This is a genomic window from Cupriavidus sp. SK-4 (assembly GCF_000611125.1).
GTDB classification, from domain to species: Bacteria; Pseudomonadota; Gammaproteobacteria; order Burkholderiales; family Burkholderiaceae; genus Cupriavidus; species Cupriavidus necator.
In genome coordinates this window covers 1,225-58,895 of sequence record NZ_JFJW01000154.1, presented here as the reverse complement: position 1 = coordinate 58,895, position 57,671 = coordinate 1,225, and the positions used below count along the sequence as shown (strand labels likewise).

35 protein-coding genes and 3 pseudogenes (1 of these 38 running past the window's edge) are annotated in these 57,671 nt (G+C 70.6%); 19 read left to right on the top strand and 19 right to left on the bottom strand.

Going from position 1 to position 57,671, the window contains the following annotated elements; genetic code table 11:
• From CF68_RS30685 to CF68_RS30645, 9 genes are all read left to right on the top strand, one after another.
• Positions 1 to 151, top strand: the end of a protein-coding gene (locus tag CF68_RS30685) for an acyl carrier protein (RefSeq protein WP_235205947.1). It extends 584 nt beyond the left edge of the window; the window shows 151 of its 735 coding nt (coding positions 585–735); its start codon lies beyond the left edge, outside the window; it ends in the stop codon at positions 149 to 151.
• 49 nt (positions 152 to 200) lie between these two features.
• Complete coding sequence (locus tag CF68_RS30680) at positions 201 to 1,919, top strand: AMP-binding protein (protein ID WP_035826393.1); 1,719 nt, start codon at positions 201 to 203, stop codon at positions 1,917 to 1,919.
• Positions 1,913 to 2,887, top strand: coding sequence for an acyl-CoA synthetase (locus tag CF68_RS30675; RefSeq protein WP_035826391.1), 975 nt, complete (start codon positions 1,913 to 1,915; stop codon positions 2,885 to 2,887). Before CF68_RS30680 ends, CF68_RS30675 begins: the two co-directional genes overlap by 7 nt.
• Positions 2,888 to 2,911: 24 nt before the next feature.
• Entirely contained in the window at positions 2,912 to 3,511 is a 600-nt protein-coding gene (locus CF68_RS30670) for a LolA-related protein (RefSeq protein ID WP_035826388.1), read from the top strand.
• A 20-nt stretch (positions 3,512 to 3,531) separates the two neighbouring features.
• Positions 3,532 to 5,937 carry an MMPL family transporter gene (locus CF68_RS30665; RefSeq protein ID WP_051591773.1) on the top strand — a complete coding sequence of 802 codons (2,406 nt, stop codon included), beginning with the start codon at positions 3,532 to 3,534 and terminating at the stop codon, positions 5,935 to 5,937.
• Positions 5,934 to 6,782: a polysaccharide deacetylase family protein gene (locus CF68_RS30660; RefSeq protein ID WP_035826383.1), complete on the top strand. Its 849-nt coding sequence runs from the start codon at positions 5,934 to 5,936 to the stop codon at positions 6,780 to 6,782. Before CF68_RS30665 ends, CF68_RS30660 begins: the two co-directional genes overlap by 4 nt.
• Before the next feature lie 66 nt (positions 6,783 to 6,848).
• Positions 6,849 to 8,051: a beta-ketoacyl-[acyl-carrier-protein] synthase family protein gene (locus CF68_RS30655; RefSeq protein ID WP_035826381.1), complete on the top strand. Its 1,203-nt coding sequence runs from the start codon at positions 6,849 to 6,851 to the stop codon at positions 8,049 to 8,051.
• A gap of 8 nt (positions 8,052 to 8,059) precedes the next feature.
• Complete coding sequence (locus CF68_RS30650; protein WP_035826379.1) at positions 8,060 to 8,872, top strand: beta-ketoacyl synthase chain length factor; 813 nt, start codon at positions 8,060 to 8,062, stop codon at positions 8,870 to 8,872.
• A complete protein-coding gene (locus CF68_RS30645) occupies positions 8,865 to 9,353 on the top strand; it encodes a 3-hydroxymyristoyl-ACP dehydratase (RefSeq protein ID WP_035826377.1) in 489 nt (162 codons plus the stop codon). Before CF68_RS30650 ends, CF68_RS30645 begins: the two co-directional genes overlap by 8 nt.
• Before the next feature lie 6 nt (positions 9,354 to 9,359).
• Here the strand turns inward: CF68_RS30645 and fahA are convergent, their stop codons facing one another.
• From fahA to CF68_RS36720, 3 genes are all read right to left on the bottom strand, one after another.
• Positions 9,360 to 10,622, bottom strand: a complete 1,263-nt coding sequence (gene fahA, locus CF68_RS30640; protein ID WP_035826374.1) for a fumarylacetoacetase — start codon at positions 10,620 to 10,622, stop codon at positions 9,360 to 9,362.
• A 136-nt stretch (positions 10,623 to 10,758) separates the two neighbouring features.
• Positions 10,759 to 12,078 (bottom strand): homogentisate 1,2-dioxygenase, encoded by a 1,320-nt coding sequence (gene hmgA, locus CF68_RS30635; RefSeq protein WP_035826372.1) that lies wholly within the window; start codon positions 12,076 to 12,078, stop codon positions 10,759 to 10,761.
• Positions 12,079 to 12,598: 520 nt separating this feature from the next.
• A complete protein-coding gene (locus CF68_RS36720) occupies positions 12,599 to 12,985 on the bottom strand; it encodes a helix-turn-helix domain-containing protein (RefSeq protein WP_011617393.1) in 387 nt (128 codons plus the stop codon).
• Between the two features lie 338 nt (positions 12,986 to 13,323).
• Between CF68_RS36720 and CF68_RS30620 the strand changes: the two genes are divergently transcribed.
• From CF68_RS30620 to CF68_RS30610, 3 genes are all read left to right on the top strand, one after another.
• A complete protein-coding gene (locus CF68_RS30620) occupies positions 13,324 to 13,929 on the top strand; it encodes a TetR/AcrR family transcriptional regulator (RefSeq protein ID WP_035826370.1) in 606 nt (201 codons plus the stop codon).
• A gap of 171 nt (positions 13,930 to 14,100) precedes the next feature.
• On the top strand, positions 14,101 to 15,126 hold the full coding sequence (locus tag CF68_RS30615) for an alpha/beta fold hydrolase (protein WP_035826455.1): 1,026 nt from the start codon (positions 14,101 to 14,103) through the stop codon (positions 15,124 to 15,126).
• 14 nt (positions 15,127 to 15,140) lie between these two features.
• On the top strand, positions 15,141 to 15,473 hold the full coding sequence (locus CF68_RS30610; protein ID WP_035826369.1) for a DUF2917 domain-containing protein: 333 nt from the start codon (positions 15,141 to 15,143) through the stop codon (positions 15,471 to 15,473).
• A 125-nt stretch (positions 15,474 to 15,598) separates the two neighbouring features.
• Here the strand turns inward: CF68_RS30610 and CF68_RS30605 are convergent, their stop codons facing one another.
• The 8 genes from CF68_RS30605 to CF68_RS30570 form a co-directional block, all read right to left on the bottom strand.
• Positions 15,599 to 15,940, bottom strand: a complete 342-nt coding sequence (locus CF68_RS30605; RefSeq protein ID WP_063832600.1) for a DUF3325 domain-containing protein — start codon at positions 15,938 to 15,940, stop codon at positions 15,599 to 15,601.
• Complete coding sequence (locus CF68_RS30600) at positions 15,924 to 17,555, bottom strand: PepSY domain-containing protein (RefSeq protein ID WP_051591771.1); 1,632 nt, start codon at positions 17,553 to 17,555, stop codon at positions 15,924 to 15,926. Before CF68_RS30600 ends, CF68_RS30605 begins: the two co-directional genes overlap by 17 nt.
• A complete protein-coding gene (locus CF68_RS30595; protein WP_051591770.1) occupies positions 17,552 to 17,875 on the bottom strand; it encodes a hypothetical protein in 324 nt (107 codons plus the stop codon). The genes CF68_RS30600 and CF68_RS30595 overlap by 4 nt, the downstream gene beginning before the upstream one ends.
• A gap of 70 nt (positions 17,876 to 17,945) precedes the next feature.
• The gene (locus tag CF68_RS30590; protein WP_084187554.1) at positions 17,946 to 20,228 is read right to left on the bottom strand and encodes a TonB-dependent siderophore receptor; all 2,283 of its coding nucleotides are present in this window, start codon (positions 20,226 to 20,228) and stop codon (positions 17,946 to 17,948) included.
• 105 nt (positions 20,229 to 20,333) lie between these two features.
• Positions 20,334 to 21,734, bottom strand: coding sequence for a lysine N(6)-hydroxylase/L-ornithine N(5)-oxygenase family protein (locus CF68_RS30585; protein ID WP_051591768.1), 1,401 nt, complete (start codon positions 21,732 to 21,734; stop codon positions 20,334 to 20,336).
• A gap of 22 nt (positions 21,735 to 21,756) precedes the next feature.
• On the bottom strand, positions 21,757 to 22,857 hold the full coding sequence (locus CF68_RS30580; RefSeq protein ID WP_035826368.1) for a GNAT family N-acetyltransferase: 1,101 nt from the start codon (positions 22,855 to 22,857) through the stop codon (positions 21,757 to 21,759).
• A gap of 32 nt (positions 22,858 to 22,889) precedes the next feature.
• Positions 22,890 to 24,572 carry a cyclic peptide export ABC transporter gene (locus CF68_RS30575; protein WP_035826367.1) on the bottom strand — a complete coding sequence of 561 codons (1,683 nt, stop codon included), beginning with the start codon at positions 24,570 to 24,572 and terminating at the stop codon, positions 22,890 to 22,892.
• Positions 24,569 to 27,790 carry a non-ribosomal peptide synthetase gene (locus tag CF68_RS30570; protein ID WP_051591767.1) on the bottom strand — a complete coding sequence of 1,074 codons (3,222 nt, stop codon included), beginning with the start codon at positions 27,788 to 27,790 and terminating at the stop codon, positions 24,569 to 24,571. Before CF68_RS30570 ends, CF68_RS30575 begins: the two co-directional genes overlap by 4 nt.
• 247 nt (positions 27,791 to 28,037) lie before the next feature.
• Here CF68_RS30570 and fhuF point away from each other — a divergent pair, with 247 nt between their 5' ends.
• Positions 28,038 to 28,781: a siderophore-iron reductase FhuF gene (fhuF, locus tag CF68_RS35640; RefSeq protein ID WP_084187552.1), complete on the top strand. Its 744-nt coding sequence runs from the start codon at positions 28,038 to 28,040 to the stop codon at positions 28,779 to 28,781.
• A 12-nt stretch (positions 28,782 to 28,793) separates the two neighbouring features.
• Here fhuF and CF68_RS30560 read toward each other — a convergent pair whose 3' ends face one another.
• The 4 genes from CF68_RS30560 to CF68_RS30545 form a co-directional block, all read right to left on the bottom strand.
• On the bottom strand, positions 28,794 to 34,820 hold the full coding sequence (locus CF68_RS30560; RefSeq protein ID WP_051591765.1) for a non-ribosomal peptide synthetase: 6,027 nt from the start codon (positions 34,818 to 34,820) through the stop codon (positions 28,794 to 28,796).
• A gap of 37 nt (positions 34,821 to 34,857) precedes the next feature.
• Entirely contained in the window at positions 34,858 to 37,950 is a 3,093-nt protein-coding gene (locus CF68_RS30555; RefSeq protein ID WP_051591764.1) for an amino acid adenylation domain-containing protein, read from the bottom strand.
• Entirely contained in the window at positions 37,943 to 47,284 is a 9,342-nt protein-coding gene (locus CF68_RS30550; RefSeq protein ID WP_200872616.1) for a non-ribosomal peptide synthetase, read from the bottom strand. Before CF68_RS30550 ends, CF68_RS30555 begins: the two co-directional genes overlap by 8 nt.
• Positions 47,285 to 47,354: 70 nt before the next feature.
• The gene (locus tag CF68_RS30545; RefSeq protein ID WP_051591775.1) at positions 47,355 to 48,302 is read right to left on the bottom strand and encodes a TauD/TfdA family dioxygenase; all 948 of its coding nucleotides are present in this window, start codon (positions 48,300 to 48,302) and stop codon (positions 47,355 to 47,357) included.
• Between the two features lie 383 nt (positions 48,303 to 48,685).
• Between CF68_RS30545 and CF68_RS30540 the strand changes: the two genes are divergently transcribed.
• Genes CF68_RS30540 through CF68_RS30525 form a run of 4 tightly spaced genes read left to right on the top strand, consistent with a single transcriptional unit; the run spans position 48,686 to position 51,950 of the window.
• Positions 48,686 to 48,892 (top strand): MbtH family NRPS accessory protein, encoded by a 207-nt coding sequence (locus tag CF68_RS30540; protein ID WP_010810192.1) that lies wholly within the window; start codon positions 48,686 to 48,688, stop codon positions 48,890 to 48,892.
• Positions 48,889 to 49,707: a thioesterase II family protein gene (locus CF68_RS30535; RefSeq protein ID WP_051591763.1), complete on the top strand. Its 819-nt coding sequence runs from the start codon at positions 48,889 to 48,891 to the stop codon at positions 49,705 to 49,707. Before CF68_RS30540 ends, CF68_RS30535 begins: the two co-directional genes overlap by 4 nt.
• Complete coding sequence (locus tag CF68_RS35635) at positions 49,694 to 50,515, top strand: 4'-phosphopantetheinyl transferase superfamily protein (RefSeq protein WP_161786886.1); 822 nt, start codon at positions 49,694 to 49,696, stop codon at positions 50,513 to 50,515. The genes CF68_RS30535 and CF68_RS35635 overlap by 14 nt, the downstream gene beginning before the upstream one ends.
• 10 nt (positions 50,516 to 50,525) lie before the next feature.
• Positions 50,526 to 51,950 (top strand): diaminobutyrate--2-oxoglutarate transaminase, encoded by a 1,425-nt coding sequence (locus CF68_RS30525; protein ID WP_035826365.1) that lies wholly within the window; start codon positions 50,526 to 50,528, stop codon positions 51,948 to 51,950.
• A gap of 48 nt (positions 51,951 to 51,998) precedes the next feature.
• Here CF68_RS30525 and aliA read toward each other — a convergent pair.
• The 4 genes and pseudogenes from aliA to badH all read right to left on the bottom strand — a co-directional run.
• Positions 51,999 to 53,643: pseudogene (gene aliA, locus CF68_RS30520) on the bottom strand (cyclohexanecarboxylate-CoA ligase).
• Positions 53,644 to 53,689: 46 nt separating this feature from the next.
• A pseudogene (gene aliB, locus CF68_RS30515) lies at positions 53,690 to 54,827 on the bottom strand (cyclohexanecarboxyl-CoA dehydrogenase).
• Between the two features lie 30 nt (positions 54,828 to 54,857).
• Entirely contained in the window at positions 54,858 to 55,646 is a 789-nt protein-coding gene (gene badI / locus CF68_RS30510) for a 2-ketocyclohexanecarboxyl-CoA hydrolase (protein WP_035826363.1), read from the bottom strand.
• 32 nt (positions 55,647 to 55,678) lie between these two features.
• Positions 55,679 to 56,443, bottom strand: a pseudogene (badH, locus tag CF68_RS30505) (2-hydroxycyclohexanecarboxyl-CoA dehydrogenase); the annotation flags it as partial.
• 142 nt (positions 56,444 to 56,585) lie between these two features.
• Between badH and CF68_RS30500 the strand changes: the two are divergent.
• Both CF68_RS30500 and CF68_RS30495 read left to right on the top strand, forming a co-directional pair.
• The gene (locus CF68_RS30500) at positions 56,586 to 57,107 is read left to right on the top strand and encodes a MarR family winged helix-turn-helix transcriptional regulator (RefSeq protein WP_035826357.1); all 522 of its coding nucleotides are present in this window, start codon (positions 56,586 to 56,588) and stop codon (positions 57,105 to 57,107) included.
• Positions 57,108 to 57,371: 264 nt separating this feature from the next.
• Positions 57,372 to 57,665, top strand: coding sequence for a GYD domain-containing protein (locus CF68_RS30495; protein ID WP_013953318.1), 294 nt, complete (start codon positions 57,372 to 57,374; stop codon positions 57,663 to 57,665).
• Positions 57,666 to 57,671 lie beyond the last annotated feature (6 nt).

Below are 57,671 nucleotides of genomic sequence, written 5' to 3'. Positions count from 1 at the left end.
GCCGCTGCTGATCGCGCTGATGTTCGTGGGCGAAGCCGTGTGCCGCCGCATCGCCTTCCCGGGCATGGCCCACGGCGGCCTGCTGGACGCGGTGCATGGCTATCGCGCAGTCATGGCTGCCCGTGCGGGCCGGCCCGGTCTGCCGCGCTGACGCGCCGCAAACCGGCCCCTACACTGGCAACAGGCACAGGCCCCGCCCCATGACCATGCTCCCGATCGTCGCGCATGCCTCGCCCGAAGACATCATCGCCTGGGTGCACGGGCGGCCTGTCAGCGTGCGCCAGTTCCTGGCAGATGCGTCCAGCCTGGCCGATGCGCTGCCGGCAGGCAGGCACGTATTCAACGCCTGCACCGACCGCTACCGCTTCACCGTCGGCCTGTGCGCCGCGCTGCTGGCGGGCAAGGCCACCCTGCTGCCGCCGTCGCATACGCCGGAGATGGTGCGCCAGCTGGCCGACTTTGCCCCGGACGCCTTCTGCCTGCACGACCAGCCTGACGCGGCATTCGCCATGCCGGCGTTCCACTATCACGACGGCCTGCGCGGCGCCGCCACGGACGGGCCGGTCGAGATCCCGCAGCTTGCCGCGACCCAGGTCATGGCGTACGTGTTCACGTCAGGCTCGACCGGCACGCCAGTGCCGCACCGCAAGACCTGGGGCGCGATGGCCCGGTGCGCGCAGGCCGCGGCACAGCGGCTCGGCCTGCTGGACGGGCGTGCCTGGACCCTGGTGGGCACGGTGCCGCCGCAGCATATGTTCGGGCTGGAAGCCACGGTCATGCTGGTGCTGCAGGGCCGCGCCGCCCTGGTGGCGGCGCCGGCTTTCTATCCGGCCGACGTGCGCGATGCACTCGCCTCGGTGCCGGCGCCGCGTGCGCTGGTCAGCTCGCCCGTGCACCTGCGCACGCTGGTGCAGTCGGGCATGGCGATGCCGCCGGCAGACCTGGTGCTGTGCGCGACCGCCCCGCTTGGCCGCCAGCTGGCGGGCGAGACCGAGGCCCTGTTCGGCGCTCCCCTGTGCGAGATCTACGGCAGCACCGAGACCGGCCAGATCGCCACGCGCCACACCGCGCAGGCCGATGCCTGGACACTGGTGCCAGGCGTGCGGCTGCAGGCACGCCAGGGCGACGGTGGCGACACCGAGACCTGGGCCGAAGGCGGCCATATCGAACAGCCGGTGTCGCTGGGCGACGCCATCGCGCCGCTGGATGCCGGCCACTTCCTGCTCCATGGCCGCAAGGCCGACATGCTCAATATCGCCGGCAAGCGCACCTCGCTGGCTTACCTGAACCACCAGCTCACGGCCATCGACGGCGTGCGCGACGGCGCATTCTTCATGCCCGATGACGCGCACGAAGGCGACACGCATGGCCACGTGGTGCGGCTGGTGGCGGTGGCGGTGGCGCCAGGCGTCGCCCCGGCGCAGCTGCAGCAGGCGCTGCGCGCGCGCATCGACCCGGCCTTCCTGCCGCGCCCGCTGCTCTTTGCCGACAGCCTGCCGCGCAATGCCGCCGGCAAGCTGCCGCGCGAGGCCCTGGCGGCGCTGGTCGCAAGGCTTGCCGGGGCGCACCACGGCGATAGCGCGGCAAGGCCTGCCTTTGTCATCGACGCCGATCACCCGGCCATCGCCGGCCACTTTCCCGGCCATCCGATCGTGCCGGGGGTGGTGCTGCTGGACCACGCGGTGCTGGCACTCGGCGCGGCGCTGGGCCGCCGCCTTGCCGTCACCCAGGCTGGCGCCATCAAGTTCCTGAGCCCGGTGACCCCAGGCGAGCGCGTTGAGATCCTCCACCAGGCCGACGCAGCGGCCGATGGCGGCGAGATTATCCGCTTCACGCTGCGCAGCGCCGGTCGCGATGTCGCCAGCGGCACGCTGCAGGTGCGCGGCGCCGCGCCGCAAGCGGGGGCATCGGCATGCTGAGCTGGCTGTGGAAGCGGCAGCCGCCGCTGGAATCCGAATGGTCGCGCCGCCAGGAGCGCGGCAGCATCACGCTGCTGCGCGTCATGACGTGGATCTCGCTGGCACTGGGCCGCCCGGTCGGGCGCGTGGTGCTGCGGGGGATTGCGGCGTACTTCATGCTGTTCGCGCCGGCGGCACGCCATGCCTCGCGCGCCTACATGGACCGCGCCCTCGGGCGCGAGGCCAACTGGGTCGATGGCTACCGGCATGTGTTCACCTTCGCCTCGACCATCCATGACCGGATCTACCTGCTCAACGGCCGCTTCGACCTGTTCGATATCCGCCTGCACGGAGAGGAGCAGCTGGAAGCCGCGATGGCGCGCGGCCGCGGCGCAATCCTGCTGGGTGCGCACCTGGGCAGCTTCGAGGTGGTGCGCGCGCTCGGGCGGCGGCACCCGGACATGGAAGTCGCGATCACCATGTACGAGGAAAACGCGCACAAGCTCAACGACGTGCTGCAGTCGATCAACCCGGCGATGCGCCAGGACGTGATCGCGCTGGGCCGCTTCGACACCATGCTGCGGGTGCGCGACTACCTGGACCGCGGCTACATGATCGGCATGCTGGCCGACCGCACGCTGTCGCAGCGCGCCACCGACCCGGTGCAGCAGTGCAGCTTCCTCGGCACGCCGACCGGCCTTCCGACCGGCCCGCTGCGCATGGCGGCGATGCTGCGCCGGCCGGTGTTCTTCATCACCGGCCTGTACCGCGGCGGCAACCGCTACGATGTGCACTTCGTGCCGCTGGCGGACTTCACCGACACCGCGCGCGGCCAGCGCGAGGCAGCCGTGCAGACCGCGCTGGCGGAATACGTGCGCCTGCTGGAGCAGTTCTGCCGCAGCGCCCCGTACAACTGGTTCAACTTCTACGATTTCTGGCACGCCGGCCCGCCGCTGTCTGAACAGCCGCCGCCGGGCAACGAGCCATGACCCGCGAGCCCTGAGCAGCCCCTGATGTCCCTTTCCAGACGCCCTTTCCGCTACCTGCTGTCGATGCTGCTGGCCAGCGCCATGCTTGCGTCGGCCACACCGTCCGGCGCCGCCACGTTTGGCGTCGACCAACTGATGTCCACCCTGGCGCAACGCAAGTCGGGGCGCGTGCTGTTCACCGAGACCAAGTACATGGCGATAGTCGACAAGCCGGTGCAGTCGACCGGCGAACTGCTGTTCACGGCGCCCGACCACCTGGAGAAGCGCACACTGTCGCCCAAGGCCGAGAACCTGGTGCTCGACGGCGACATGCTGACGGTCGAGCGCGACGGCAAGCGCTACACCATGCCGCTGCAGAACTACCCCGAGCTCGCCGCCTTTATCGAAAGCATCCGCGGCACGCTGGCAGGCAACCGCCAGACGCTGGAGCGCTACTACAAGCTCGGCCTGGAAGGCCGCGCCAGCCGCTGGACGCTGACGCTGACGCCGGCGGACTCGCGCATGGCCGCGGTGGTCAGCCAGGTGCGCATCGACGGCAGCCAGGATGCGCTCGACCGCGTCGAGATCCGGCAGGCCGACGGCGACCGTTCGGTGATGAAGATCCGACCTGCCGGCCGCCCATGAGCGCAGCGCCGCCCGCAACGATGCGCCCAGCGACGCGCCGGCTCGCGCTGGCGCTGTGGATTTTCGCCATGCTCGCCTGCGCGGCTGTGATCAGCCGCACCACCTTCACGGCCGACCTCTCGGCCTTCCTGCCGCGGCTGCCCAGCGCCGAGCAGCAATTGCTGGTGAACCAGCTGCGCGACGGGCTGGTATCGCGCCTGGTCCTGGTTGGGATCGAAGGCGGCGATGCCGATGGCCGCGCCGCGGTATCGCGTGCCATGGCGGCACAGCTGCGCGGCGACCCGCGCTTCACGGCGATCCAGAACGGCGAGCCGGTCAACCAGGACGCAGACCGCCAATACGTGTTTGCGCACCGCTACCTGCTCAGCCCCGCGGTCACGCCGGAGCGCTTCAGTGAACGCGGCCTGGCGCAGGCGCTGAATGAATCGTTCGAGCTGCTGGCCTCGTCCGCCGGGCTCTTCACCAAGTCGCTGCTGCCGCGCGATCCCACCGGCGAAGTGGCCGCGATGCTGGCACAGCTGGATGCCGGGCAGCGCGTGCCCATGCACGCCGGCGCCTGGGCGTCGCGCGACGGCAAGCGCGCGGTGCTGCTGGCGCAGACCGCCGCCGCGGGCTCTGACACGGATGCGCAGGCGCAAGCCATCGGGGCCGTGCGCGAGGCGTTTGCCAAGGCCGCGACGGCTGGCCAGTACCAGCTGGTGATGACCGGGCCGGGCGTGTTTTCCGTCAATGCGCGCGACACCATCCGCCATGATGTGGAGCGCCTGTCGACCATCGGCGTGGCCATCATCGTCACGCTGCTGCTGCTGGTCTACCGCTCGGTGCCGCTGCTGGTGCTGGGGCTGGTGCCGGTACTGAGCGGCGCGTTGGCGGGCATTGCCGCGGTCAGCCTGGGCTTCGGCGGCTCGGTGCACGGCCTGACGCTGGGCTTCGGCACCACACTGATCGGCGAGGCGGTCGACTATTCGATCTACCTGTTCGTGCAGTCCGCGCAGTACACGCGCGACGGCCGGCGCGACGAGCGCGCCTGGCTGGGCGGCTTCTGGCCGACGGTGCGCCTGGGCGTGCTGACCTCGGTCTGCGGCTTTGCCTCGCTGCTGCTGTCGGGCTTTCCGGGGCTGGCGCAGCTGGGGCTGTATTCGATTGCCGGGCTGACGACCGCGGCACTGGTGACGCGCTTCGTGCTGCCGCAGCTGGTGCCGGCCACGCTGCACCTGCGCGACGTGGCGCCGCTGGGCCGCCGGCTGCAGTGGCTGGCGGCGCGCGCGCACCGGCTGCGCTGGCTGGTGCTCGTGCTGGTGGTGGCAGCCGGCACGGTGCTGGCCATGCACCGCGGCACGCTGTGGGGTCGCGAGCTCCAGGCGCTGAGTCCGGTGTCGGCCAGCGACCAGGCCCTCGACACCAGGTTGCGCGAGGACCTTGGCGCGCCCGACGTGCGCTACCTGGTGGTGCTGTCCGGGCCGGACCAGGAATCCGTACTGCAGGGCGCGGAGCGCGTGGCAGGTGAACTGGACCCGCTGGTGGCGCAGAATTTCATCGGCGGCTACGAGAGCCCCGCGCGCTACCTGCCCAGCGCGGCGACCCAGCGCGAGCGCCAGGCCAGCCTGCCGCCGCCCGACGTGCTGGCGCAGCGCCTGAGCGCCGCCATCGCCACGCAGCCGGTGCGCGCGTCATTGTTCGCCCCGTTCCTGGCGCAGGCCGAGGCGGCGCGCACCGGTGCGCTGCTGCGGCGCGAGGACTTGCGCGGCACCTCGATGGCGCTGGCTGTCGATGCGTTGCTGGCGCAGCGCGACGGGCGCTGGAGCGCCACGCTGCCGCTGCGCGCACCGGCCCACACCCCGCAAAGCACTGGCGCGGCCGACGGCGTCGACACCAGCGCAGTGCGGGCCGCGGTCGCGCGGGCTGGCGTTCCTGACACGCTGTTCGTCGACCTCAAAGGCGAATCCGACCGCCTCTACACCGGCTACCTGCGCGAGGCCTTGCTGCTGTCACTGGCCGGCCTGCTGGCGATCATCGTGCTGCTGGCGGTGGCGCTGCGCTCGGCACGGCGCGTCGTGGCCACGGTGCTGCCACTGGCCGCGGCGGCGCTGGTGGTGCTGGGCGGGCTTGCAGCGCTCGGCCAGCCGCTGACGCTGCTGCACCTGGTGGGGCTGCTGCTGCTGATGGCCGTGGGTTCCAATTACGCGCTATTCTTCAACGGCCCCGCTGCAGGCAGCCAGGTGGCGGGCGCTTCACCGCATACACTGGTGTCGCTGCTGCTGGCCAACCTGACCACGGTGGCCGCCTTCGGCCTGCTGGCGCTGTCGAGCCTGCCGCTGCTCAAGGCCTTCGGCCTGACGGTAGGTCCCGGTGCCGTGCTGGCCCTGTGGTTTTCGGCGATCCTGGCGCGCCCCGCGGCGCCGGACATAGCCGGGAGTGCAACATGAATTCGTATCCCGCACCGCGCGTAACCTTGCGCGGCACCTCTTACAGCCGCCCCTGGCGCCCCACCCCGCTGCTTTACGGCGCCGCCGCCGTGCACTTGGGTGCCGCCGGCGCGATGCTGGCGCACCATGAGGCCATGGGCATGGCGCTGGCCGGCGTTGGCGCCGCCCATGCGGCAATGTGCGCCGCCGGCCTGTGGCCGCGCAGCCACTGGCTTGGCCCCAACCTGCTGCGCCTGCCGCCCTCGGCCAGTGACTGCGTGGCACTGACGTTCGACGACGGCCCCGACCCGGCGTTGACGCCGCGCGTGCTCGACATGCTGGACCAGCACGGCGCGCGCGCGACCTTCTTCTGCGTCGGCGCGCGCGCCGCGGCGCATCCGGAACTGGTGCGCGAGATCGTCCGCCGCGGCCACGCGGTGGAAAACCACAGCATGTACCATCGGCTGCACTTCTCGGTGTTCGGTCCCGGGCGCATGCTGCGCGACATCGGTGCCGCACAGCAGGTGCTGACCGACCTCACCGGCCAGGCGCCGCGCTTCTTCCGCGCGCCCGCGGGGCTGCGCAATCCGTTCCTTGAGCCGGTGCTGTGCCGGCTCGGGCTTCAGCTTGCCGCCTGGACCCGGCGCGGCTTCGATACCCGTTGCGGCGACCACGCCGCGCGCGTGGCGCAGCGCCTCACCGGCAAGCTCGCCGGACGCGACATCCTGCTGCTGCACGACGGCAATCCCGGCACCGATGCCGCCGGCAATGCACACTGCACCACGGTGCTGCCGGGCCTGCTCGCCGCCATCGAACACGCCGGCCTGCGCTGCGTCACGCTGCGCGCGGCCGTGCCGCCAGCCTGAGTGAGCGGCGGCTTGTTACAATTGGCACAGCCTTCCGAGATTCCTTCCATTCGTTCCCCCTAAGCCGTGTCCCCGCTCCTGTTCTCGCATTTCACGGCCGCCAGCTGCCTGGGCGCCGGTGTAGACGCCACCCTGTCGGCACTGCGTGCGCAGCGCGGCGGCCTGGCGCCCTGCCGCTTTGGCGGTGTCGAGCTCGATACCTTCGTCGGCGAAGTCCCCGGCCTGGATGCCGTGGCACTGCCGCCCGCACTGGCCGAATTCAACTGCCGCAACAACCGGCTCGCGCAACTGGCGCTGGAGCAGGACGGCTTTGCCGCGCGCGTGCGCGAAGCGGCGGCGCGCTACGGCGCCCACCGGGTCGGCGTCTTCCTGGGCACCAGCACCGCGGGCGTGCTGCAGACGGAACTGGCATATCGCCAGCGGGATCCTGCCAGCGGCGCGCTGCCGCCGGGCTTCCACTACGCCACCACCCACAACCCCTACTCGCTGCCAGCCTTCCTGCGCCAATACCTGGGGCTGGCCGGCCCGGCGGCAGCGGTGTCCTCGGCCTGTTCATCCGGCGCCAAGGTGTTCAGTTCGGCACGGCGCATGCTGGAGGCCGGGCTGATCGATGTGGCCGTGGTCGGCGGTGTCGATTCGCTGTGCCACACCACGCTGTACGGCTTCAATTCGCTGGAGTTGTTGTCCGACCAGCCGTGCCGGCCCTATGACGTGGCGCGCAACGGCATCTCGATCGGCGAGGGGGCGGCATTCGGCCTGCTCGAGCGCGTGGCCGGCACCACGCAGGGCGATGCCATCCTGCTGGCCGGCATCGGCGAATCGAGCGATGCGCACCATATGTCGACCCCGCACCCCGACGGGCTGGGCGCGCGCCTGGCACTGGAGCAGGCACTGGCCAGCGCGGGGGTCGCGCCAGCACAGGTCGGCTACGTCAACCTGCATGGCACCGCCACGCGCAGCAACGACGCCGCCGAGGCGATGGCCATGGCCGCGGTGCTGCCCGGCACGCCGTGCAGCTCCACCAAGGGCGCCACCGGGCATGCGCTGGGCGCCGCCGGCGCGCTCGAAGCCGTCATTTGCGCGCTGGCGCTGCGCCACGGCCTGGTGCCCGGCGGCATCAACACCACGCAGGTGGATCCGGCGCTGGACGTGAACTACCAGCTCGCCAACCGCGAGGCACCGCTGCGCTATGCGATGACCAATGCCTTCGGCTTCGGCGGATCCAACTGCAGCCTGCTGTTCGCCCGCGCGGACGCAGCTTCTCATTGAGCATCGCCATGCCGCAGCACGTGTATATCGAAAGCATCGGCCTGCTCGGCCCCGGCCTGACCGGCTGGCAGCAGGCCACCGAAGTCCTTGCCGGCCGCGTGCCGTATGCGCACGCGCCGACCGAGCTGCCGCCACCCGCGGGCCTGCCGCCGGCCGAGCGCCGCCGCACCGGCCCGACCGTACGGCTGGCGCTCGGTGTCGGCCAGCAGGCCGTCGCCGCCAGCGACTGCGAAGCCGCGCAGCTGCCGACGATCTTTGCCTCGTCCAGCAGCGACGGCTTCAACTTCCATGCGATCTGCGAATCGCTGGCCGAGCCCGAGCCGCTGATGTCGCCCACGCGCTTCCACAACTCCGTGCATAACGCGACCGCCGGCTACTGGTCGATCGCCGCGGGCGCGATGCGCACCTCCAATGTGCTGTGCGCCCTGGATGGCAGTGGCAGCGCGGGCTTGCTCGAATGCGTGCTGCAGGCCGCCGCCGATGCCGAGCCCTGCCTGCTGATCGCCTATGACACCGGCTATCCCGAGCCGCTGCACAGCCACCGCCCGATCCCCGATCCCTTCGGCGTGGCCGTGCTGGTCACGCCGCGGCAGACGGCGCGTTCGCTCGCGCGCATCGGCGTGGCCCTGAAGCAGGCTCCGGCCAAGATGATGCCGGACGCCGCGCTGGAAGCGCTGCGCACGTCGGCGCCGGCCGCACGCATGCTGCCGCTGCTGGCTGCCATCGCCCGCGGCGAGACCACCACCGTGGTGCTCGATTATCTGGATACGCTGCAGCTTGAAGCCGAGGTGGAAAGCCTCGGCGGCCAGGCGAATGGCTGAGCTGTTGAAAGACCGCGCCTGGATCGCGGCACGCATTCCGCACCAGGGCACGATGTGCCTGCTCGACGGCGTGCTGGCCTGGGATGCGGCATCGGTTCGCTGCACGTCCGCCACGCATACGCGCGCGGACAACCCGCTGCGCGCGCAGGGCCGGCTGGCCGCGGTCAGCGGGATTGAATATGCGGCACAGGCAATGGCCGTGCACGGCGCATTGCTGGCGGAAGCGGAATCAGGAATGGACGCGCAGCGCCCGCGCTCGGGCTACCTGGCCAGCGTGCGCAAGCTGGTGCTGCATGTGGAGCGGCTCGACGATATCGACGCGCCGCTGCAGGTTGAGGTGCAGCGCATCAGCGGTGAAGGCAGCAGTGTGCTGTACGCCTTCACCGTCAGCGCCGCGGGCCGGGCGCTGCTGTCAGGCCGCGCGGCGGTCATCCTGGATGCCGCCGCAGCCGGCCAAAGCGCCGACCGCAGCGCCGGCTGAAACGCTTCAGCGCGCCGGCAGGATCTTGCCGGACACCGTGCCGAAGCCGACGCGATAGCCTTCGCCCTGGCAGTAGCCGGTCATGATCACGTCGTCGCCATCCTCCAGGAAGCCGCGGCGGCTGCCGTCGGCCAGCGTCACCGGCTCGGCGCCGTTGCGGGTCATTTCGAGCAGGCTGCCGTAGGAATCCGGCGTGGTGCCGCTGATCGTGCCCGAGCCCATCAGGTCCCCCACGCGCACATTGCAGCCCGACACCGTGTGGTGGGCCAGCTGCTGCGCCATGGTCCAGTACATCGCCTTGAAGTTGGTGCGGCAGATGGTGCTGGGGGCCGCTGCGCCCTGCGGCTGCAGCGCGACTTCCAGGGCGATGTCATAGGCGTTCTTGTCCTGCTGCTGCAGGTACGGCAGCGGCTGCGGCGACTGCTCGGGGTTGTCGCGGCGGAACGGCTCGAGCGCTTCCATCGTCACCACCCACGGCGAGATCGAGGTGCCGAAGCCCTTGCTGTTGAACGGCCCCAGCGGCACGTATTCCCACTGCTGGATATCGCGCGCGCTCCAGTCATTGAGCAGCACCATGCCGAACATATGCGCCGGCGCATCGGCCGTGCTGACGGGCTCGCCCAGCGCCGATTCCTTGCCGACGATAAAGCCCATCTCCAGTTCAAAGTCCAGCTTGCGGCAGGCGCTGAAGATCGGGCGTGCCTCGTTCGGCAGCTTGATCTGGCCGTTGGGGCGATGCAGCGGCGTGCCGCTCACCACCACCGAGCTGGCACGGCCGTTGTAGCCGATGGGGATTTCCAGCCAGTTCGGCAGCAGCGCATTGTCCGGGTCGCGGAACATGCGGCCGACGTTGGTGGCGTGCTCCTTGGACGAATAGAAGTCCGTGTAGCCCGGGATCTCCACCGGCAGGTGCAGCGTCGCGGCCGACATCGGCACCAGCGCCTTGTCGCGCAGCGCGGCGTTGTCGCGCAGCGCGGCGTCATCGCCGGACAGCAGCGCGCCCAGGCGCTTGCGGGTTTCGCTCCACACCGGCTTGCCCAGGGCGATAAAGCGGTTCAGGCTGCTTGCGGCAAACGTGCCTTTGGCAGCGGCCGGCAGCAGGCCGGCATCATCCAGCGCGGCGAGGTCCAGCACCTGGTCGCCGATGGCAACGCCGACGCGCGGGGCCTGGCCCTTGGTCGAAAACACGCCATACGGCAGGTTCTGCAGCGGGAAGTGGGACTGGCCGTCGTTGGCGGAAGCGATCCAGCTGGTCTTGGGGGCGGTCATTGGGAAACTCCGAAAATTTGGTGGCACTTGTCGCGTGCGGCGACGCGTCATGCTTGACGAGCGCCTGCCCTCTCCCCCGGCCTCTCTCCCGCTTGCGGGAGGGGAGAAAGCCGGGCGGGCGGCCAGGCGCCCGGGATTAGCGGGTGTTCGGGTTGAAGTGTTTCTTCAGGCCCTGCCAGCACGTGTAGTAGTCCTGCTGCAGCGAGGCCGACTGCGCGGCATACGGCGTCGGGCGGATCACGCCCGGCGTCTCGAACATGAAGGCCATGGTGTCCTCGATGCGATGCGGCTGCGAGGTATCGGCGGCGCTGGCCTTCTCGAAAGTTTCCGCATCCGGGCCGTGGCCGCTCATGCAGTTGTGCAGGCTGGCGCCGCCCGGGGCAAAGCCTTCGGCCTTGGCATCGTAGACGCCGGTGACCAGGCCCATGAATTCGCTGGCGATATTGCGGTGGAACCAGGGCGGGCGGAACGAGTCCTGCATCGCCAGCCAGCGCGGCCCGAAGATGACGAAGTCGATGGTGTCCACGCCCTGCGTGGCCGACGGCGACTGCAGCACCAGGAAGATCGACGGATCCGGGTGGTCGAAGCTGATCGACCCGATGGTATTGAAGTGGCGCAGGTCGTACTTGTATGGGGTGTAGTTGCCATGCCAGGCCACCACGTCCAGCGGCGAGTGGCCGATCCCGGCGCGCCACAGGTTGCCCTGGAACTTGGCCACCAGCTCGAAATCACCCTCGCGGTCTTCATAGCTGGCCACTGGCGACAGGAAGTCGCGCGGGTTGGCCAGGCCGTTGGAGCCGATCACGCCCAGGTCGGGCAGCTGGAACAGCGCGCCGTAGTTCTCGCAGATATAGCCGCGCGCCTCGCCGTCGGGCAGCTCCACGCGGAAGCGCACGCCGCGCGGGATCACCACGATCTCTTGCGGCTCCACTTCCAGCCGGCCCAGCTCGGTCACCATCAGCAGTCGGCCCTGCTGCGGCACGATCAGCATCTCGCCGTCGGCGTTGTAGAAGAAGCGGTCCTGCATCGACTGGTTGGCCAGGTACAGGTGGATGCCGCAGCCGGTCATGGCCTCGGGGCCGCCATTGCCGGCCATGGTGACGATGCCGTCGACAAAGTCGGTCGGCACCGACGGCATTGCCGGCGGGCTCCAGCGCATCTGGTTGGGCGACGGCGGCACCTGGTCGAAACGGCTCAGGAAACGCGACTGCTCGATCTGCGTGAACGGCGTATGCATCGCGGCCGGGCGGATGCGGTACAGCCACGAGCGCCGGTTGTGCGCGCGCGGCGCGGTAAAGGCCGTGCCGGACAGCTGCTCGGCGTACAGGCCGTAGGGCGCGCGCTGGGGCGAGTTCCGGCCCACGGGCAGCGCACCGGGCAGCGCCTCGGTGGCGAATTCATTGGCGAAGCCGGACATATAGCCGTGCTCGGCGAGCTGGGTGTGCGTGAGTGTCATGGTGTCGTCAGCGTTCCTGGGTCTCGTTCCATCTGGCGCTGCGCTGGCGCCTGGCGGCCTCTTGCTGGGAGTGCCTGCCGGTTCGTATTCAGCCAGTGCGTGGTGCACGCGGCATGAATTACATAATGCGTAATGAATTTACCATATCGTAATCGCCAGCATCGGACGTGTCAAACAACATCGCGTGCGCATGCGCCGGACGCCGCTTGCACTGCAGTTGTAGGCCGGAAACGGGAAAAGCGCGAAGAAACCAGCCAGGCGCTGGGACGCGCGCGTTGACGCCTGCTCGACGGCAATCGAGCAGCTGAAGAGGAAAACCAGACCAGGAAAGGCGGGAAAGCGCCGAAGCAGGCAGCCAGGCCTGCGGCGTCATCCACGCCAGGCGTCGCGAACGGCGGCGCTCAGGACAGTAGCAACCGGCGCGGTGCGGAACGCCCCGCGCCGGTTGTCATGGGGTGGCCTGGAGGCCAGCTGCCGGTGCCGGCGCGTTGCAAACGCGGCCGGCCAGGCAGCGGCCGGATCAGACCGGCTTGTGGCCCTCTCCGGTCCCGGAGCCGAAACCGCCTCCGGAAGCCGGCGCCGCAGCCGGCGCGGCCGTGCTTCCGGCGGCCGGCTGGCCTGCCATGGAAGCTGCCGTCACGCCGCCATTGCGGCTGGCAATAAATGCGTTGACGTCTGCAGCAAGATGCTGCGGGGCCAGCACGACTTCCAGGCCCAGCGCCTCGCAGGCGGCCAGGAACGTTGACATGCGGGGATCGGCCTGACCCGACTCCGCCCGCAGGTAGGCTTCCCGGGAAATCCCCGCTTTACGGGCGACGTCCTCCTGCTTGAGCTTGCGCGCGCGACGCAACGCCCGCAGTTGCCGGAACGGTTCGCTAGCGCCTCTTGGCACGGCTGTACTGTTCATGTCGGTCTCCAGTCACCAGTGAAAAAAAGTGCGCGGACGTGCATTCGAGTATAGAGCACGCAAAGCGTTCCGTATGTAACCGCAGAAACACTTTGTGCAGATTTCTTAGAAGTCCGCAATCCCACCCTGACATCGGCCGACTGGCGAACGTCAAAGAGCCGGATCGTGCACAACATCGCTGAGCCGCCCAATCTCTAACGAGCCTTGGCGGTTTGCGTTGACGTCACATGCCTATCCATATGACGTTATGGCCTCCCGGACACAAGTGCGCAAGTCGGGGCAAATACCATGCATCTGGTTTCGTTGACAAACCGACCGGTCGTGCTATTCTCCACACCATGCAGAAAGGACAACTCACCCGCAACGCGATCGTCGAACAGGCACTGGACACCGCTGCCAAGGTCGGCTTTGAACAGTTGTCGCTGGCCACGCTGGCCGCGGACACCAATATGTCGAAGAGCGGCCTGTATGCGCACTTCAAGTCCAAGGAGGTGTTGCAGCAGGCGGTGCTGGACCTGGCGGTGGAGCGCTTCGGCGAGATCGTGATCCGGCCGGCGATGCGCCAGCCGCGCGGGATGCCGCGGCTGCAGGGGCTGTTCGAAGGTTACCTGGAATGGCTGGGCGGCACGGTGACACAGGGACGTTGCCTGTTCACGGCGCTGGGCCAGGAATACCGCGACCGGCCGGGCTCGATCCGCGACCTGGTGGTGCAGTCGCTGAAGGACTGGCACAGCACGGTTGCGCGCGTGGTGGGCGACGCCATCGATGAGGGCCATTTCGGGCCGGACACCGACCCGCGGCAATTTGCTTTCGAACTCGCGGGCATCGGCATGGCCTTCCAGCAATCGTTCAAGCTGCTAGGCCGCGAGGATGCCGAGACCATGGCGCGGCACGCATTTGCGGCACTGGTGGCCCGTGCCGCCGAGGGCGCCCGCGGCCACTGAACCACACATTGGCGCCGGCGCTATCCCGCCGGCAGGCAGCAACCGCTCCGGCGGACTTTTTTTGTACCAAAAAAAGCACGACTGGTCGGTCGTAACAACAGCACGGAAAGCCGCCGGCGGGGCCGGTGCCGATGTTGCCGTGCAATCCAGAATCCATTGGAGGTGCAGGTCGTGACGCAAGCAATCTCTTCTCCTTCCCCGGTTTCCTCATCCCCCGGCGCCGCGCCCTTGCCCGCGCGCGCCGGCAATGCGCCGCTGCGCCCCGGCAAGTCCGGCGCGGTGGAGCGGGCCTTGCAGGGCTGGCAGCGGTTGCGCTGGCAGGCGGGCAGCGTGGTCAGGCCCGGCGCGACCGCGCGGGCGCTGGAGCACATCTGGTTCAAGCCGCCGCGCGCCGCCGCCACATCGGCAGCGCGGCACTTGCTGGACAGTGCGCGCGCCGACTGGGCGCTGGTGACGGGCCGGGGCCCGAGCCGGCGCGTGCGCGTCTACCGCTGGGGCGCGTCCGGCCCCGTGGTGCTGCTCGCGCACGGCTGGGGCGGCCATGCCGGCCAGTGGCATGCGGTGGTCGAAGGCCTGCTGGCCGCCGGCATGCGCGTGGTGGCCTTCGATGCGCTCTCGCACGGCGCCTCCGATGCCGGCGCGCGCGGCGCGGCGCAGACCTCGGTGCTGGAAATGTCGCGCTCGCTGCTCGCCGCGGCCTGGCACGCGGGGCCGGTGCACGCCGTGGTGGCGCACTCGCTCGGCGGCGCAGCCACCGCGCTGGCGCTGCGCGAAGGCCTGCCCGCTCGCGCCGCCGTGCTGGTCGGGTCGCCGGCCGACATGCACGCCGCGTGTGCGTCGCTGGCCTGGCAAATGGGTTTCACCCCCGGCGTGCTGGCACGCATGCAGCGCCAGAGCGAGCGCTGGCTGGGACTGCCATGGTCGGCTTTCAACGTGCCCGACGTCGGCCGCACCCGGCCGGTCCCGCCAACGCTGGTGATCCATGACCGCGACGACAAGGAAGTGCGCTGGGAAGACGGCGCCGCCATCGCCGGCGCCTGGCCCGGCGCGCAACTGGTCACGACCAGCGGCCTGGGGCACCGCCGCATCCTGCAAGACCCCGGCGTGATCCGGCACATCGCCGATTTCATCCGGCCTGGCACAGCCCCCGCGCGCGCGGCGATCCCGCCAGCGTTGCACGCCCTGGCCGTCGACTGAACCTGGAGACCATCATGTTCCTGGTGAGCAATGACATGACCGCCACCCTGCCCGCACGCAGTTCGCTGCGGCTGGTGGCGGGCCCCGGCGAACACGTCGCCGTGCGCTGCACCGAAGGCGAGCTCTGGCTGATCCGCGACGGCGACCCGAAGGATACGGCGCTGACGGCGAGCGAGAGCTTTACGCTGTCCGACAGCGGCCATATCGAGCTGTATGCCGTCACCACGGCATCGCTGCACGTAACGCGCTGCCGGCAAGGCGCCGGGCCGGCGGCGAGCGCCTGGCGGCAATGGCTGCGGCGCTTGCTGGCGCCGCCCGGGCGCGGCTATACCGGCGCAGGCCGATGACAGGTGGGGCTGGACAGCCTCACCCTGCCAGCCCTGGCGCGGATGCGCGGTCGTGGTTGAGTGCAACTCTTGGCGGTTAATTGCGTTTTTTGACTTGAGAAGCGCGCCCTCCCGGGGCAGGCGCTTCAGATACGCAAGACAGCCAGCAGCCCGCGTGCGATCGCCTGCAGCCAGCCGGGCCGCCAGGTCAGCGTGAACGACACCGCCAACGCCCCCGCCATCATCGCCAGCGCCCACAGCAGCACGCCCAAGCCGGTGCGGTTGCCCGCCAGCGCGGCCACGGCGCCAAGCGCCACCAGCGCCCAGGCTGCGCAGCGCAGCCGCCGCCGGCCACTGGCGGGCAGGTCCGCGCCCTGCCCCGACAACTCGGTCCAGTGCCGCTCCGTGGCGCAGGCAAACAGCACGAAAGCGCTGTACGCGCACAGCGCCAGGCCCAGCAGCAGCAAGTGTTCAAGCGTGGTTGGCACGGTCCATCTCCTCTAGCGCCTGGCTGCTGGCAGCAGCGGTCCGGGCCTGGCGTGCCGCGTCGACGCGCCGCAGCCGTCGCGCCGACGCCAGCGCCAGCCCACCGGTCAGCAGCAGCACGATGTCGACGCCGGCTACCGCAAGGTGGCCGCGCGCCAGCGCAAGCGGCAGCCAGTCGCCGGTGCTCAGGCCGTTGAGCACCGGCGCCGCCAGCGCCAGCGCGGCGATTGCCAGGCATTGCTGGCGCCATGGCACCAGCGTGCGGCTGCCCGGACGCATCGCCACGCGCGCATGGATCGCGGTCGCCAGCCACACCAGGAAGAACAGCCCGGCCTCGATAAACTCGCGCGACGGCAGCGTCATCGGCAGCAGCCGGTTGGCCACCATCATCGCCAGCGTGGCGATGACCAGGCCCGTGGTGGTACCCGCTGTGACCGCGGCCGCCAGCCGCACGCCCTTTTCGCCGTGGCGCGCATGGCGCTTGTCGAGCCAGTACAACTGCCCGGTGGCGATCAGCACGCACCCCGCCAGCCCGGCCAGGAAATACAGCCAGCGCAGCGGCCAGTGATCGAACGCGATGAAGTGCATGCCGGTCAGGAAGCGCTGCGTGGTCGCAGCCGGCTGCAACGGCACGTGGTGCAGCAACGCACCGGTGGCGCCGTCGAAGTAGGCGGCGTCGTCGGCCAGGCTGACGCGGTCGCCCACCGAGCGGCTGACCTTGACCACGGCGTTGGCATCGCCGGGGTTCCACACCCGGATCGCCGCCGGCGCCGCACCGCCCCAGCGTGCGCGCGCGGTCTCGACCATCGGCCCAAGCGCGGCCATCGGCGCCGCCACCCCGGCGGGCGGGCGCGAGTAGCCCGACAAGGCCTGGTCGTAGAAGGTGTTCGGCTGCTGGTACAACGCGCTGATACCGGCCGGCATCAGGATCATGTAGACGATGCAGATCCCGGAGAACGTGATCACCGCATGGAACGGCAGCGCCAGCACACCGGTCAGGTTGTGCAGGTCCAGCAGGCTGCGCTGCAGCTGCTTGCGCGGCCGGATCGTGAAGAAGTCGCGGAAGATGCGGACGTGGACGATCACCCCCGACACGATCGCCGCCAGCATCGCCATCGCTGCCAGGCCCACCAGCCAGTAGCCGATGTTCCAGGCGCGCAGGTGCAGGTTGTAGTGCAGCGGATAGAAGAACGACGACGCGCCCAGCGTGCCCACGTCAGGCAGCAGCTCGCCGCTGCGCGGATCGGCCAGCCGGATCTGCCCGCCCGCGGCGGCATAGCGCACGCGCGCGATCATCACCGGGGTGCGCTGCTCGGGCAGCGTGACCGCCCATTCGCGCAGCGGCTTGCCGCCCGCCAGCGCCGCCACGGCGCGCGGCACCACGGTGTCGATGTCGATCGTGGGCGGCGCTGCGTCCAGGCGCGTGGCCGGCATCATCCAGCGGTCGACCTCGCGGTCGAACACCGCCACCGAGCCCATGAAGAACGCCACCATCAGCACACCGCCGAGCAGTACGCCAATCCAGGTGTGGGCCCAGGTCATGGCCTGGCGCAGGCCGCCGGCGTGTGCATCGGCCTTCTGTGCGCGGGTCTTGTTATTTCGTGCGGGTCGCGTCATGCCAGCTTCTCCCCCAGCCACCACGCCACGCCGGCGCCGATGGCCGCGCCGGCCACCAGTACCAGCCACACGCGCAGCAGGTGGCGCGTGACCAGCGCCCACAGCGACATCATCGGAAACAGGAGGAAGGCCAGCATTGAAAACCAGAGCACGGCCTCGCTGCGGGCCAGGCCCAGGCGCCAGCCGAGCGCGGCGCCGCCGGCGGTGATGCCCCAGACAAAGGCATAGCTGCCCGCCAGCGCGGCCAGCGAGCGGGCGGTCATGACAAGCGCCGGCGGGAAGGCGCGGCGCGATGGCAGGGATGAGGGACTGTCGTTCATTGGAATTCTTGGCAACGCGCGGTCTTCGTGGTGGTGCAATGGCATCGCACCACCACGAAGGCCGCTGCGCTTACATCTTCATGCGCACGGTGAACATGGCCGCGCGCGGCTGGCCCCAGATGTTACCTTCGCGCGGGTTGTTGATCCGTGAGTAGTAGCTGCGGTCGAACAGGTTGGTCAGGTTCAGGTCCGCCGACACGTGCTTGTTGAAGTCGTAGCCGATCGCCGCATCGAACGTCGCATAGCCGCCGCGGCGCAGCGTGACCGCACCGATCGGCGCGGGGAACAGCGCGGTGTTCTGCACATGGCTGACCGCGGTCATGCCGCCACCGATGCGCCAGCGGTTGAAATCGCCGGGCAGGCGGTACATCGTCCACAGCTTGAACAGGTGCTTGGGCGCAATCGCCGAGAACGGCGTGTTGACCTGGCCGGTGCGGTTCTGCAGGTCCTGCGTGACGTTGAACGTGTAGCCGGCGTAGATGGTCCAGCTCGGCGTGATGCGGCCGCTGGCTTCCAGCTCGAAGCCCTGGCTCTTGGTCTCGCCCTGCGACACAAAGAACGGATTGCTCGGATTGGTCGTGTTGATATTGTCGAGCGTGGCGCGTCCGGTCTCGCGCACCTGGAACAGGGCCAGCGAGGTATTCAGCGCGCCCTCGAAAAATTCGCCCTTGACGCCGACCTCGTACTGCTTGCCCTTGATCGGATCGACCAGGTTGCCGCTGGCGGTCAGGTACTCATCCTGCGGCTGGAAGATCTCGGCGTAGCTGGCATAGGCCGACCAGTGTTCGGTGAAGTCGTAGATCAGCCCGGCGAACGGCGTGAACTTGGCGTTGATATCGTCGCCGCGGGTCACGCTGGTGGTCGACGTGTACTGGCGCGCGTTGATGTCCCACCAGCTCAGCCGTCCGCCCAGCACCAGCGTCACCGGATCCGCCAGCGAGAAGCGCGCGTCGCCATAGACGCCGTACTGCCTGGTCGTGGTGGTGATGCCCGTGCCATTGGGGGTGAAGGTCGGCTTGGCGAAGTCGCTGCGCGGGTTGAAGATGTTCACGACCTGCGAGAACGGCGAAATGGTATACCGGGGGTCGCGCCGTTCCGAGTCAGAGAAATTGAAGCCAACCAGCGCCTTGTGCCGCCGCCCGAACAGCGAGAACGGCCCGTTGGCATAGAGGTCGAAGCTGGTCTGCTCCTGCGTGTAGGTCTGCTTGGCCGCGAACAGCGTGGTCGTGTTCACGCCCGGGATCACCGGCGTATAGGCATAGGCCTGCTCGCGGTTCAGGCGGTTGTTCAGGTAGCGCAGCGCGCCCTTGACCTGCCAGCCGCTGTCGAACTTGTGCTCCAGCTCGGCAAAGGCCGAGGTGGTGTAGAAGTGGTCGCGGTTCCAGTCCGCGCCCAGGTAAGTCGAGCGCGGCACGTCGAGCAGGCTGGCCTGGCGCGTGACCGGGTTGAAGTAGGCCGGCAGCGTCCACGGCTGGCGGCCCTCTGAATCCTGGTAGCTCGCTCCGACCGTCACCAGCGTGCTGGGCGTGATGTCGTACTCGATCACGCCATAGAGCGCACTGGTGCGCATATTGGCCTTGTCGATGAACGAGTCCTTGTCCTGGAACGCGCCGGTGATGCGCGCGCGCAGCGTGCCGTCGGCATTGAGCGCGCCGCCGGCATCCACCTCGGCGCGGTAGTTGTTCCACGATCCCACCGACAGCGCGCCGCCGATCTGCGTCTCGCGCGTCGGGCGCTTGCGCACCAGGTTGATCGCGCCGCCGGTCTTGCCCGCCCCGGCGAGCAGGCCCGACGGCCCCTTGAGCACTTCCACCCGCTCGATCATCGACAGGTCCGGCTGCACGGTGTTGCGCCAGTCATACTTGGTCGGCACGCCGTCCAGCATGAAGGTGTCGATCTCCAGCCCGCGCGAATAGTAGATCGAACGCTCCTGGTCGCGCTTCTCGACGAACACGCCGGTGGCCTGCATCATCGCGTCTTCCAGCGTGGTCAGGTTCTGCTCGCGGATGCGCTCGGCGTTGACCACGGTGACCGATTGCGGCACCTCGCGCGCGGTCAGCGGCACCTTGCTGCCAGCGGTAGTGGGCGGGTTGATGGGGTTTTCGCGGGCGCCGTTGACCGTCACCGCCGGCAGCGATTGCTCCGGTTGCCGGGCGGTCCTGCCCGCGGCGGCCGGCTGCTCTGCCTGCGTTGCTGCCGATGCCGAACCTGTCGCGTTCTCCTGTCCGAAAGCCGACGCGCTGACCATCAGGCCAACGGCGGCCGGGATCCAGCGCATGGCGGTGCGGCACTGCACGGCCCCATGCCGTGTTGCCCGCGCGCGTTCGGTCGCGCGTCTGTTGCTGTGTTTCATTTCCTTCTTACTCCCCTGCTCTGTTGTGAAAATCCAGGCCGTGGGACCCGGCTGGCCGCCTGGTCGCGGCCGCCGGTCCTCATGTTGCTTTGTATGGGCGATACCTCAGTGCGTGCCGGCGTGCGCCACGCGCGCGGGGCGGCTGCGAGGCGGCTCGGCCTCCATGGCGCACGCAGCGTCCGCCCGGTTGCCCAGCACGGCGGCTGCAATCTCCTGCGCGCGCACCGCCAGCACCGACAGCAGCGTGTCCGACAAGCCGTGCGTCGCTTCGCAGCAGCCCTGCAGGAATACGCCCGCCTGGCAGCCCGGCGCCATCTGCAGCCGGTAGTCGCGGTCGGCCTGGAAGCCCTTGGCGTCGTCCAGGTAGGACGCCAGCGGCGCCAACAGCGACTGGTGCAGCTCGCGCCGGTAGCCGGTGGCAAGGATGACTGCGTCATAGCGCTGCAACTGGTGCGCGCCGTCGTCACGCCGCGCGATGTCCAGCCGCACGCCGTCGGCATCGGCCTCGGCATGGCGGGCCTCGCTGCCGGCCAGCAGGCGGTGGCGTACCTTGCCGGTGACCTTCTGCTGGTACAGCACCTCGTAGATGGCTTCGATCAGGTCGGTATCGACCACTGCGTAGTTGGTGTTGCCGAACTCTCGCAACAGCTGCTCGCGCTCGGTCGTTGCCCGCGAGAACAGGTAGTCGATATAGCGCGGATTGAAGATCTCGTTGACAAAGGGGCTGTCGTCGGCCGGCTTGAGCGCCGGCGCACGGCTGACCAGGTCGACCGCAATGCCGCCTTCGCGGCCATGCAGGTCCTGGAAAATCTCGGCGGCACTCTGGCCCGAACCGATCACCGCCACGCGCCGCACGGGCGCGGCGCGCTCCAGCCGCTCCAGCGACTCCAGGTACGACGACGAATGGAACACCCGCGGATGGCCGCGCAGCGGCACGAAGGCGTCCGGAACGCTGGGCGCGCCGCCGACACTGACCACCACGTTGCGCGCGCGGCGCTCGGTCAGGGCCCCGTCCGCGGTGCGCGAGGTCACGCGCAGGCAGGCCAGCTCGCCATTGCCGCCGGCGGGCTCGGGCGCGACCGAGACCACTTCCTCGCCGTAGTGGCAGGCGTCGGCAAAATCGCCCGCCACCCAGGACAGGTAGTCGTTGAACTCGTAGCGGCTGGGATAGAAGGTGCGGGTGTTGATGAAGTCCAGCAGCCGCTCGCGCTCGTGCAGGTAGTTGACGAAGGTATAGCGGCTGGCCGGGTTGCGCATCGTGACCAGATCCTTCAGGAACGAGATCTGCATGCGGCTGTTGTCGAGCAGCATATTGCCGTGCCAGACGAAGCCCGGCTTCTTCTCGACAAAGCCGAAGCGGAACGGCGCGTGCTGCGGCAGCATTTCGCGCAGGGCCACTGCCAGCGCGAGGTTGGAGGGCCCGAAGCCGATGCCCAGCAGGTCGAGCACGGGCGCTGCACCGGCATCGGTGCCGTGGGCGGCGAAGGTGGAAGCGGAATAGAGCATGGTCTCTCCTTGCGCGGCTGGCTCAGGCCGCCAGCGCGGTCGGTTCTGCACTGGACAGCTGCGCCTGCCCGTCTTCCTGCGGCACCCACAGGCGCTCGCCGAAGAAGCGTTCGCGCAGCAGCATCACGAGCATGGCGCGCTTGTGCGGGAAGTCGAAGGCCTTGACCTTGGCAAAGCCGGAGCGGTCCAGGTTGCGGATCTGCTGCACATGGTCGATGCGCGGCTCGCCGACGATGCGCTGCGTGCGCGGGTCATCCAGAAACATGTAGTGCATCAGCGACGGCAGCCAGGCGCTGATATAAGCCTTGCCACGGATTTCGCCGTCGCCGATCAGCACATGCCAGCCGCGGTCGAAATCGTCGGCTTCGTAATACGGGCCGATGCGGTTCTCCTTGGCCCAGTACACCTCGAAGTAAGCAAACGGCTTGCCGTCCAGGCAACCGATCAGCGGGATGGTGTGCGGGTCGGCCAGCTGCGCCGACAGGTAGTCGCGATGCTTTGCCAGATCGCCCTCTTCCTCCCAGAACGCCGCCACGCGAGGATCGTTCATCCAGCCGTGGAAGCACGCCAGGTCGGCATCGAGGTCGGCCACCCGCATCGAGAACACCTGGCCGAGCCACGGGATATGGCGTGCATAGACCTGGCCCGATGGCTTGGGCGCGCGCAGCGGATGGCGCCGGCCCTGGGTCATCGCGTACTGCAGCGGATAGTCGCGGCCCGAGGTGCCGGTGTGCCACAGCGCCGGCAGCTGCCAGAGCTGCTCGACGCGCGTCACCAGCTCGCCGCCGGCGGTGCGCGTGGCGCTGCCTTCGCGCAGCATCGCAGAGGCCAGGGCTTCGGGTACGTCTAGCGCTATGGCCTGCGCCGCGGGCGCTCGCGCCAGCACCGCCTCGCAGGCGGCAAAGGTGGCAGCGCGCGCCAGCGGGTGGGCCGGGCCGGTATCGGCAAGCGCCAGCTGCGGCTGGGTGCCGGGCGTGAACTGCCAGGCTTGCAGCGGCGTGCCATCCAGGCTTAGCTGCAGCGCTGAGCCTTCCCAGCGGCTCTGCAGCGTGGGGATCGTCGCGGACAACCAGGGCTGGCTCGCGATCGCGTGGGTCATCAAAGGCGCGGCATTGCTTTGCATGTGAACTGACTCCCTGTCTGTGTTGGCGCGCGTCATGCGGCGGCCTGATGGTCGGTCTGGCCGGCCGCGGCGGGGGCGGCGGCGCTGTCGGTGGCGCTGTCGGCGCGGATCACGCCGCTGTCGGCGCGGATCACGCGGTCGGCCACGTGGAAATAGCGGTCGTCATGGCTGACCGCGACAATGGTCTTGCCGCTGCGCTTGAGCTCCGGCAGCAGCGATTCATAGAAGTAGGCGCGGAATACGGGATCCTGGTCGGCCGCCCATTCATCGAGCAGCAGCACCGGGCGCGCCTCGACATAGGCCGCCAGCAGCGCCAGCCGCTTGCGTTGCCCCTGCGACAGCTGCGTGGTCGACAGCAGGTCGTCGCGGATGGCGACCTTGTGGTCCATGTGCAGCCGCTTGAGGAAAGCGTTGGCCACCGCGGCGTCGAAGCGCCCGTCCGGGCCGACCAGCCGCGCGAACAGATGGGCGTTGGAGAACACCGTGGCGAAATGGCTTCGATACCAGGGCAGCTCGGCGGTACTCACCGGCCTGTCGCCGAGCGCTATGCTGCCGGCGCTCGGCTGGTACAGGCCCGCCAGCAGCTTCATCAGGGTGGACTTGCCGCTGCCGTTGCCGCCGACGATAAAGACGGTCTCGCCGGCGGACAGCGTCAGCGACACGGGGCCGAGGCGGAAGCCGCGCTCGTCGCCCTGGCCGGGATAGTCGTAGCGCACGTCCTGCAGCGTGATCAGCGGCGTGCCCGGCGCGGGCGGCGCAGCGGCGGTATTGGCCGAATGCAGCGCGAAGTCCTCCGTGTACGGCGCCAGCCGCAGCGTCTCGATCTTGCGCAGCGCGACGTTGCCGGTCATCAGGATCGGCAGGGTGCCGACCAGATCGTTCAGCGGCATGCGCAGGAACATCAGCACCAGCACGAAGGCGGTGATGCGCTCGCGCGCGATGCCCAGCGCATCGCCGGCGATAAAGATCGCGCACGCCAGTCCCAGGATCAGCGTCGCGGTGAACGACAGGCTCAGCACCCAGTATCGGTCGGCCCGCACCTCATGCGCGCGCGCAAACTCCGCGGCGGGCTCGAAGTCGCGCTGGTAGAAGCTCTGCTTGCGCCAGGCATTGAGCGCCAGTTCGTAGCGGCCGTCGATCGCGCCCTGGTAGCCGGCATAGAGCCGGTCGTCGGTGTCGCGCACCGCCTTCATCAGGTTGCGCATGCGCAGTACCCAGCGCTGCGCCAGCAGCACGCCCGCGCCCAGCACCGCGGCACCGAGCACGAACAGCTGCCACGACAGCCAGCCCAGGTACAGCAGACCGCCCAGCACCAGCACCCCGTTGTAGAACACGAACGGCACGCGGTTGAAGGCCATGCCGATCGAGGCGATGTCCTTGGTCAGCGTGGCATAGACGGTGGGGCCGCCGATCGCTTCCAGGCGCTCCACGTCGGTATCGAGCACGCGCTTGAGCATGCGCAGGCGCATGTCGTACACCACGCGATGGCCGAGCGCGGTCAGCAGCGCCTGCGAGCCGAAGCCGCAGCCGAACAGCACCGCCAGCAGGCCCAGCAGCACGCCGATGCGCCCCGCTTCGAGCGCCGCCGGCGCGGCGATCATGCCGTTGATCTCGGCAATCAGCGCGATGCCGGCGAGCGCGCTGCAGGTGCCCGCCGCCAGTGCCAGCAGCAGCAGGCCGCCGAAGCGGCGGCGCAATGAGAGGAACAGGTTCACAGGGCCTCCAGCAGGTCGTTCATGAAGGCCAGGTCGGCGTCGGCATCGCGCCGCCCGGCCTGGTCGATCGCCGCGGCCATGTCGCGCAGCACGGGCGCAGCGAACAGCGCCGGCAGCGCCAGTTCGCAGGCCATCTGCTCGCGGATGCGGGTCTGCAGCCGTACCAGCAGCAGCGAATGGCCGCCCAGCAGGAAGAAGTCGTCGTCGGCACCCGCCTGGGCCACGCCCAGCACCGCGCACCACAGTGCCGCCAGCTCGTGCTCGGTCGGCGTCGATGGCGCCGCCGCGGCGCGCGGCGCGGCCGGCTCCGGCAGCGCCTGGCGGTCGACCTTGCCGTTGGCGTTGAGCGGCAGCGCATCGAGCCGCGTCAGGCTGGACGGGACCATGTAGCCGGGCAACTGCTCGCGCAAGCGCGCGAGGATGGCGTCGTCCGCGCCGGCCGTGGCGGCCACGTAGTACGCGCACAGCCGCGCCATCCCGTCGGGACCCTGGCGAGCCACGCAGACGGCCTGGCGGACCTGCGGGCACGCGCTCAGGGCCGCCTCGACCTCGCCCGGTTCAACGCGGAAGCCGCGCACCTTGACCTGATGGTCGCGCCGGCCGAGGAACTCGACGATGCCGTCGGCACGCTTGCGCGCCAGGTCGCCGGTGCGGTACAGCCGGTCGCCCGCCATGGCGCCCGGCGTGCCGGGCGCGAACAGGTTGGGCACGAAGGCCGCGGCGGTGCGCGCCGGGTCAGCGGCATAACCGCGCGCCAGGCCGGCGCCGCCGATGTAGAGTTCGCCGGCCACGCCCGGGGCCACCGGCTCCAGCCGCGCGTCCAGCACGTAGAGCTGGTTGTTGGCAATCGGCCGGCCTACCGGCGCGACCGCCCACGCGGGAGCGCCCTCGCCCGCCAGCGCATGCGCCGCGGACCAGACCGTGGTCTCGGTGGGGCCATAGACATTGCAGACCTGCGCGCCTTTGGCCATCAGCGCCGCAGCCAGCTCACGCCCCAGCGCCTCGCCGCCGCACAGAACACGCAGCCCCTGCCATGCCGGCGAGACTTGCTTCACCAGCATCTGCCAGGTTGCGGGCGTGGCCTGCATCACGGTGATGCCGTGCGCGGACATCAGCGCCGCCAGCCGCGCCGGGTCGCGTGCGTCGTCGCGCGTGGCGATCACCACGCGGGCGCCGCTGGCCAGCGGCAGGAACAGTTCCAAGCCCGCGATATCGAAGCCGAGCGTGGTCACCGCCAGCAGCCGGTCACTGCCGCCCATCGGTACCACCGGCGTCATCGCCCGCAGGAAGTTGGCAAACGCGCCGCGCGAGATCTGCACGCCCTTGGGCGTGCCGGTCGAGCCGGAGGTGTAGAGCGTGTAGGCGAGTTGCGCCGGATGGAATGGCGCCGCCGGCGGCGTATCGGGGGCCGAGCTCCACGGCGGCGCGTCACCATCGACCAGCACCACCGCGCCGCTGTCGCCAAGCGCGGCGCGTGTAGCGGCGCTCGCCAGGATCAGGCGCGCACGGGCATGGCCGAGGATGTGGGCATTGCGCGCGGGCGGATGGTGGGCGTCGACCGGCAGGTAGGCGGCGCCCGCCTTCAGGATGCCGAGCAGCACCGCCACCAGCGCGGGCGTGCGCGGCAGGCACACGCCGACCAGCGCCTCGGCGCCGACATCCTGCGCGGCCAGCCAGTTCGCGATGCGGTTGGCGGTCGCTTCCAGCCCGGCATAGGTCAGGCTCGATTCGCCGTCCGTCACCGCAATGGCATCGGGCGTGGCCGCGGCGGCGCGCGCGATCCGTGCGACCACGTCGTCGGCCGGGTCGAGTGCGAGGCCGGTGTCGTTGCCGTCGGCCAGCGTCCGGGCCTGCTCGCCTTCATCCATCAGCGGCAGTGCTTCGAGCGGCGTCTCCGGCGCGGCCAGCATCGCGCCGAGCAGGTGTTCATAGTGCCGCGCCATCCGCTGGGCCGTGGCCGCGGTGAATAGCGTGGCGTCGTATTCCAGCGTGGCGGACACGCGCGTGGCGCTGGCGTGCAGGTCGAGCGTGACGTCGAACTTGGCGCTGTCGTCGGGCACCGGCAGTGCGCTCGCCTGCAGGCCGGGCAGCGTGAAGGCGGCCGGTTCGCCCATCTGCAGGTTGAACATCGCCTGGAACACCGGCGTGCGGCTGGGATCGCGCGACGGCGCCAGCCTGTCGACCAGCAGTTCGAACGGCAGGTCGGCGTGGTCCAGCGCGGCGCGGGCGTCGTCGCGGACCTGCTGGCACAGCGCATGGCCGCTCAGGCCCGGCGTCAGCCGGGCGCGATAGACCTGGGTGTTGATAAAGCAGCCGACCAGCTCGTCCAGCTCTTCATGCGTGCGGGCTGCGTTGGGCACGCCCACGGCAAAGTCGGACTGGCCGCTGTAGCGCGCCAGCAGCGCCTGCCATGCGGCCAGCAGCACGGCGAACGGCGTGAGCCGGCCACCCCGACCCGTGCCACCAGCGCAGTAGCTGCGCAGCGCTGCCACCACGTCGTCCGACAGCGTCCAGCGGACGCGCCCGCCCTTGCCTGCCGGCCGCGCCGGGCGCGGGGCATCGAGCGGCAGTTCCAGCGCGGGAATGCCAGTGCCCAGGCGGTCCGCGCAGCGTGCCAGCGCGGCATCGAGCGCAGTGCCATCGAGACGCTCGCGCTGCCAGGCCGCGTAGTCGGCGTACTGCACCGGCAGCGGCGTCCAGCCCGGCTCGCCGCCACTGACGGCCGCGCCATAGGCCCGCGCGAGGTCGCGCGCCAGGATCGGGTTGGACCAACCGTCCGAGACGATGTGGTGCATGGCCAGCACCAGCACGTGGGCGCCATCCTCCAGCCGGGCGACGGTGACGTGGAAAGGCGCGGCGGCGTGCAGGTCGAATACGCGCGCCGACTCGCGGCGCAGCAGCGCATCGAGCTCGCCTGCGGGCAAGTCGATCCATTGCACGGCCGGCGGCGCGTTGTCGACGATCTGCCGGGGCTCGCCGTCACCGGTCGAGAAACAGGTACGCAGTACCGCATGGCGCGCTGTTACCTGCGCCAGCGCCTGCTCCAGCGCCGGGGCCGACAGCGGGCCCTGCAGGCGCCAGGCGCGCACCAGGTTGTATGCGGTGCTGTCCGGCGCGTAGCGCTGCAGGAACCACAGGCGCTGCTGCGCGAACGAGAGCGGCGCCGGGCCTTGCGTGGCGCGCGCGCGGATCGTCAGGTCGGGCATAGGCTGCGTCATTGGGTCTCCTCGGGAGCCGCGGGGCAGCCGATGCTGGCCTGGCTGCCGCCACGCGCAAGGCCCTGCCGCGCGAACGGCCAGGCAAGGAACGCCCCGCAGCCGCGGCCATGCTGCTGACTGGCAAGGGGGCGCCCTGGTGCGAGATTGTCTTTACAAAGCGAATTGCGAATATACCTGATAATCATTCTCATTTTCAACCAAGAAAAGGCGTTGACTGCATATCCGCAACGCCGTACGGGGCTGCCTCTTGTTTCCGTTACCGATCCTGCTTGCACTGTTTCCCGAGCCGCTGCGTCACTACGCCGAGGCCGTACGCATCGGCCCCACAACGGGCGATGACGTCATGCCCGCCACGCCGGCGGGCCGCGTCCCACTACGGCAGGCACTTCATGCCATGGCCGCCCACTACGGCGGCGACGATGCGCGCGTGGCCGGCTCGGTCTGGGCGCGGCATTGCTTCTCCGCACTGCTGCCCGGCACGGTGGCCGCCGCGGCGCTGGCGCACCACGTGCTGCCCTTGCGCGACGCGGCCATCCGGCCCGATGGGCACGGCCGCGCCGTGACGTTGCTGCTGCCACACGCCGGCCAGACGTCTGCCGGCGCGCCGCCGCAGCAGCGCTACGGCGCCCTGCTGGACGAGCTGCTGGCGCCGCTGGTCGAAGCGCTGGCAGCGGCCAGCGGCGCCTCGCCGCGCCTGCTGTGGGCCAATGCCGGCGCCGTCGTCGCCGAGGTATTCCGCCATGCGCCCGCCCTGCTGCAGCCGGGCATGCCGGCCACGGAAGCCACGCTGGCGGCCGACGCGGCCTGGCTGATGGACACCCGCACCCGCCCCGACGGCCGCGACAACCCGCTGCATGCGCCGATGCGCGCGCACCGCGTGACGCACGACGGCACCACCACCACGCTGTGGCTGCGCCGGCTGTGCTGCCTGCGCTATCGCTTGCCGGCCTTCACGCTGTGCGGCGACTGCCCGCGCCGCCTGCTGCGGTAAAGCCGTCGGCACCTAGGCCGCCAGCGCTCTGGTGCTGCCGCGCTCAACGCGCACCGGCACTTCGCCCAGCGTGGCGCTGGCCAGCGCCGGCAGAGCCAGCAGGATCGCCAGGCACTGCCGGGTCAGGTCCTCCGCCGCGGCGTCGTCGAGCGCTGCCGCGTCATACTCCACGCGCAGCGTCAGCGTTTCACGCGGGATCACGATGGCGGTCACCGGGTAGCTCATCTGCCCGCGGTTATCGACATCGCTGAAGCGCAGCGCGCCGCGCCGGGTTTCCCGCAGCGTGCTGTCGACCGGGTAGTTCTCGTAGATCAGCATGGTGTCGAACGGCGCGTGCGCAGCATCGTCGCTACCGGCCGCCCAGCTCTGCAGCCACGCCGGCGGCGCATGCTCGGTCTCGCGCAGCGCCAGGTTGTCGGCCTGCAGCGCCGGCAGCCAGTCGGCCACGCGCAGCGTGTCGGGCAAGTCCTGAACCAGCGGCAAGGTACTGGCGAGCAGACCCATGATGTCTTCGATGCCGGGCAGCTCCGCCGAACGGCCCGAGCCCACCACGGCCATCCCCACCGTGCGCGCACCGGTGGCCTGGCGCAGCGCCAGCATCCATGCTGCCTGCACCAGCGTGTTGACGGTGACGTGCTGGCGGCTGGCGAAGGCGGCCAGTGTGCGCAGCGCATCGGCCTGCACCACGTGCTCCACCGCGCGGATCTGCTGCCCGCGCTGTGCCGGCGCGACCTCGCACGTGATGCGCACCGGTTGGCGTGCCAGCGGCGCAAGCCGCTCGCGCCAGCGCTGTTCGGAGTCGGCGCCCGACTGCGCCTGCTGCCACGCCACGTAGCGGCGCAGCGACACCGCGCGCTCGGCCGGCTGCTCGCCGTCGTAGCCGCGCAGCACTTCGCCCAGCAGGCGCGACATGCTCCAGCCGTCCAGCAGCAGGTGATGCCAGGTCCAGAGGAAGCGCAAGCTGTGGTCGCCGATGCGCACCAGCGTCAGCCGCATCAGCGGCGCCTGGCCCAGCTCGAAGCCCTCGCGGAACTCGTCCTCGCACAGCGCCTGCCATTGGGCATCGTCGGCAGCCGCGGCCGGGCGATGGCTGCGCTCGCGCCAGTCGTGGTGCCTGACCGGCAGCGTGGCCTGCGTGGGCACCACGAGCAGCGGCTCGGCCTCCATGCCCGCGCCCGCTTGCAGCCACGCCACCCGGGCCCGCAGCACCGGATGCCGCCGCACCGCGTCCTGCCATGCCGCGACCATGCGCTCCACGTCGAGCCCGTCCATGGTGGCCTGCACCTGCACGGTGTAGGCCGGCGAGCCGGGATGCCGCGCGCCGTGCCGGATCATGCCGCGCTGCATCGGCGTGGGCCGCCAGATGTCCTCGATCTCGTCGGCGCGCAGCGCGAGTGCATCCAGTTGCTGCTGCGACAGCGCGCTGGCCGGCACATCGGAGGGCGTCAGCCGCGTCACGGACTGCGCCACGCAATGCCCGACCACCTCGCGCAGCGACTGCGCGATGCGCGCCATCAGCGCTTCGATGGTGGCCTCGCGGAACTGCGCGCCGCTGTAGGTGCAGCGGAACTGCAGGCGGCCGCCCTGGACCCGGCCGTCGAACGCCAGCGGCGCCGGCAAGGGGATGTCGTCAGAGACACCGCGACCGGTATCCTCCGCGGCGGCCTGCCAGCCGCCTTCGCCAAGGCTGCCGTCGAACTGGCCGAGGTAGTTGAACAGCACCTGCGGCGCGCATGGCGGCAGCGCCGCAGGCGCGAATTCGCCGAGCACGCCGTATCCGAGCCCTTGGCGTGGCACCGCGCGCAGCGCTTCCTTGACGCCGGCGATGGTGTCGCCGACGTCCGCAACGCTCGCCAGCCGGACCGGCCAGACGCTGGTGAACCAGCCCACCGTGCGGCTGAGATCGAGCGCGCTGCCGGCCGCCTCGGCTTCGCGGCCGTGGCCTTCCACGTGGATGCGGATGTCGTCGCGGCCCGCAAAGGCGCACAGCGCGCGCGCGAATCCCGCCAGCAGCAGGTCGTTGACGCCGGCGCGGTAGGCGGCATGGGCTCGCCGCAGCAAGGCGTCGGTCGTGGCCGCGTCCAGCGCAAAGCTTGCGGTGCGCGCGCGGGCCAGTGCGCCGTCCGGGGCATCGCTCGCCAGCGTCATCTCGTCGCGGGTAATGCCACGCCAGTACTCGGCCTCATCACGGAATACGTCGCGCGCCGGGCCCGCCAGCGTGCGGCTCCATGCGGCATAGCTGGCGCCCACCGGCGCCAGCGCCGGTGCCTGTCCCGCCAGCCGTGCGGCATAGGCGGCTTGCAGGTCTTCCAGCACGATGCGCCATGACACGCCGTCCACCACCAGGTGATGGCAGACCAGGAACAGCCGCTCGCTGCAATCAGCGACGCGCAGGTGCAGCGCGCGCAGCAGCGGGCCGCGGGCGATGTCCAGCCGGTCCTGCTCCGCATCGCAGGCAGCGGTGATTGCCGTGGCGTCCGGCACGTCGATGGTCGTCAGTGCGACCGCGTCCCCTGCCTCGGCGACGGCCTGCTGACGCCAGCCTTCGTCGGTGCGGGTGAAGCGGTAGCGCAACGCGGCATGGTGGCCGGCGACGTCCTGCAGCGCGGCCTGCAATGCCGGTGCGTCGATGGCCGACTGCGGGCGCAGCAGCACCGACTGGTTGAAGCGGTTGCGGCTGGCCTCGGCCAGCGACTGCCCAAGGACGGCAGCCTGCACCGGCGTCAGCGGCGCCGCGCCAGCGTCATCATTGGCCGCATCCTGCGCCGTGCCACCCACGCGCTCCGCCACCCGCGCCAGCGCGGCCACCGTCTGGTGCTCGAAGACCTGGCGCGGCGTCAGCCGCCAGCCCTGCAAACGGACGCGCGCGACGATCTGCAGACTCAGGATGGAATCGCCGCCAAGCGAGAAGAAGTTGTCATGCAGGCCCACCTGCCCGATTCCGAGCACGTCTTCCCACACGGCCGCCAGCATCCGCTCGGCCGCCGACACCGGCGCGGTGTAGGCGGTCTCGGCCTGCCACTGCGGTTCCGGCAGCGCGCGCCGGTCGAGCTTGCCGTTGGGCGTGACCGGCAGGCTGTCGAGCTGCAGGATGGCAGCCGGCACCATGTAGTCAGGCAACGCGGCCGCGAGCGCTGCGCGCAGGGCCTCGCACGATAGCGCCGCCTGCTGCGCCACGACGTAGCCGACCAGCCGCGTTCCGGCGGGCGTCTCATGCGGCAGCACCACCGCTTGCCGAACGCCGGGCTGGGCCAGGAGATGCGCCTCGATCTCGCCAAGTTCGATGCGGAAGCCGCGGATCTTCACCTGGTGGTCCTGCCGGCCGAGGTATTCGATGCAGCCGTCGGGCTGCCAGCGCACCAGGTCGCCGGTGCGGTAGAGCCGCCCGCCGGGCGCGCCAAACGGATCGGGAATAAAGCGGTCCGCCGTCATGCCGGCGCGGCCCAGGTAGCCGCGCGCCAGCCCTTCGCCGCCGAGATAGAGTTCGCCCGGCACGCCCACCGGCACCGGTTCCAGCCGGCTGTCCAGCACGTAGGCGCTGCGCGCCCCCACCGGCCGGCCGATCGGCGCATAGGCGCCGGTGACCTGGGCTTCCGCGTCGGTGGCCCTTGCCTTCCACACCAGCGGCGTCACCACCGTTTCGGTCGGGCCATAGCCGTTGATGATGTGCTGCGGCCGCAGCGCCTGCGTCAGGCGGGCCACGCCCGCGCGGGGCATGGCTTCGCCGCCGAAGGAATAGAGCCACAGCGGCGGCGGATCGCCCTGCGATTCGGCCCAGGCGGCGAGCTGGTGCAGGTAGCGCGGCGGAAAGCCCGCGTGCGTGACCGCATGGCGTCGCAGCGCGGCGTAGGTCTGCTCCACGCTCCACAGCGTGTCGTCGCGCAGCACGATGCTGGCGCCGCTGGCCAGCGGCACCATCCAGCGCTCGTGCGCGCCGTCGAAGCTGAACGACAGGAAATGCAGCTCGCGGCTGGCGGCCGTGATGTCGTAGCACTCGGCGGTGGTGACCACGTGCATTGCCAGCGGGCCGTGCGCCACCGCGACGCCCTTGGGCTTGCCGGTCGAGCCGGAGGTGTAGATCACATAGGCAAGCTGCGCCGGGTGGACAGCAATTTCTGGATCGTGTTCGGGCCAGGATGCGTCGGCGTCGTCATCGACCAGCAGCACTGGCATGCCTTCGGCTACCGGGAAGGCCTCGCGCAGCGCGCGCTCGGTGAGCAACAGCTGCGGCGCGGCGTCTTCCTGCATGTCGAGCAGGCGCCGGGCCGGATAAGTGGGATCGAACGGCACGAAGCAGGCGCCAGACTTCAGCACCGCCAGCAGCGCCACGATCATGCGCGGCGAACGCCCCAGCGCCACGCCGACGCGGCTCTTGGCGCCAATGCCCTGCGCGATCAGCCGGTGCGCGAGCCGGTTGGCCTGGCGATTCAACTCGTCGTAGCTGAGCGTGGCATCGCCGAACAGCACCGCCGAGGCCTCGGGCGCGCGGCGGGCGTGGCCCGCCACCTGCGCATGCACCGGCACGAACGGCGGTGCCGCGCAGCCGGGCTTGCTCCAGCGCGCCAGCGCATCGCGTTCGGCATCGCCCAGCAGCACCGCTGCGGCGGGCGTCGTGGCGGGATCGGTGGCGAACGCCTGCAGCAGGCGCCCATAGTGCCCCGCCATGCGCGCCACGGTGGCGGCATCGAACAGGTCAGCGGCATAGGCGATCCGGCCGCAAAGGCTGCCATCGGGCAGCTCGGTGGTGGCCAGGCTGAGTTCGAAACGCGCGGTCGTCACCGGCAGGTCCAGCGGCGTGACACGCAGCCCGTTCAACTGCGGCACCGCCGCCGCGCCCGCGGTGCGATGGTCGAAGGTGACGTTGAACAGCGCCGGCTGGGCCAGGCTGCGGCCGGGCTGCAGCGCCTCCACCAGCAGGTCGAACGGCAGCGCCTGGTGCTCCTGGTCCGCCGCCGCCTGCCGCGCCAGCCGCGCCAGCAGTTGGGCAAACGGCTCGTCAGGCGTCACCTCGGCGCGCATCACCTGCATGTTGACGAAGCAGCCAACCAGCGCCTCGGTTTCGCTGCGCTGCCGGTTGGCCACCGGCACGCCGATGCAGACATCGGCCTGTCCGGTGTAGCGGTTCAGCAAGACCGCATACGCGGCCAGCAGCGCCATGTTGAGCGTGGCCTGACGTGCGCCGGCGAGCGTGCGCAGCGCCCCGGCCACGTCGGCCGGAATGACGAAGGTGTGCTCGGCGCCCTCGCCGGTACGCGCCGCGCGGCGCGGCCGGTCGGCTGGCAGGTCGAGCGCGGCGCCGGGCGCATCGCTCAGGCGGTCGCGCCAGTAGCCGAGCTGGCACCCGGCCTCGCCTGCCTCCATCCAGTTTCGCTGCCAGGCGGCATAGTCGGCGTACTGCACCGTCAGTTGCGGCAGTTCGGGCTGCATGTCGGCGGCTTCAGCCGCGTAGCACGCGGCCAGCTCTGCGACCAGGCGCACGATCGAGGCGCCGTCGGCGACGATGTGGTGCAGCACTACCACCAGCACGTGGCACTGGGCGCTCTCACGGATCAGCGCGACGCGCCACAGCGGTCCTGCCGCGAGGTCAAACGGGGCGTGGACGATGCCGTCGATGGCGGCGTCCGCTCCAGCGGGAACCACATCCATTTCGACGAAGGCCGGCGGCAGGCTGTCGTGCACCTGCTGGCTTGCCACGCCGGCAGCGTCGGTTGGATAGGTGGTGCGCAGCACCTCATGGCGCGCGCCGATGCGATCGAACGCTCGGCGCAGGGCTCCGACGTCGAGCGCCCCTTCTAGCCGGTATGCGCCTGGCATGTGATAGGCGGTGCCGGCCGGCTCGAGCTGCTGCAGGAACCAGAGGCGTTGCTGCGCGTACGACAGCGGCAGCGCTTCACTACGCGGCGCCGGCACGATCGGCAGCGTGGAGAAGGCCACGCCTTTGTCGTGCAGCGCGGCCAGGAACGCCGCGCGCTGCGCTGGCGCCAGCCGGGCAAAGCGCGCGGCGACCTGCGCGTGCGCGGTATTCAGTGCATCTGACATGGGAGCGGGATCACGGTCAATGGATATCGGGGAGCGCTCAGGCGGCCACGGCAACCCGTGGCGCCGCACTCAGGGCGGTGAGCGCGCGCGCATCGAGTTCGCCCGCCGTCTCGCTGCGCACGGCCGCGGCCAGCGCGTGGGCGGTCGGGTGGTCGAACACCACGCCCGGCGCGATCTCCACCTGCAGGCGCCGGCGCAGCCGCGCCACCAGCTTGATCACCAGCAGCGAATGGCCGCCGAGCGCGAAGAAGTCGGCGTGCGGGTCGACCCGGCCCTGTTCCAGCAGTTCGGCCATCAGCGCGCAGATCAGGGTCTCCACGGCATTGGCAGCGGATTCCGTGGCAACTTCCGGCGCCGGTGCGGCAATGTCGCCCTGCGATGCGGCCAGCGTGCGCAGCGCCGCGCGGTCGGTCTTGCCGTTCGGCAGCCGCGGCAGCGCAGGCAGCGCGCTCAAGCGCGACGGGACCATCGCGTCGGGCAGCATGGCGGCAAGCGCGCGCCGCAGCGCATCCGAGTCGGCGGAGCCGGCCGATGCCGGCACGATGAACGCGCACAGCACGGCTGCGCCGCCGGGGCCGGGCGCGGCACAGACCGCAGCCTGCGCCACCGCCGGTTGGGCCAGCAACGCTGCCTCGACTTCCGCCGGCTCGACGCGGATGCCGCGGATCTTGACCTGCTGGTCGGCGCGGCCCAGCAGTTGCAGGCCGGCGGGGGTGGCGCGCGCCAGGTCGCCAGTGCGGTAGAGGCGCTGCCCTGCCGCGAACGGGTCGTCGACAAACGCCGCGGTGTCCAGGTCCGGGCGGCCGAGGTAGCCATGCGCCAGTTGCGGACCGCCGACGTAGAGCTGCCCGGCCACGCCGGCCGGGACCGGGCGCAAGGCATCGTCCAGCAGCCGCACGCGCGTCGCGCCCAGGGCCCGGCTGAGCGGCGCCGTGCCGGCGGGCCACGCCGGATCCTCCGCCCCGATGGCGTGGACCATCACGCCGATGGTGGTTTCGGTCGGGCCGTAGTGGTTGAAGATCCGGCAGTCCGGTGCGTGGCGGCGCAGCCCCTGCACCAGGCTGGCGGGCAAGGGCTCGCCGCCCAGGATCACGGTGGCGGGCATGGCTGGGGCGTCGGTTTCCAGCAGCGCCGCCAGGTGCGACGGCACGATCTTGATGGCGTCGACCTCGCGCCCGCGCAGGTAACGGGCGAAGGCGGCAGGATGCGCCATGTCGTCATCGCTGGCCACCGCCAGGCAGGCGCCCTGCCACAGTGCGGCGAACAGCGTGGTGTTGCCAAGGTCAGCCGCGACCGACGACGTCAGGCCGAGCCGCCGGCACGACGCCAGCGACAGCGCCTCGCACACCGCCGCGGTGTAGTGGCTGATCTGCCGGTGGCCGATCACCACGCCCTTGGGTTCGCCGGTGGAGCCGGAGGTGAAGAGCACGTAGGCGGCGTCTTCCTGTGCGCTGGCAAATTCGCCATCAACCTGTGCGGCCTCGGCCAGCAGCGCATCGGCACTGATCACCGTGGCGTCATCGTGGGCAGCCTGCTGCGCGATGGTCAGCACCGGCGCCGACTGCGCCAGCACGCTGCGGCGGCGCGCCTGCGGCCACGCCGGATCGAGCGGCACATAGGCGCCGCCCGCGGCCCATACCGCCAGCAGGCTCGCCACCAGCGCGCCGCTGCGCGGCAGCGCCAGCGCCACGCGCGTGCCGGGGCCGACGCCGAGCGCGCGCAGCCGTTGCGCGGCGGCTTGCACGGTGCGCTGCAGGCCGGCGTAGTCGAGCTTCAGGTCTGCGGCATCGAGCGCGAGTGAATCCGGTGTCTTCCGGGCATGCTGGGCGATGCGTGCGAGCACGCTCTGCCCTGCATCCGCGGGTGTTTCGCCCGTCCAGCACTGCGGCACGCGCAAGGTATCGTCCACCGGCCACGACAGCGATTCCAGCGGGGCATCGAGCGCCACTGGCAATGTGCCGATCAGAGCCGCCAGATGCGCCAGCACCCACTGCGCCACGCGCGGATGCAGGACGCCTGCGCGGGCATACAGCGCGAGCGCCGCCATGCCCTGCCCGTCGTCCAGCACCTCGCACACCAGGTCGAAGCCGGGCCATGCCGGGCTGGCCATCGCCACGCCGGCGGGCGGCAGCGGCGATACCGCAAACCCGATACGAGGCGCGGCATCCCCAGGCTGCCAGGCTTCCTGCCAGGCGGCATGGCTGTCGAGTCCCGGCAGCCATGCGCGCCAGTGCTCGGCCACGCTGCGCTGCCCGTCCCAAACCACGCTGACCGGCAGCGCCTTGACGAACACGCCCGCCGCATCGGCCATCACGTCATAGTCGCGGCGGCAGTCGTGCAGCCATGCGCCGCTGAACGCCGGCTGCGCACACAGGCGCGCCAGCACGGTCCACCAGGCCGCCTGCACCACGCGCTCGGGCGTGGTCCCGAACTGTCGTGCCGACGCGGCCAGCGCCTGCCGGTGCGCGCCATGCAGTGTGTGGCGCCAGGTGTTGCTACCTTGCGCTGCGGTGGTTCCGGCCAGCGCATCGGGGATGCGCAGCGGGGCCGGAAGGCCGGCGGCCTGCGCCTGCCAGTACGCGCGGCCGGCGCTGCCGGTGCCGTCTTCGCCCAGGCGCGCGCCTTGCTGCCAGTCGGCGTATTGCGCGTATTGCAGCGGCAATTCCTCATCGCCATCGATCCGTGCCGGCGCATCCACTGCATCGCGCACGCTTTCGGCAAGCCTCAGCACGGTGCTACGGTCTGCCGCCAGCGGACTGACCAGCAGCCACAGCGTGGCGCCGCCCGCGGGCAGCGGGCTGATGCAGGCGCGCAGTACGTCGCCGGTCGCCGGGTCGAGCAAGGGCTGCGACGGCGCGTCGCCGGGCGCGGCGATGGCCGTGGCCACACCTTCGGTGCCCGCCTGGGGCATGCATGCCACCAACTGCTTGCCATCGTCGATATACGCGGTGTGCAGCGCTTCATGCCGCGCGCGCAGCGCGGCCAGCGCCGCATCCACGGTGGCAGGGTCGGGCTGGCTGTGCAGCGAGATACGCGCTATATGCGCGCCCGGCGCCGGCGCGTTGCGCCATTGCTGCCAGGCGGCTTGCTGTTCGGGCGTCGGGGTCCAGGCGGACTGCAGCTCAGGCATCGGCGTTCTCCTGCGGCACCGCGGCGGCATAGCCGTCGAGCTGGGTGCGTTCAAACATATCGCCCATCGCGACGACGATCTTGCGCGGGCCTTCATAGGGGTCGCGGGCGTGCGCGGCGAGCATGTTGTCGAGCATCACCACGTCGCCGCGCTGCCAGTCGAAGCGCACGGCGCAGGCCTCGTACAGCTCGCCGATCAGCTTCATCGCCTCGTCCGGGATCGGCGTGCCGTCGCCGAACATCACATGCCGCGGCATGCGTTCCAGCCCCACCATCTCGAGCAGGTCTTCGCGCACGTCTTCCTCCAGGCACGACACGTGGTGCAGCTGCACCTGGTTGAAGAAGCTGCGCTCGCCGGTGACCGGGTGGCTGACGATGGCCGGGCATACGGTGCGGGTCTGCAGGATGTCGCCGTCCAGCCAGCGGCAGTCGATGCCGGCGGCGCGGCAGCGCGCCTCGACTTCGGCGCGGTCATTGGTCTTGTAGAAGTCGCGCCAGTCCACGTCCAGCCGCGGCGTGAAGGTGCGCACGTACATCAGCTGCCGGCTGGCGAACTCGGCGGCCAGCGCGGGCGGCAGGCGGCGCAGCAGTTCGCGGCAGTCAACGATCGGGGTGGCGCCGCCGATGGCCGACGGGAGCTCGCAATAGAACCACTGCTTGCGCGGCCAGCGCTCCAGGTGCGCGCTTTCGTTGTGGTACAGGATCATCTGGCGCTCGGGGTACGGCGTGGAGCGATAGGTGTTGCGGCCGCCCTCCTTCTTGGGCAGGTCGCCATAGCTGCCGTACAGGCCGGGATGCATCGCTTCGGCAAAGGCCTCGAAGGCCTGCGGCGTGGGCAGGTCGAAGCCGCGGAAGACGACGCCCGCGTGCCGATGCAGCGTGTCGACGATCAGGCCGCGCGCCCGGGCGGCCCAGGCGACGGGATCCAGGCCCGGCGCCGCCGGCTCGATCACGATGGGAAAGACCTCACCGGCCCGCAGCGGGCGCAGCCGCACCTGGCTGGCCGGGTCGGCGGCGGACGGCACCGCGGCGGGAGCGAGGGCGGCCGGGCGTGGCCGCGCCAGCGACTTGAGCTGGTCGAGCTTGGCCGTCATGCGTTGGCTGGTTTCCATGGTTCGGGACTCCTCGGGTTTCGGTTGGGTCGGGCGCGCGGCGCCCGGGACAAGTTCGGCGACGTGGTCGACGGGCTGGTCCGGCGCGCGCAGCAGCGCGTCCAGCGTGGCCAGCCACTCGCTGGCGAAGCGCCCCACCGTGGCCCGCTCGAACAAGGCGGTGGCGAACACCCAGTCGCCGCGCAGCGCGGCGGCTTCCTGCCCGCCCTCGGGCTCAAGGAACAGCGCCATGTCGAACTTGGAATTGCGCTCCACCGGCGGCAGCATCTCGGTATGCACGCCGGGCATGGCGAGCTGCCCGGCCGGCGTGTTTTGCAGCACGAACAGCGCCTGCACCAGCGGATTGCGGCTGCGGTCGCGCGCGACGCCGGCGGCCTCGACGATGCGGTCGAACGGCAGGCCGTCATGCTCGAACGCTGCCAGCACGTCGCGCCGGCAGGCCGCCAGCGTGTCGCGGAAGCTGGCGCCGGCGACGCGCCGGGAGCGCAGCGGCAGCACGTTGACGAAGAAGCCGATCAGCGGCTCCAGCGCCGCGTCGTGGCGGCCGGCGACGTCGGTGCCGAGCACCAGGTCGTCCATGCCGGTGACGCGGTGCAGCCAGCACTGGAAGCTGGCCAGCAGCACGATAAAGGGCGTGACCTGCGCGGCCCGGGCCAGCACATGGACCTGCGCCATGCGCGCGGCGTCGATGTGCAGCGGTACGGCATCGCCTTCCATGCGCGCCACCGGCGGGCGCGCGCGGTTGGCCGGCAAGGCCAGCGCCGCCGGCGCGCCGGCGAGCGCGCCGCGCCAGTAGGCGGTCAGCTGGTCAAGCGCGGCGCCGCGCAGCCAGTCGCGTTGCCAGGCGGCATAGTCGGCGTATTGCAGGGCCAGCGGCGGCAGCGGTGGGACCTGGTTCGGCGCCAGTGCGCGGCAGTAGCCATGGGTGATCTCGTCGAGCAGCAGCCCGACCGACCAGCCGTCGGACACCAGGTGGTGCATCGCGACCAGCAGCACGTGTTCCTGCGGTGCGCAGCGCAGCAGCGTGGCGCGCCACAGCGGCGCCTGGCCGAGCGCGAAGGGCCGTGACGCATGTTCGCGCATGGCCTCGCGCAACGCCGCGTCGCGGGCCTCCGGCGCCAGCGCCTGTAGGTCGGCCATTGGCAGGCCGATGCCGGCGGCGGCATCGATGCGGGCGAACGGTTCGCCGTCGTCGTCGGGATAGGCGGTGCGCAGGATCTCGTGGCGAGCGGCCACGGCGGCCAGGGCCTGGCGCAGCGCGGCAACATCCAGCGCCCCGCGCAGGCGCAGCGCACCAGCCATGTTGTAGGCGGCACCAGCATTGCCCTGCAGGCGCTCGACCAGCCACAGCCGCTGCTGCGCCATCGATACCGGCATGCGCGCGGCGCGGGGGACAGGCATCAGCGCCGGCATCGCCGCCGCAGGCGCCGCCGTGGCCAGGCGCGCGGCAAAGTCGCGTAGCACCGGAGCTTCGAACACATCGCGCAGTGCGGCCTGTGCGTGGCCGGTGGCACGCAAGCGTGCGACCACGCGGGTGGCGATCAGCGAATGGCCGCCGAGGCGGAAGAAATGACTGTCGCGGCCAACGCGCACGCCGGGGAGCAGTGCCTCCCAGATTTCCGCCACGGCTTGCTCGACCGGGTTGGCCGGGGGATCGCCCTCCTCGCCGGCGGCTGCCACCTGCGGCGCGGGCAGCGCCTTGCGGTCGATCTTGCCGTTGGCGTTGAGCGGCCAGGCCGGCATGCACACCCACGCGCCCGGCACCATGTAGGCCGGCAGCCGCGCCGCGACGCTGGCGGCAAGCTCCGCTTCCAGCACGGCTTGCGCGTGGCCGGCTTCTGGCTGCCAGTAGGCCGTCAGCCATTCGCTGCCGGCGGCCTGGTACACCGTCACCAGCGCCTGGCGCACGGCGGGATGTGCGGCCAGCACGGCCTCGATCTCGCCCAGCTCGATGCGGTAGCCGCGCAGCTTGACCTGGAAGTCCTTGCGGCCCACGTATGCCAGCACGCCGTCGGCCTGCCAGCGGCCGAGGTCGCCAGTCAGGTAGCGGCGGCTGCCCGGGGCGCCGGTCGGATCGGGCACGAAGGCGGCCGCGGTGCGGCGCGGGTCGGCCAGGTAGCCCCGGCCCACGCCGGCGCCGGCCACCGCGATCTCGCCGATCACGCCGGGTGCGGCCAGGTTGCCGTCGGCATCGAGCACCTGCAGCACGGCATTGGCGGTGGGACGGCCGATCGGCACGGTGTCGCCGGCCTGCTCCAGGCTATCGGCAGACAAGGGGTGGAAGGCCACGTCGTCCGAACATTCCGCGGGCCCGTAGGCATTCATCAGCGGCACCGCCGGGTAGCGCCCGATCCAGGCGCGCGCGGTGGCGGGCGGCAGTGCCTCGCCGGTGGGCAGCACCCAGCGCAGCGCCGGCAGCGGCGCGTCGCGGCCCTCCGCGGCCTGGCAGTCGAGCATGGCCTGCAACAGCGACGGCACCGGTTCGAACAGCGTGACGCCGCGCTGCGCCAGCAGCGCCGTCAGCGTGGACGGATCGCGCACCACGTCGTCGGCGACGATCTCCACGCGGGCGCCGAACAGCGGGGCGGCCAGCGCCTGCCATACCGAGATGTCGAAACACGGCGGCGCGGTCTGGGCGATCACATCGCCCTCGCCCAGCCCCAGCGGCACCACCTTGGCCAGCATGTTGTTGAGCATGCCGGCGCGCGTGACCAACGCGCCCTTGGGTACGCCGGTCGAGCCGGAGGTGAAGAGCACGTAGGCGAGCTGGGCGGGGTGCGACGATGCCGGCAATGACGTTGATCCCGCAGCGGTGGCCTCTACGGCGGCCAGCGTCCGGGCACCGGTGACGCCTGCATCGGCGAGCGCGGCAACGCCTGCAGCATCCGTCAGCACCTGCGCGGGGCGCGCCTGCGCCAGCACCTGCTGCCAGCGCGCCGGGGGATGGCTGACGTCGAGCGGCACCCAGGCCGCGCCGGCGCGCAGGATACCGGCCAACGCGACCAGCCAGTCGAGCCCGCGCGGCATCAGCACTGCGACGACGCCATCCTGCGTCACGCCCGCGGCGCGCAGGCCCTCGGCAAGCCGGCCGGCACGTTGCCACCAGTCGCCATAAGTCAGTGCGGCGTCGCCGCAGTGCGCCAGCATGCGCCCCGGATGCGTGGCAACCCGGCGCGCCACGTGCTGGATATAGTCGTCGTGCAGGGCGGCGGGCGACACGCTGGTGTCATCGCTCGCGCCCCAGTCCTGCAGCCGTGCGCGCGTGGCTGGCTCTAGCATTTCGACAGCACCGACATGCGCCGCGCCCTCGGCCAGCGATGCCAGCACGGCCGCGTACGCGTCCATCCATTGCGCGAGGCGTTCCGACTCAACGCGGCCGGCATCGCAGGTGAAGCGGATGGTGAAGCGGCGATCGGGCATCACTTCCAGCGTCAGGCCGTAGTGGGTCTGCTCGATGTTGTCGTGCTGGCACAGGCGCAGGCCCGCCACCTCGCGTGCCCGGTCGTTCAGGTCGGGCAGGTTCTGGAACACCATCAGCATGTCGAACAGCGCGCCACCGGTGCCGGCCTGCGCCTGGATCGCGGCGAGCGCGGCGTGCTCGAACTCGCGCATGGCGATGCCGGCGTGCTGCGTGGCCTGCAGGTAGTCCGCCACCGCCAGCGGGCCGCGCGGACGGAGCCGCAGCGGCAGTGTGTTGATGAACACGCCCAGCATGCGCTCGGCGCCGTCGAGGCCCGAGGGCCGGCCGGCGGAGGTCACGCCGAAGACGATATCGTCGCTGCCGCAATGGCGCGCCAGCACGATGCCCCACGCCGCCTGCATCACGGTATTTAGGGTGACGCGATGCGCGGCGGCCAGCGCGCGCAGGCTGGCATCGAGTCCGGCCGGCAGCACCAGGTCGCGGCACAACGGCACCGCATTGGTGTGCGCGGCCGCCGGCGCGATACCAGGCAGCACGGTGGGACCGGGCAGGCCGGCGAAGGCCTCGCGCCAGAAGGCCTGCCGCGCCGTCGCGGGCTGCGCGGCGAGCCAGGCGATGTAATCGCGGTAGGGCCGGCGCGGCTTCGGTGCATGGGCCGGATCGGCATAGCGGGCCAAAGCCTCGTCGAGCAGTTGCACCGAGCCCCAGCCGTCGACGATCAGGTGGTGCCGGCTCCAGACCAGCCACCATCCCTGCTCGCCGGTGCGCAGCAGTGCCAGCCGCATCAGCGGCACCGCCGCCGGGTCGAAGCCACCCGCGCGGTCGGCGCCGCACCAGGCTGCAAGCCGCTCGGCCAGCGCCGGTCCGTCATTGCCGCGCCAGTCCTCGACTGCCACCGGCAACGTGGCGCGGGCATGCACGCATTGCAGCGCGCGGTCGCCGCAACCGGCTTCGCCCGGCGCGATAAAGGTGGTGCGCAGGATCGGGTGGGCGTCGAGCAGCGCCTGCCACGCGGCGGCCATCCGCGCCGGGTCGAGCGGCCCGTCGATTTCCAGCACCAGCTGGTTGACGTAGGCGCCGTTGCCGCCGTCGCGCAAGTGGTGGAACAGCAGCCCTTCCTGCAGCGGCGACAGCGGATAGGCATCCTCGATGCCGCCCTGCGCGGCGCGCAGGCGCTCCAGTGCTGGCGCGTCGCAACCGCTCAGCGCAAATGGCTGTGCCACAGCCGGCGTCGCAGCGGGAGCGGCGGCAGGTTGCGCGCGCGCGGCGAGATGCGCCGACAGGCGCGCCAGCGTCGGGTGCGCAAACAGGTCCTTGGGCGCCAGCATCAGTTGCTGCGCGCGGGCCTTGGCCACGATCTGCAGCGCCAGGATGGAATCGCCGCCAAGCGCGAAGAAGTCGGCATCGCGGTCGATCTCGTCGCGCTGGAGGATCTCGCGCCAGAGCGTGCGCAACGTCTGCTCGATGGCAGCACTTGCGTCGGCCGGTGCGGCGCACGCGCGCAGCGCGGCGGCCAATGCCGAGGGCGTGGGATGGGCGAACAGCAGCTTGGGCGTCAGCGCCAGACCGGCCTGGCGCGCTTGCGCGACCAGCTGCAGGCCGAGGATGGAGTCGCCGCCCAGGGCAAAGAAGTTGTCGTCGGCACAGACCGCATCGCGCCCGAGCACGCTGGCCCACAGGCGAGCCAGTGTGGCCTCGGTGTCATCCCCGGAGGTGGCGCGGGCAGGAGCGGCGCCTTCATCGTGCACCGGTGGCAAGGCCTTGCGATCGACCTTGCCGTTGCGCAGCCGCGCGAAGGCATCGCACGACACGAAGGCCGCCGGCAGCATCGGCGAAGGCAGTGCCGCGGCCATGGCGGTGCGCAGCGCGGCCAGGTCGAAGCCGTCTGCAGGTACGAGATAGGCGACCAGCCGCAGGCCTTCGCCTGCGGGCGAGGGCTGCGCCAGCACCACCGCATCACGCACGTGCGGCGCCTGGCGCAGCCAGGCTTCAACTTCGCCGGGTTCGACGCGGAAGCCGCGGATCTTGACCTGGGCATCGGCACGGCCAAGGAAGACGATGGCGCCGTCATCAGTCATGCGCACGCGGTCGCCGNGGCGGCGGGGGGGGTACGGGCGGCCGCCGCTCTGGAACGGATCCGGCACGAAGCGCTCGGCGCTCAGCGCCGGGCGGCGCAGGTAGCCGCTCGCCACGCCGGCCCCGCCGACGTAGAGTTCGCCTGCGGCACCGCGCGGCACGGGATTCAGGTGGCGATCCAGCACGTGGGCGCTGACGCCGGGCAGAGGATGGCCGACCGGAATCGCACCTGGCGCTCCGCTCGATGGCACCGCGTGCGTCAGGCAGCCGACGGTGGTTTCAGTAGGCCCGTAGTGGTTGACCACGCGGCAGGCCGGACGCAGGGCCTGCACGCGCGCCACCAGCGCCGCATCCAGCGCCTCGCCGCCGAACACCAGGCATTGCCGCGGCACCAGCCGCGCCGGATCGGCGACGGCCAGCAGCGCGCGCAGGTGCGAGGGCACGATCTTCAGGCAATCGACCGGCCGGGCTGCCAGGGCGCTGGCGAGGGCCTCGGGGTCTTCGCCCAGCGCATCGTCCGGCACGCGCAGCGTGTGGCCGCCCAGCAGCGCGCCGAACCAGGCGGTGTGGCCCAGGTCCGCGGTCACGGAGGACAGCGACGCCATCGACGCTCCCGCCGGCAGGGCCAGCGCGTGCAGCACGCCGGCCGCGTAGTGCGCGAGGTTGCCTTGCGTGACGACCACGGCCTTGGGCGTGCCGGTCGAGCCGGAGGTGTAGATCAGGTAGGCCGGCTGGGCAGGCACGGCAGCGGGCCATGTCGACGGGAGGGTTGCAGCATTTGCTTCCAGGGAGGCGGCATGCCAGCCTGCATCGGGCAGCGCATCCGCCAGCCACTGTGGCCGGCCACCCTCGCCCACTACCGCTTTCAGGTGCGCATCGGCCGCCAGCTGTGCCAGCCGCGCGGCGGGCATGGCTGCGTCGAGGCACAGGAACGCGGCGCCCGCTTTCCACGCGGCGAGCATGGCCACGGCCATGCCGGCGCCACGCGGCAGCAGCAGGCCGACCACGTCGCCGGGGCGCACGCCATCTTGCTGCAATCGCGCAGCAAGCGCGGAGGCGGCAGCGTCGAGCGCACCGTAGGACAACTGCGCATCGGCAGCGTCTACCGCAAGGCGCTCCGGATGCGCGCGCACGCCGGCCTCGAAGGCCGCCAGCGCGGTGGCGTGGGCTTGCGTTGCGGTGCCACTGGCCTGCGCATGCGAAAGCATCGCCGCATCGAACAAGGACAGATCGCCGACACGCACCGCGGCGTTGTCGATCACCGCATCCACCGCAACCCGCAGCGCCGCGATCAGCCGCTGCACTGCCTCCGGGGCAAAGCGGTCGGCGTCATAGCGCCACTGGCCGCGCAGGCGCTCGCCTTCGTCCTGCCAGCGCAAATTCATGTCGTTGGCCGCACCGCGCTGCGTGGCCAGGTATTCGCGCAGCAGGTAGCGGCCCAGCACCTTGCGCGGGCCCACCGGCACGAAGGTCGTCATATGCCGGAACAACGGTCCCGAGGTGCGATCCGCGCCGCCCATGCGCGCCAGCGGATATTGCTGGTGGCGCAATGCGCCGCGCATCTGGCGGGCGCAGTCGCGCACCACCGCGGCAAAGGCCGGGTTGGCGGAGAAATCCGCGCGCAACGGCACGGCGTTGAGCGTATAGCCGATCAGGTCGGCATGCTGTGCGCCGGAGCGTCCGGCCGTGGGCGTGCCGATGAGGAAGTCGTCCTCGCCGCTGGCCCGGTGCAGCACGATCTTGAACAGCGCCAGCATCACCACGAAGACGCTGACCTCCAGCCGCGCGGCGAGGTCGCGCAGGCCCTGCGTCTGTTGCGCCGTCAGGTGGAATTCAAGCTCGGCGCCGCGCAGGCGGGGCTCGACAGCGCGCTCGCCGGCCAGCGCTGGCGCCGCGGGCGCGTCCTCGAGTACGCTGTCCCAGTAGGCGCGCAGCGATGCACCACGCGGCCCCGCCAGCAACTGGCGCTGGCGCACCAGCCAGTCGCGGTAGCGGCCCGCCTGCGACGCCATCGGCGGACTGGCCGGGTCATTGGCACGCAGCGCTTCGTAGGTCGCAAGGATCTGGTCGCAAACCGTCTCGAAGCCGAGGTAGTCGCCGGCGATATGGTGCATGCCGGCACACATCCACATGCGATCGGTGCCGTCGGCCTGGCGCGAGACCAGGAAGCGGAAGCGGCAGACCTGGCCCGCGTCGGGGTCGAACGACTCGTCCGCTTCGCGCTCGAACCAGGCCATCAGATCGGCCTCGGCAAGGCCGTCGGCGCGCGTCAGCGAAACCTCGGCTTCAAAGCCGGCCGGCCGCGCCATCACGATCTCGCCGTCCTCGTCCAGGTAGGCGCTGTGCAGCGCCTCGTGGCAATCCACCACATGGCGCGCGGCCTGCTCCAGCAGGTCGAAGCGCAGGCCCGGCGCCAGCTCGATCGTGAACACCATGTTGTACGCGGCGCTGTGCGGATGGCGGCGATGGAAGGCCAGCAGCGCCAGCTGGCCGGGCCCGGCGGGATAGCGGTCGAAATAGCCGGGATGCGCGGCCAGCCAGGCATCGGCCTCGGCGGCGCGCGTAGCGAGCAGCGCGGCCGCGGCGTCCAGCGCCTCGGGGCTGGCGACGCAGCCATCGGCCACGCGCCAGCGCCCGTCCTGCAGGCGCAGGCGCACGCCATCGGCGCGCAGGGTTCGCATCAGGGCGCCGGTTTCGGCCGGCAGGGAAGCTACGGAAGATGACATGGCGAAAACGTTGGAGATGACAAAGCCCTGGCCCGCAGGGCGGCCAGTGGGCGTCAGGACGGCGGCGGGATCAGCCCAGGCCGGGCGGCGCGGGCTCGGCCATGGCGACGATCACGCGGCGCGGGCCGCTGAAGGTGCCGCGCCCGTGGGCGGCCAGCATGTTGTCGAGCATCAGCACATCGCCCTGCTGCCATGGAAAGCGCACGGTGCAGGCGTCGAGCGTGGCGCGGATGGTGGCAAGGGCGTCGTCCTCCAGCGGCGCGCCGTCGCCGTAGACGACATTGCGCGGCAGTTCGTCGACGCTGCCGACCACGGCGAGCAAGGCCTCGCGCACGTGGGGCGCGAGCCCCGAGACATGGAACAGGTGGGCCTGGTTGAACCACACCATCTCGCCAGTCACCGGATGCCGCGCGACGGCCTGGCATAGCTGGCGCGTGCGCAGCTCGCCATCGGCCTTCCATTCGAATTCGATCTGCTGTGCGCGGCAGAAGCGCTCCACCTGCGCGCGGTCCTCGGTGTTGAAGGCGCGTTGCCAGCTCAGGTCGAGGCCATTGCCATAGTTGCGCACGTACATCAGCCGGCGCGCGGCGAAGCGTTCGCGGATGACGGGCTCCAGGCGCTGGTAGACCAGCCGGCTGTCGGCGATGGGCGTCTCGCCGCCCGTCTCGCTCGGCTGCACGCAATGGAACCAGATCTTCATCGGCCACTGCAGCGTGTACGACTGCTCGTTATGCAGCGGGATGACCTGGTGCGCCGGGTATTCGGTGGAGGTATAGACGCCCTCCTTCACCTGCGAGCGCGGCGTCGAGCCGAACTCATAGCTCAGCAGCGGATGGCCGAAGGCGCTGGCGAAGGCGCGGAAATCCGAATCGTCGTCAAAGCGGAAGCCGCGGAACAGCACGCCGCCGACGCGCGGCAACTGCTCCGTGGCGATCGCGGCCATGGCGCCGAACTGGCGGCGCCAGTCGGTATCGCCGTCGGGCGTGACCACCAGCGGCAGCGCGCTGTGCGCAAACATCGGCGCGGTGCGCAGCGCGCCCGCCCCGGTTGTCGCTGCGGTGGCAGCCGCGCCGGAGCCGGCGCGATGGTCCGCATGGAGGTCGGCGATGGTAGCGGTCGTGTCCAAATCCATATCCCTGTTCCCTCGCTGGGTTCGTTCGCGCTTGCCGCACGGCGCCGGAAGAGGCGTTGCAGCGGGGCCTGAGGCGGGAGGGGCGCGGCCACGCGAACAATGTCTGCACATTGGATGGAAGGCGAGTCTACCGGAAATATTTACGAATGGAAATACAAATCATTATCATTTACGATGTAGCCTTCGACGTTTTTGTTGTCTTCAACGTTTTCCTTGCCGGCGCGGCACCGACTGCGACGGCAACTCAAACCACCTGAAGGAGCACAGCCATGAGCTGGGATCATCCCGACACGCGTTTCCACGTCGTCCGCAACGATGAAGGCCAGTATTCGATCTGGCCCGACTACAAGCCCGTACCGGCAGGATGGGCCAGCGTTGGCTTCCAGGGCAGCCGCGACGAGTGCCTGGCCCATATCGAGACGGTCTGGACCGATATGCGTCCGCTGAGCCTGCAGCGCGCGCTGGCCGGCGCATGAGCCCCGCGCAGCCGATGCGCGATCCCTGGTACGCCGTGATGCCGGGCCGCAGCGGGCCGGCTGCCGGCGATCGCGTGCGCCTGTACTGCCTGCCCTATGCCGGCGCCGGCCATACCGCGTACCACGGCTGGCGCGCCGCGCTGCCCGCCGCGATCGAGCTGGCGCCGGTATGCCTGCCCGGACGCGGCACGCGCACTGCCGAACCGCATGGCGCATCGATCCATGCGCTGGCCAGCGCGCTGGCCGCCTCGATCGCGCGCGCGGCCCGAGCCGAAGCGCCGCGCTTTGCGCTGTTCGGCCACAGCATGGGTGCGCTGCTGGGGTTCGAGACCGCGCGCGTGCTCGAGACCGTGCATGGCCTCTCCCCTGCCGCGCTGGTGGTGTCCGGGCGCGGCGCGCCCGCGCTGCCGTCGGCACGGCCGCCGTTCAGCAGCCTGCCGGACGGCGCCTTTGCCGACGTCATCGCCGCCATGGGCGGCATGCCGGCCGAGATCCGCGAAACGCCGGAAGCGCTCGCCTTCTTCCTGCCCGTGCTGCGCGCGGATATCGCGTTGTGCGAGGCCTGGCGCTACCGTCCCGGCCCGCGGCTGGGCTGTCCGGTCACCGTGCTCGGCGGCAGGGACGACGTCCACGCCCCGCCCGCGATGCTGGCGGCGTGGCGCGACGAGACCCTGCACGACTGCAGCCACCGGCTATTCGCGGGCGGGCATTTCTTCCTGCATGAAGCGGCGCAGGACGTGCTGGACGCGGTCACAGAAGCCGTACTCGGTTGCGCGATCCGCACCGCCGGAGACCACGGCCATGCTCTCGCCTGACATGGCCGCGCCAGCGCACGGCGAGATCCACGTCTGGCACGTGGCAGTCGACGCCGCGGCAGACCTGTCCACGTTATCAGCAGATGAACGCGTGCGCGCCGCCGCGTTCCGGCAGCCCGCCGACCGCGCCCGCTTCACCGCGGCGCGCTCGGCCCTGCGCGCGATCCTGGGGCACTGCCTGCGCATGGCGCCCGACGCCGTGCCGCTGGTCGCCAACGCTTTCGGCAAGCCCGAACTCGGCGGCAAGGACACAACGGCCCTGCAGTTCAACGTCAGCCACAGCGGCACGCGCGCCGTGATTGCCTTGTCATGCGAGCCGGTCGGGATCGACATCGAAGCCTGGCGCGCCGACATGTCGTGGCCCGCCTGGCACGACAGCGCGGCCGTGGCCTGCGCCCCCGACGAAATTCGCTGGCTGAGCGCGCTGGCGCAGCGCCAGCCGCAGGACGCCATGCTCGCCTTCCTGCGCCTGTGGACCGCCAAGGAAGCGTGCAGCAAGGCCGTCGGCACCGGGCTGTCGGCTGCGCCGCAATCGGTACGCGTGGCGCTGCCGGCGTGCGCTGCCTGCGTGCCGCCGCTGGCGCGCGCCGGGGCCGACCTGCGCGTCTGGCATATCCACGATGCGTGTGGCCAGCCCGATCACGATACCCGCTACGTTGCCAGCCTGGCCACGCCACTGGCCGCCGCGCGCGTCGTGCACCGGCAGTATCCGCCGCGCGAGCTGCCTGCGCGCGCGGCCAACCCAACTTGTCCGGCAGCCTCGATGCCGGGCCCTGCAGTCAACGTCCCTGTTCAACGCCCCCGTTAGGAACGAAACCATGACGCCTCCCTCGCTCGCCACGCACGCCCACGGCCAACCCGCGCCGTTCTCGGCTGGCGCCTTCGTCCGGCAAGCGCCGATCCGGCTCGACGACAACCCCTACCTGCAGCGCCAGTCCGCGCGCGAGTCCAACGCCCGCTCCTATCCGCGCCGCATCCCGCTGGCGCTGGAACAGGGTTATGGCGTGTATTTGCGCGATACCAGCGGCCAGCTCTTCATCGACTGCCTGGCCGGGGCCGGTACCCTGGCGCTCGGCCACAACCACCCGGCGGTGGTGCGCGCGCTGCGCGACACGCTCGACAGCGGCCTGCCGCTGCATACGCTGGACCTGGCCACGCCGGTCAAGGACCGCTTTGTCGACGACCTGTTCGGGCTGCTGCCGCCCGAGTTCGCCGCACGCGCCCGCATCCAGTTCTGCGGTCCCACCGGCGCCGACGGCATCGAGGCGGCGCTCAAGCTGGCCAAGACCGCCACCGGCCGCCATACGGTGCTGAGCTTCGCCGGCGGCTACCACGGCATGACGCACGGCACGCTGGCGCTGATGGGCAACCTCGGCCCCAAGGCGCCGCTGGGTGCGCTCGGCGGCAGCGTGCAGTTCCTGCCCTACCCGTATGACTACCGCTGCCCGTTCGGCCTGCGCGGCGACGCCGGCATCGACGCGGGCCTGCGCTATATCGAGCAGATGCTGGCCGACCCGGAGTCCGGCGTGCTGCCGCCTGCGGCGGTGGTGGTGGAAGCGGTACAGGGCGAAGGCGGCGTGATTCCCGCGCCCGCGCGCTGGCTGCGTGAACTGCGCCGCATCACCCGCGAGCACGGCATCGCGCTGGTGCTCGATGAAGTGCAGACCGGGCTGGGCCGCACCGGGCGCATGTTTGCATTCGAGCACGCCGGGATCGTGCCGGACGTGCTGGTGCTGTCCAAGGCGATCGGTGGCGGGCTGCCGATGTCAGTGGTGATCTACGACAGCGCGCTCGACGCGTGGCAGCCGGGCGCGCATGCCGGCACCTTCCGCGGCAACCAGCTGGCGATGGCGGCGGGCTCCGCCACCATCCGCACCCTGGTCGCGCAGGGCATCGTTGCCCATGCCGAGACCATGGGCCAGCGCCTCGCCACGCGGCTGCGGCAGTTGCATACCGCGTGCCCCGCGATCGGCGAAGTGCGCGGGCGCGGCCTGATGATCGGGGTGGAACTGATCGACGAACGTGCCGAGCCCGACGCGGTGGGCGCCTACCCGGCCGACGGCACCTTCGCGCGCACGGTGCAACGCGAATGCCTGCAGCGCGGGCTGATCGTCGAACTGGGCGGACGCCACGGCGCCACGGTGCGCTTCCTGCCGCCGCTGGTCATCGGCGAGGCCGAGATCGACCTGGTGGCCGAGTTGTTCGGCGAGGCGGTCGGCGCGGCGCATATGCAATGCCGCTGAGCGCTTGCGCGCCGTTCCGCGGTGGCCGGGGCCACCGCGGAACCAGCTTCAGGACGCGTCGCCGCGCAGCATCTCGCGCAGCCGGAATTTCTGGATCTTCCCGGCGGGCGTGGCCGGCAAGGCGTCCTGCACCACGAGCTTCTCGGGGATGTACTGCAGGGCCATCTTCTGCGCCTTGAGCCAGTCCACCATCGCCGCCTGGTCGAACGCCTGGCCGGCGCGCGGCACGACAAAGGCGCAGGCGCGCTCGCCCAGGCGCTCATCGGGGTAGGCGACGATGGCCACCTGCGAGACCGCGGGATGGCGGTACAGCAGGGTCTCGACCTCCAGCACGGGGATATTCTCGCCGCCGCGGATGATCACGTCCTTGCTGCGCCCCTCGATGCGCAGGTAGCCGCCGGCATCCAGCCGTGCGAGGTCGCCGGTGTCGAACCAGCCATCGGCATCGGTGCCGTTGAGCTGCGGGCGCTTCAGGTAGCCACCGAAGTTGGAACAGGCGCGCACCAGCAGGCGGCCGGTTTCCCCTGGCGGCACATCGGCGTCGGTACCGTCCACGATTCGGATTTCGACACCTGGCAGCGGGCAGCCGTCGGTGGTCGAGGCGCGCTCGTCGCTGTCATCCGGCAGCGTGGTGGTGACCGCGCCGTTCTCTGTCATGCCCCAGGCCGACACGATCTTCGCGCCGAGCGCCTCGCGCGCGCGCTCGACCAGCGCGCCGGGAATCGGCGCCCCCGCGCACAGGAAGGTGCGCAGGCTGGGGACCGGCGCGCCGGACTCCGCCACCACACGCGCCAGGTCGGTCAGGAACGGCGTCGAGCCCATGGTGAAGGTCACGCGCTCTTTGCGGATCAGCGCGGCGGCGCGCGCAGGTTCCCAGATGTCCTGCAGCACCGCATGCGCGCCGAGCACCACCGGCATCAGCAGCCCGTACATGAAGCCGGTCTGGTGCGCCATCGGCGAGGCCATCAGCACCACATCGTCGCCGGTCAGGCGCAGCCGTTCGGCGTAGGCGACGATGTTGGAGAACAGCGTGTTGGCGCTATGCATCACGCCCTTGGGCTCGCCGGTGGTGCCGGAGGTGTAGATCAGCTGGGTGACGTCGTCCGGGCCGGGGCGGCTGCGCAGCAGGATGTTGGTGGCATCGGGCTCATCTTCCCAGGCGGGACCGCTAAGCAGTGCTTCAAAGCTGTCCGCGCCATCGCCGCCGGCAACGACGATGTGGCGCAGCGCCGGCAATGCCTCGCGCAAACCCTGCAGCATCTGCGCATGGCCGAAGCCGCGGAATGCCTGCGGCACCACCGCCACCTTGCATTGCGCATGCGCCATGCATGAACGACAGCTCGCGCTCACGGAAGATCGGCATCAGCGGGTTGAGCACCGCGCCCAGCCGCGCGCAGGCGAGATACAGCACGGTCAGGTGCCAGCCGTTCGGCAGCTGGCACGACACCACATCCTGTGCGCCGATGCCGAGGCGGTTGAGCCCGACCGCCACCCGGCCTGCCATCCGGGCCAGCTCGCGCCAGGTGAAGCGCGTCACGCAGCCGCTGTCGATGCTCAGCGCCGTCAGCGCTGGGGCGTCGGGCCGGTCGCGCACGCAGGCGGTCAGGTAATCGTTGACGGTGCGGTCGTGCCAGTGCCCGGCGGCAATGCTGGCGGCACGGCGCGGCGCGATCAGTACGGCGTCGAAATCCATGGGTGTCTCCTCTTTATCGGCTGGCTCGGACGGTCGTGTCGCTGCATCAGGCCGGTACGGCTTCGCGCCCCGCACGCGTGCGGGCGATGATGGTCTTCATGATCTGTGCCGTACCGTCGCCGATCTGGAAGCCGAGCACGTCGCGCAGGCGCTGTTCCATAGCCGCCGTGGCCGAACTACAGCAGGCACTGGTGCACCACGTCGTACGCCAGCTTGGGCGCCCACCACTTGCACATCGCCGCCTCGGCGGTATGCGGCAGGTCACGGTCCTTGAGCCACAGCGTCTGCAGGCACAGCAGGCGCGCGCCCTGCACCTGGGTCTCGAAATCGGCGAGCGGATGCGACACGCCCTGGAAGGCCGACAGCGGCTTGCCGAAGGCCTGGCGCTCGGCCACGTAGGCCCAGGTCTCTTCCAGCGCGGCCTGCGCCACCGCCAGCACCTGCAGGCCGATCAGCGCGCGCGAGAAGTCGAAGCCCTGCATCACCTGCACGAACCCCTCCCCCTCCTTGCCGAGCAGGTGGCTGGCGGGCACGCGCACGTTCTCGAAGAAGATCGAGCCGCGCCCGATGGCGCGCTGGCCGTGGCAGTCGAAGCGGTTGCGCGTGATGCCCGGCAGGTCCATCGGCACCAGCAGGGCCGAGACCCCGCGGGCGCCGGACTCGACCGATCCGCTGCGGGCAAAGACCACCGCGGCATCGGCCTGGTCGGCGGCGGAGATCGAGGTCTTCTCGCCGTTGAGCACATAGAAGTCGCCATCGCGTTCCATGCGCAGGCGCAGGCTGGCTGCGTCGGAGCCGCCGCGCGGCTCGGTCAGTGCGATCGCCAGCAGCGCCTCGCCGCGCGTCAGGCGCTGGAGCCACGGCGCGGCGATTTCCGGCTGCGCATGGTGCGCCAGGATCTGTCCATTGAGGGAAGCCAGCAGGTTGATGTACGACAGGCTCAGGTCGGCGCGCGCCACGGCTTCATGGATCACGCCCGCGGCCAGCGAGCCCATGCCCTGACCGCCATACTGTTCCGGCAATTCAGGCGCGATAAAGCCCATCTCGCCCATTTCGCGCATCAGCGCGCGGTCGAGCACGCGAGTGCGGTCGCGCTCCAGGTAGCCGGGCGCCACGCGCGCATCGGCAAACCGGCGCGCGTGCTCAGCCAGCGCCGTCAGGTCTTCGTCAAGGTAGGGATTCATGGTGGTCTCCGCTCGTTCGGACGGCACGGCTTACTTGGCGTACTTGCGGAAGTCGGGCTTGCGCTTTTCCTGGAAGGCCTTCACGCCCTCGCGCGATTCCTCAGTGTCGTAGTAGAGCTTGAGCGCGTACATGCCCATGCCCGCGATGCCGCCCTGGTGCGCGGTGTCCATGTTGAACGAGCGCTTGGCGATGGCGATGGCGATGGCGGTGGGGCTCTTCTCCATGATCTCGTCGCACCACTTCTGCACCTCGACATCGAGCTGCTCGTGCGGCACCACCGCATTGACCAGCCCCATCGCCAGCGCTTCCGCGGCCGGATAGCGGCGGCACATGTACCAGATCTCGCGCGCCTTCTTCTCGCCCACCACGCGCGCCAGGAAGGCGGTGCCGTAGCCCGGGTCGACCGAACCGACCTTCGGCCCGACCTGTCCGAACACGGCCTTCTCCGACGCGATGGTGAAATCGCAGATCGTGCACAGCACGTTGCCGCCGCCGACGGCATAGCCCTGCACGCGCGCGACCACCGGCTTGGGCACGTCGCGGATGGCGTTGTGCAGTTCTTCCATCGGCAGGCCGATGGTGCCGCGGCCGTCGTACTGGCCCTCGTGCGCGGACTGGTCGCCGCCGGTGCAGAAGGCCTTGTCGCCGGCACCGGCCAGCACGATGGCGCCGATTTCGCGGTCATAGCCGGCGCGGTTGATGGCGTGGATCAGTTCGTCGCAGGTGCGGCCGCGGAAGGCGTTCATCTTTTCCGGGCGGTTGATGATGATCCAGGCGGCGCCGTTGCGCACTTCGTACAGGATGTCTTCGTATTGCATGGTGGTCTCCGTGGTCTGATTGAGTTGTGGGTTCAGCCGTTCATGGTCAGGCCGCCGGACGCGCTCAGTACCTGGCCGGTGATAAAGGCGGCGTCGTCGCCGGCGAAGAACAGCACCGCGCCGGGCAGGTCGTCGGGCTGGCCGATGCGGCGCAGCGGGATCGAGCGGGTAAAGGCTTCCACCAGCTTCTCGGGGTTGCCCGCGCCCTGCTTGTAGTCTTCGAACAGTGCGGTCTCGGTCGGCCCCGGGCACACCACGTTGACGGTGATGCCGTGGCGAGCGTGTTCGCGGGCAATCGTCTTGGAGAACGACACCAGCCCGCCCTTGCACGCGGCATAGACCGCCTCGCCGGACGAACCCACGCGCGCCGCGTCCGAGGCAATGTTGACGATGCGCCCGCGCCGGCGCTCGACCATGCCCGGCAGCACCGCGTGGTGCATGTGCAGCGCGCCGGTCAGGTTGATGGCGATCAGCCGCTCCCATTGCGCCGGCTCGGTCTTGATGAACGGCTTGAACACATCCCAGCCGGCGTTGTTGACCAGCACGTCCACCGGACCCAGGCCCTGCTCCACCGCCGCCACCGCGGCATCCACCCTGGCGCGCTCGGTGATGTCGCAGCGAAGCGCCAACGCGCGCCCGCCAGCCTCGCGGATCTGGCCGGCGACGCGCTCGGCCGCTTCCGGGTTCAGGTCGAGCACGCCCACCGCCGCCCCGGCGCGCGCAAAGCGCAAACAGGTTGCGCCGCCGATACCTCCGCCACCACCGGTCACGATGACTGTCTTGCCTTCAAGTCCTTGCGCAGCGTTCTCCTTTCAGGATTCCGGTGCTATCGTGCCGGCCATGACGCCGTCACATCGCACCGCCAATTAGGTAAATATATTTACCTATAATAGGAGGCAGTCGTTGCCTGCGCAAGACGCCAACACTGTGGAAAAGACTATGGTTAACCCGGAATCAGGAGCAGAATTCCCGACAAACGCGCGCATGGAACTGGCCAACCGGCTTTTCTTCCGGCTGTACCAATGCGCAACTATGTTGCATAAAACGGGATCACGAGCCGTCGAGGCAGAGGGCCTGACGACGCAGCAGTGGGCCGTGCTCGGCGCGTTGTCGCGTCCGGAAGCCGCCGATGGCATGAGCGTGGGCGACCTGGCCCGCTATCTGATGGTGAGTCGGCAGAACTTGTCAGGACTGGTCAGCCGGATGGAACGCGACGGCCACGTCACGCTGGCCCCGGACGGCCGCGACCGCCGCTCACGGCTGATACGGATGAGCGAGCCGGGACGGGAGGTCTGGCTGCACCAGGCGCAGCCGAAGATCCGTGCCTATTACGAGCAGGCGCTGGCGGGTTTTTCTACCAATGACCTGACGCACACGCTGCATTACCTGCTCAAGTTGCTGGATAACATGCGCGCGCTAGACACGCCCGACAGCGCGGACGGTGGCAGTCCACAGGACTGAGCCGCACGCAGTATCGCAACTGAAACACACTGGCCGGCCGGAACAGCCGGCCGCGCGCCCGCGGTCCGCATTCTGGCCTGCCGCGCCGACTGGCGCGCAATATGCGTTGGCATGAAGTTGCTCAGACATCGCGAGCATCAACGGCGAAGCGCCATGCCATTCGCGCCTCGCCACGCCCCGAAGCCCTGAACCACTGCCCCGGCCGCTTGCGCCATGCACGTCGCCGGGACGGCGACCGATCCAGCCATAACCGGAGGTCCCGCCATGACCCGCTACATCGTGCTAGCCAGCTTCACCGACCAGGGCATCCGCACCGTCAAGGACACCACCAAGCGCGCCGCCGCCGTGCGCGAGATGGGAGCGCGCCTGGGCGTGCAGATGAAGGACATCTACTGGACGCTGGGCGAATACGACATCGTGCTCACCGTCGAAGCGCCCGACGACGAGACCATGACCAGCTTCGGGCTGACCATCGGCGCGGCCGGCAACGTGCGCACCCAAACCCTGCGCGCCTTCAACAGCGACGAGATGCAGGGCATTCTCGGCAAGATGGGCTGAGCCATC

Bases quoted from the DNA above. Each gene is read 5' to 3' on its own strand.
- CF68_RS30680 (WP_035826393.1), top strand. From the start codon at position 201: ATGACCATGCTCCCGATCGTCGCGCATGCCTCGCCCGAAGACATCATC.
- CF68_RS30675 (WP_035826391.1), top strand. From the start codon at position 1,913: ATGCTGAGCTGGCTGTGGAAGCGGCAGCCGCCGCTGGAATCCGAATGG.
- CF68_RS30670 (WP_035826388.1), top strand. From the start codon at position 2,912: ATGTCCCTTTCCAGACGCCCTTTCCGCTACCTGCTGTCGATGCTGCTG.
- CF68_RS30665 (WP_051591773.1), top strand. From the start codon at position 3,532: ATGCGCCCAGCGACGCGCCGGCTCGCGCTGGCGCTGTGGATTTTCGCC.
- CF68_RS30660 (WP_035826383.1), top strand. From the start codon at position 5,934: ATGAATTCGTATCCCGCACCGCGCGTAACCTTGCGCGGCACCTCTTAC.
- CF68_RS30650 (WP_035826379.1), top strand. From the start codon at position 8,060: ATGCCGCAGCACGTGTATATCGAAAGCATCGGCCTGCTCGGCCCCGGC.
- CF68_RS30645 (WP_035826377.1), top strand. From the start codon at position 8,865: ATGGCTGAGCTGTTGAAAGACCGCGCCTGGATCGCGGCACGCATTCCG.
- fahA (WP_035826374.1), bottom strand. From the start codon at position 10,622: ATGACCGCCCCCAAGACCAGCTGGATCGCTTCCGCCAACGACGGCCAG.
- hmgA (WP_035826372.1), bottom strand. From the start codon at position 12,078: ATGACACTCACGCACACCCAGCTCGCCGAGCACGGCTATATGTCCGGC.
- CF68_RS36720 (WP_011617393.1), bottom strand. From the start codon at position 12,985: ATGAACAGTACAGCCGTGCCAAGAGGCGCTAGCGAACCGTTCCGGCAA.
- CF68_RS30620 (WP_035826370.1), top strand. From the start codon at position 13,324: ATGCAGAAAGGACAACTCACCCGCAACGCGATCGTCGAACAGGCACTG.
- CF68_RS30610 (WP_035826369.1), top strand. From the start codon at position 15,141: ATGTTCCTGGTGAGCAATGACATGACCGCCACCCTGCCCGCACGCAGT.
- CF68_RS30600 (WP_051591771.1), bottom strand. From the start codon at position 17,555: ATGACGCGACCCGCACGAAATAACAAGACCCGCGCACAGAAGGCCGAT.
- CF68_RS30595 (WP_051591770.1), bottom strand. From the start codon at position 17,875: ATGAACGACAGTCCCTCATCCCTGCCATCGCGCCGCGCCTTCCCGCCG.
- CF68_RS30590 (WP_084187554.1), bottom strand. From the start codon at position 20,228: ATGAAACACAGCAACAGACGCGCGACCGAACGCGCGCGGGCAACACGG.
- CF68_RS30585 (WP_051591768.1), bottom strand. From the start codon at position 21,734: ATGCTCTATTCCGCTTCCACCTTCGCCGCCCACGGCACCGATGCCGGT.
- CF68_RS30580 (WP_035826368.1), bottom strand. From the start codon at position 22,857: ATGCAAAGCAATGCCGCGCCTTTGATGACCCACGCGATCGCGAGCCAG.
- CF68_RS30570 (WP_051591767.1), bottom strand. From the start codon at position 27,790: ATGACGCAGCCTATGCCCGACCTGACGATCCGCGCGCGCGCCACGCAA.
- CF68_RS30560 (WP_051591765.1), bottom strand. From the start codon at position 34,820: ATGTCAGATGCACTGAATACCGCGCACGCGCAGGTCGCCGCGCGCTTT.
- CF68_RS30555 (WP_051591764.1), bottom strand. From the start codon at position 37,950: ATGCCTGAGCTGCAGTCCGCCTGGACCCCGACGCCCGAACAGCAAGCC.
- CF68_RS30545 (WP_051591775.1), bottom strand. From the start codon at position 48,302: ATGTTTGCGCACAGCGCGCTGCCGCTGGTGGTCACGCCCGACGGCGAT.
- CF68_RS30540 (WP_010810192.1), top strand. From the start codon at position 48,686: ATGAGCTGGGATCATCCCGACACGCGTTTCCACGTCGTCCGCAACGAT.
- CF68_RS30535 (WP_051591763.1), top strand. From the start codon at position 48,889: ATGAGCCCCGCGCAGCCGATGCGCGATCCCTGGTACGCCGTGATGCCG.
- CF68_RS35635 (WP_161786886.1), top strand. From the start codon at position 49,694: ATGCTCTCGCCTGACATGGCCGCGCCAGCGCACGGCGAGATCCACGTC.
- CF68_RS30525 (WP_035826365.1), top strand. From the start codon at position 50,526: ATGACGCCTCCCTCGCTCGCCACGCACGCCCACGGCCAACCCGCGCCG.
- badI (WP_035826363.1), bottom strand. From the start codon at position 55,646: ATGCAATACGAAGACATCCTGTACGAAGTGCGCAACGGCGCCGCCTGG.
- CF68_RS30500 (WP_035826357.1), top strand. From the start codon at position 56,586: ATGGTTAACCCGGAATCAGGAGCAGAATTCCCGACAAACGCGCGCATG.
- CF68_RS30495 (WP_013953318.1), top strand. From the start codon at position 57,372: ATGACCCGCTACATCGTGCTAGCCAGCTTCACCGACCAGGGCATCCGC.